The organism is Coprobacillus sp. (assembly GCF_984815275.1).
Map to the genome: position 1 here is coordinate 1 of NZ_CFJNYH010000028.1, position 46,424 is coordinate 46,424.

35 protein-coding genes and 1 other annotated feature are annotated in these 46,424 nt (G+C 30.4%); of the genes, 29 read left to right on the forward strand and 6 right to left on the reverse strand.

The window, feature by feature from the left end; all coding sequences use genetic code 11:
• Positions 1-61 precede the first annotated feature (61 nt).
• Together AC5M21_RS10730 and AC5M21_RS10735 are read left to right on the forward strand one after the other, a co-directional pair.
• On the forward strand, positions 62-1,507 hold the full coding sequence (locus AC5M21_RS10730; protein WP_008789278.1) for a sulfatase: 1,446 nt from the start codon (positions 62-64) through the stop codon (positions 1,505-1,507).
• Positions 1,508-1,549: 42 nt separating this feature from the next.
• Positions 1,550-2,626: a radical SAM/SPASM domain-containing protein gene (locus AC5M21_RS10735; RefSeq protein WP_237713659.1), complete on the forward strand. Its 1,077-nt coding sequence runs from the start codon at positions 1,550-1,552 to the stop codon at positions 2,624-2,626.
• 28 nt (positions 2,627-2,654) lie between these two features.
• Here the strand turns inward: AC5M21_RS10735 and AC5M21_RS10740 are convergent, their stop codons facing one another.
• On the reverse strand, positions 2,655-3,812 hold the full coding sequence (locus AC5M21_RS10740; RefSeq protein ID WP_017144056.1) for a CapA family protein: 1,158 nt from the start codon (positions 3,810-3,812) through the stop codon (positions 2,655-2,657).
• Positions 3,813-3,957: 145 nt separating this feature from the next.
• Between AC5M21_RS10740 and AC5M21_RS10745 the strand changes: the two genes are divergently transcribed.
• Positions 3,958-5,400, forward strand: a complete 1,443-nt coding sequence (locus tag AC5M21_RS10745; RefSeq protein WP_008789281.1) for a glycoside hydrolase family 1 protein — start codon at positions 3,958-3,960, stop codon at positions 5,398-5,400.
• Positions 5,401-5,481: 81 nt separating this feature from the next.
• Positions 5,482-5,904, forward strand: coding sequence for a GNAT family N-acetyltransferase (locus AC5M21_RS10750; protein WP_008789282.1), 423 nt, complete (start codon positions 5,482-5,484; stop codon positions 5,902-5,904).
• Here AC5M21_RS10750 and AC5M21_RS10755 read toward each other — a convergent pair.
• Complete coding sequence (locus tag AC5M21_RS10755; protein ID WP_008789283.1) at positions 5,901-6,560, reverse strand: SanA/YdcF family protein; 660 nt, start codon at positions 6,558-6,560, stop codon at positions 5,901-5,903. The genes AC5M21_RS10750 and AC5M21_RS10755 overlap by 4 nt on opposite strands.
• 46 nt (positions 6,561-6,606) lie before the next feature.
• Positions 6,607-7,257 carry an HAD family hydrolase gene (locus tag AC5M21_RS10760; protein ID WP_008789284.1) on the reverse strand — a complete coding sequence of 217 codons (651 nt, stop codon included), beginning with the start codon at positions 7,255-7,257 and terminating at the stop codon, positions 6,607-6,609.
• 139 nt (positions 7,258-7,396) lie between these two features.
• On the opposite strand from AC5M21_RS10760, the gene prfA reads away from it, so the two are divergent.
• The 7 genes from prfA to AC5M21_RS10795 all read left to right on the forward strand — a co-directional run bounded on the left by prfA (position 7,397) and on the right by AC5M21_RS10795 (position 17,122).
• Complete coding sequence (gene prfA, locus AC5M21_RS10765) at positions 7,397-8,473, forward strand: peptide chain release factor 1 (protein ID WP_054689511.1); 1,077 nt, start codon at positions 7,397-7,399, stop codon at positions 8,471-8,473.
• Positions 8,473-9,327: a peptide chain release factor N(5)-glutamine methyltransferase gene (gene prmC / locus AC5M21_RS10770; protein WP_008789286.1), complete on the forward strand. Its 855-nt coding sequence runs from the start codon at positions 8,473-8,475 to the stop codon at positions 9,325-9,327. The genes prfA and prmC overlap by 1 nt, the downstream gene beginning before the upstream one ends.
• Before the next feature lie 10 nt (positions 9,328-9,337).
• Positions 9,338-9,832, forward strand: a complete 495-nt coding sequence (locus AC5M21_RS10775; protein WP_008789287.1) for a GNAT family N-acetyltransferase — start codon at positions 9,338-9,340, stop codon at positions 9,830-9,832.
• Between the two features lie 736 nt (positions 9,833-10,568).
• Positions 10,569-12,674, forward strand: coding sequence for an ATP-binding cassette domain-containing protein (locus tag AC5M21_RS10780; RefSeq protein ID WP_008789288.1), 2,106 nt, complete (start codon positions 10,569-10,571; stop codon positions 12,672-12,674).
• The gene (locus AC5M21_RS10785; RefSeq protein ID WP_008789289.1) at positions 12,646-14,394 is read left to right on the forward strand and encodes an ATP-binding cassette domain-containing protein; all 1,749 of its coding nucleotides are present in this window, start codon (positions 12,646-12,648) and stop codon (positions 14,392-14,394) included. Before AC5M21_RS10780 ends, AC5M21_RS10785 begins: the two co-directional genes overlap by 29 nt.
• 103 nt (positions 14,395-14,497) lie before the next feature.
• The gene (locus tag AC5M21_RS10790) at positions 14,498-15,157 is read left to right on the forward strand and encodes a response regulator transcription factor (protein ID WP_008789290.1); all 660 of its coding nucleotides are present in this window, start codon (positions 14,498-14,500) and stop codon (positions 15,155-15,157) included.
• Positions 15,158-15,163: 6 nt separating this feature from the next.
• Complete coding sequence (locus tag AC5M21_RS10795; RefSeq protein WP_008789291.1) at positions 15,164-17,122, forward strand: sensor histidine kinase; 1,959 nt, start codon at positions 15,164-15,166, stop codon at positions 17,120-17,122.
• A 46-nt stretch (positions 17,123-17,168) separates the two neighbouring features.
• On the opposite strand, the gene AC5M21_RS10800 is transcribed toward AC5M21_RS10795, so the two are convergent.
• A complete protein-coding gene (locus tag AC5M21_RS10800; RefSeq protein ID WP_017144057.1) occupies positions 17,169-18,605 on the reverse strand; it encodes a GntR family transcriptional regulator in 1,437 nt (478 codons plus the stop codon).
• Between the two features lie 200 nt (positions 18,606-18,805).
• On the opposite strand from AC5M21_RS10800, the gene AC5M21_RS10805 reads away from it, so the two are divergent.
• The 9 genes from AC5M21_RS10805 to hslO all read left to right on the forward strand — a co-directional run bounded on the left by AC5M21_RS10805 (position 18,806) and on the right by hslO (position 31,859).
• Positions 18,806-21,532 (forward strand): response regulator, encoded by a 2,727-nt coding sequence (locus AC5M21_RS10805; RefSeq protein ID WP_117769007.1) that lies wholly within the window; start codon positions 18,806-18,808, stop codon positions 21,530-21,532.
• 40 nt (positions 21,533-21,572) lie between these two features.
• Positions 21,573-21,926 (forward strand): Hpt domain-containing protein, encoded by a 354-nt coding sequence (locus tag AC5M21_RS10810; RefSeq protein WP_008789294.1) that lies wholly within the window; start codon positions 21,573-21,575, stop codon positions 21,924-21,926.
• Positions 21,927-21,945: 19 nt separating this feature from the next.
• A complete protein-coding gene (locus AC5M21_RS10815) occupies positions 21,946-23,955 on the forward strand; it encodes a diguanylate cyclase domain-containing protein (protein WP_493531491.1) in 2,010 nt (669 codons plus the stop codon).
• Between the two features lie 198 nt (positions 23,956-24,153).
• Entirely contained in the window at positions 24,154-24,750 is a 597-nt protein-coding gene (locus AC5M21_RS10820) for a recombinase family protein (RefSeq protein ID WP_008789296.1), read from the forward strand.
• Between the two features lie 74 nt (positions 24,751-24,824).
• Positions 24,825-27,011 carry a PP2C family protein-serine/threonine phosphatase gene (locus AC5M21_RS10825; protein WP_008789297.1) on the forward strand — a complete coding sequence of 729 codons (2,187 nt, stop codon included), beginning with the start codon at positions 24,825-24,827 and terminating at the stop codon, positions 27,009-27,011.
• Positions 27,012-27,082: 71 nt separating this feature from the next.
• Entirely contained in the window at positions 27,083-28,318 is a 1,236-nt protein-coding gene (tilS, locus tag AC5M21_RS10830) for a tRNA lysidine(34) synthetase TilS (RefSeq protein WP_008789298.1), read from the forward strand.
• Positions 28,319-28,344: 26 nt separating this feature from the next.
• Complete coding sequence (gene hpt, locus AC5M21_RS10835; protein ID WP_008789299.1) at positions 28,345-28,875, forward strand: hypoxanthine phosphoribosyltransferase; 531 nt, start codon at positions 28,345-28,347, stop codon at positions 28,873-28,875.
• Between the two features lie 12 nt (positions 28,876-28,887).
• Positions 28,888-30,855: an ATP-dependent zinc metalloprotease FtsH gene (gene ftsH / locus AC5M21_RS10840; protein WP_008789300.1), complete on the forward strand. Its 1,968-nt coding sequence runs from the start codon at positions 28,888-28,890 to the stop codon at positions 30,853-30,855.
• Between the two features lie 131 nt (positions 30,856-30,986).
• Complete coding sequence (hslO, locus tag AC5M21_RS10845) at positions 30,987-31,859, forward strand: Hsp33 family molecular chaperone HslO (protein WP_008789301.1); 873 nt, start codon at positions 30,987-30,989, stop codon at positions 31,857-31,859.
• Between the two features lie 66 nt (positions 31,860-31,925).
• Here hslO and AC5M21_RS10850 read toward each other — a convergent pair whose 3' ends face one another.
• Entirely contained in the window at positions 31,926-34,724 is a 2,799-nt protein-coding gene (locus AC5M21_RS10850) for an ABC transporter ATP-binding protein/permease (RefSeq protein WP_008789302.1), read from the reverse strand.
• Positions 34,725-34,895: 171 nt separating this feature from the next.
• On the opposite strand from AC5M21_RS10850, the gene AC5M21_RS10855 reads away from it, so the two are divergent.
• Entirely contained in the window at positions 34,896-36,218 is a 1,323-nt protein-coding gene (locus tag AC5M21_RS10855) for a PTS sugar transporter subunit IIC (RefSeq protein WP_008789303.1), read from the forward strand.
• A 37-nt stretch (positions 36,219-36,255) separates the two neighbouring features.
• Positions 36,256-37,053: a Nif3-like dinuclear metal center hexameric protein gene (locus AC5M21_RS10860; RefSeq protein ID WP_008789304.1), complete on the forward strand. Its 798-nt coding sequence runs from the start codon at positions 36,256-36,258 to the stop codon at positions 37,051-37,053.
• Between the two features lie 12 nt (positions 37,054-37,065).
• Here the strand turns inward: AC5M21_RS10860 and AC5M21_RS10865 are convergent, their stop codons facing one another.
• Positions 37,066-37,854 carry a MurR/RpiR family transcriptional regulator gene (locus AC5M21_RS10865; RefSeq protein ID WP_008789305.1) on the reverse strand — a complete coding sequence of 263 codons (789 nt, stop codon included), beginning with the start codon at positions 37,852-37,854 and terminating at the stop codon, positions 37,066-37,068.
• A 466-nt stretch (positions 37,855-38,320) separates the two neighbouring features.
• On the opposite strand from AC5M21_RS10865, the gene dusB reads away from it, so the two are divergent.
• The 7 genes from dusB to lysS form a co-directional block, all read left to right on the forward strand.
• Positions 38,321-39,328, forward strand: coding sequence for a tRNA dihydrouridine synthase DusB (gene dusB / locus AC5M21_RS10870; protein ID WP_008789306.1), 1,008 nt, complete (start codon positions 38,321-38,323; stop codon positions 39,326-39,328).
• A gap of 158 nt (positions 39,329-39,486) precedes the next feature.
• Entirely contained in the window at positions 39,487-40,329 is an 843-nt protein-coding gene (licT, locus tag AC5M21_RS10875; RefSeq protein ID WP_008789307.1) for a BglG family transcription antiterminator LicT, read from the forward strand.
• A gap of 105 nt (positions 40,330-40,434) precedes the next feature.
• Positions 40,435-42,285: a beta-glucoside-specific PTS transporter subunit IIABC gene (locus tag AC5M21_RS10880; protein WP_008789308.1), complete on the forward strand. Its 1,851-nt coding sequence runs from the start codon at positions 40,435-40,437 to the stop codon at positions 42,283-42,285.
• Positions 42,286-42,296: 11 nt separating this feature from the next.
• The gene (locus tag AC5M21_RS10885; protein WP_008789309.1) at positions 42,297-43,133 is read left to right on the forward strand and encodes a PHP domain-containing protein; all 837 of its coding nucleotides are present in this window, start codon (positions 42,297-42,299) and stop codon (positions 43,131-43,133) included.
• A complete protein-coding gene (locus AC5M21_RS10890) occupies positions 43,130-43,888 on the forward strand; it encodes a tyrosine-protein phosphatase (RefSeq protein WP_008789310.1) in 759 nt (252 codons plus the stop codon). Before AC5M21_RS10885 ends, AC5M21_RS10890 begins: the two co-directional genes overlap by 4 nt.
• Positions 43,889-43,891: 3 nt before the next feature.
• On the forward strand, positions 43,892-44,560 hold the full coding sequence (locus AC5M21_RS10895) for an MgtC/SapB family protein (protein WP_008789311.1): 669 nt from the start codon (positions 43,892-43,894) through the stop codon (positions 44,558-44,560).
• Positions 44,561-44,640: 80 nt separating this feature from the next.
• Positions 44,641-44,872 (forward strand) — a binding site (T-box leader).
• A 36-nt stretch (positions 44,873-44,908) separates the two neighbouring features.
• On the forward strand, positions 44,909-46,424 hold a 1,516-nt coding region (gene lysS, locus AC5M21_RS10900), incomplete at its 3' end, for a lysine--tRNA ligase (protein ID WP_302378595.1).

Here is a 46,424-nt window from a genome sequence, read left to right on the forward strand (position 1 = left end):
AAATAAACTTGTAAAGATGACTAGTCATCTTTACAAAATATATTATACGAGGAGAATAAGTATGAAAGCAATTATGGTTATGTTTGATACATTAACGAGAAACTATCTTTCAACTTATGGAAATGATTGGTGCCATACACCAAATTTTAAAAGACTGGAAGAAAAATGTTGTGTCATGGATCGATTCTATGGAGGAAGTATGCCATGTATGCCAGCAAGACGAGAAATTCACACTGGAAAATATAATTTTTTACATAGAAGTTGGGGGCCATTAGAGCCGTTTGATTTTTCAGTGATTGAAGCATTAGGGAAGGCTGGAATTTATACACATCTTTGTACAGATCATTCACATTATTTTGAGGATGGAGGTTGTACTTATCATAATAGATATGCTTCTTGGGAAGGATTTAGAGGACAGGAAGGAGATCGCTGGAAACCACGTCTCAATGTTCCAGATATAGAAACATCAAAATATGGTAAAAAAGGAATATCATTGACTCAACATATAGCAAATAAATCTGCTCAGCAAAAAGAACAAGATATGTCATCAGTCAAAACATTTATAGCTGGATTAGAGTTTATTGAAGAACATAGACAAAATGATAATTGGTTTTTAACAATTGAATCATTTGATCCACATGAGCCTTTTTATGTTCCTGACAAATATCGTAAAATGTATGACCTTCCTCAAGAAATCAATTTAAATTGGCCTGCCTATATGCCAGTTGATGATGATTTGGATATCGTTGCATTAAGAAAGGAGTATGCCTCTTTAATGACAATGTGTGATGTTTATCTTGGAAAAGTTCTGGATATGATGGATAAGTACAATATGTGGGATGATACAATGCTGATTGTGAACACGGATCATGGATTCTTACTAGGAGAACATAATTACTTAGGAAAGAATTTCTGGCCAATGCATCAAGAAGTTATTCATACACCTTTTTATATACATGTTCCTCATCAATCTGTTGGGAGAAGACAAGCTCTGTGTCAAACTATTGATATTGCTCCAACATTACTTGATTATTTTGAGATCGACATACCAGAAAATATGGAGGGAAAATCTTTATTGCCAGTTGTTACAGATGATAAATGTATTCATGACTATGCCTTATTTGGTATTCATGGTGGCCATGTCAATATTACTGATGGTGAATATGTATTCATGAAAGCCAGTTGTAATGAAGCGAATCAACCATATGTAGAATGTACATTAATGCCAACTCAGATGCGTGGCTTTTTCCAAAATGAAGTTTTACAAACAATGAAATTAGAAAAAGGTAACAAAATGAGTCAAGGAGTTCCTTATTTGAAAATGAAAGGAAAGACTTATTTAAAATCAGATTTATTTGGTGATCTTTTGTTTGATGTAAGAGATACTGAAGTTCAAATTGAGGATAAGAAAATTCGAAATAGGTTACAGAATGCCATGATTCATATGATGAAATCTATTGATGCACCAGATGAGGAATATGAACGCCTAGGATTAGAGAAAAACTAATATATCAATATTTATGAGATTGGAGGAAGTGTCTTGAAATCTGTGAATCTATTAATTAAACCAGCTTCATCTTTATGTCAAATGGATTGTAGGTATTGTTTTTATAAAGATGTTGCCAATCATAGAAAAGAATATGAAGTTAAAATGATGCAAAGAGAGACTGTTGATGTATTGATAGAAAAAGCCTGCTCATTTGCTGGTGAAAATGGATTCATTACTTTTGGATTTCAAGGAGGAGAACCAACTTTAGCAGGAATTGAATTCTTTGAATATTTTTGTCAGAAAGTGATAAATACGAAATTATCATCACAAAAAATACAATATCTTATACAAACAAATGCTTTAAAGCTTCATCAGCAATGGTGTGATTTATTTATTAGATATAAATTCTTAGTTGGTGTATCGTTAGATGGCTATAAAGAAAATCATGATTCTTTAAGAACAATAGATAATCATGCCTCTTTTTCTCTTGTTATGAAATCAATTAATTTATTAAAAAAGAATAAAATTGATTTTAATATATTAACAGTTCTTACCAATCAGCTTGCTAAACACCCACAGAAATTATATCATTTATATAAAAAACAAAATTTTGAATATGTTCAATTTATACCTTGTCTCAATGATTTGAATTATTTAAATCAATATGCATTAGATAGTCATTTGTTTTCAAATTTTTATAAAAAGCTCTTTAAATTGTGGATGAAAGATTATTACTCTCATAAATATATTCATATCACACTATTTGAAGATATATTGGCATTACTACAAAAACAACCACCAATGACATGTGGATTTATAGGTCAATGTCAACCTAACTTTATTATTGAAGCCAATGGTTCAGTCTATCCATGTGACTTTTATGCATTAGATGAATATCAATTAGGAAATATAAAGGAATTAGATTTTAAAGAAATGTCAAAAAATAAACTCTTTTCAGATTTTTCTAGAATAGAGAATTCAATTCCTTCATTATGTGAAAAGTGTAAATTTTCTCAAATTTGTCATGGTGGATGTAAAAGAATGAGAAGTGTTTATATACAAGAAAACTATTGTGGATATCAAGACTTACTTGAAGATTTACTTCCTGAATTTTATAAATTATTATATAATCACTAACAATAGAAACCCCAGTAAACTAGGGTTTCTATTTATTTAATTCATGATTTTCAAGTGAATTAGGGATAAGTTTTTGATATGTTTTTTGAATCCACTTCTTTGTGAATCCATTTTTATAGTGATAGTGTGATTTTTCAAGTTCTTCTGAATATTGGTCATAAGGTATAAGTTTAAAGTTTTTTAGCTGTCTATCATAGTAGTTAATGATAGGTATGTAGTCAATATTTCGAATAGATATTTGATTATTCTGTTCTACTACATCAAGTGTTACCATCATTGAGACATTATAAGCATTCTTAAATTCTTGATGAGTACGATCAACAATATGATCAGCTGATACAAAATTTCCCAATGAATACATACAGAGTGTTCGATTGTTATTAATCCATTCCATTGTTTGTGAGCAATGTGGATGATTTCCAATAATAATATCTACACCCAAATCACTTAAATACTTAGAAAGTTCTTTTTGTTGATTATTTATATCATATGTAAATTCTGTTCCCCAATGCATCATTGCAATAAGGACATCACAATTTTTACGTGTTTCTTCTACTTCTTTTTTGAGAATTGTTTTATATTCAGATGTGAATTTTCTATCGCTTGGTCGATTGAATAATCCAACTTTTGAACGATTCTTATCTTGTACAATCTGATTTGTTGCATATGTATAAGAAACATAACCAAAACGAATGCCATTAATCGTTTGATAACGTCCCTTATTACGATCATCTTGGTTTTCATAAGTTCCTACAGATATAATATCTTTTTCTTTGAGAAACTTTAATGTATTATCAATTCCTTTGTTACCACGATCATTTGCATGATTATTCGCAGTAGAGACGACTTCTAAGCCTAGAGACGCAACTTGCTCACCGATTTCACGAGATGCATTAAACGAATAACCAACACCAGATATTTTTAATTCAGTTCCACCAATAGGAGTTTCTAAGTTAGCAATTGATAAATCATCTTTTTGAAAAAATGGTTTTACAAGATCGTAATAACCCTTATCCTGTGAATCTTTCTCAATCCAATCATAATATGGTTGTTCATATAATAAATCACCTACAAAAGTACAATGTACTGTTTGTGTTTGTGGTGTAATATCTTGTTGTGGAGCTTCTGCTGTTTGACATCCTGTTAGAAACATAACTGCAACTATGTAAATAATTCTCTTTCTCATTTTTATCACCATATTTATTGTAGAATAAAGTCGAAGAGAAAACAACATTTTTAAAATATGAAAATTGATTTCATCTTCTGAAAATTGTTATGAAAAAATGAATTCTTTCATTATAATGAAATAGAAATAAAAGGAGGAATGAAATATGAGTTTTCCAAAAGGATTTTATTGGGGTGGAGCAACAGCTGCGAACCAATTAGAAGGTGGTTGGCAAGAAGGTGGTAAAGGTATCTCTTGTCCTGATATTTGTACAGGTGGTACTGCCACAACAAGCAAAAGAATTACGCCAGTTTTAGAAGAAGGAACATTTTATCCATCACATGATGCAATTGATCATTATCATAGATTTAAAGAAGATATTGCATTGTTTGCAGAAATGGGCTTTAAGATGTATCGTTTTTCTATTGCTTGGACAAGAATATTCCCAAATGGAGATGAATCTGAACCTAATGAAGCAGGATTAAAGTTCTATGAGGATTTAATAGATGAATGTTTAAAATATAATATTGAACCATTAGTGACAATTTCTCACTATGAAGTGCCTTTTCATTTAACAAAGAAATGGAATTCATGGACTGATCGCAGAATGATTGATTGTTATTTGAATTTCTGTAAAGCAATCTTTACAAGATACAAGGGGAAAGTGAAATATTGGTTAACTTTTAATGAAATCAATTCAGCGACAACTGCTATGGGAGCATTTTTAGGACAAGGAATTCTCAATGAAATTAAACCAATGGATTTTATGGATCAAATAGATGTTCCTAACAATCGTTTCCAAGGTTTACATCATCAGTTTTTAGCAAGTGCTTTGGCTGTGAAAATGGCTCATGAGATTGATCCAAATTATCAAGTTGGATGTATGCAAATTATGGCAACAAGTTATGGGTTAACATGTCAGCCATCAGATCAAATTGAAAATCAGCAAAAGAATCATATTATGAACTGGTTCTGTAGTGATGTTCAATGTCGTGGAAAATATCCAAACTATATGAATAGATATTTTAAAGAAAATAATATTACAATACATATGGAGCCAGGGGATGATGAAATCTTAGCAGCTGGGCCAGTTGATTTCTATACATGTTCTTACTATATGTCAAATTGTCAAACTGCTGATCCAGAAAAACAAAAGGCAGGAAAAGGAAATATTTTAGGTGGAGTTCCAAATCCATATTTAAAAGCAAGTGATTGGGGTTGGCAAATTGATCCAGAAGGTTTACGTTATTCATTAAATGAAATTTGGGATCGCTATGAATTACCAATCTTTGTTGTAGAAAATGGTTTAGGTGCTTATGATAAGATTGAAGAAGACGGCCAAGTCAAAGATGATTATCGTATTGATTATTTGAGAAGTCATATTGAACAAATGCATGAAGCTGTATTAGATGGTGTTGATTTAAGAGGATATACACCTTGGGGATGTATTGACTTAGTATCAGCTTCTACTGGTGAGATGGCAAAAAGATATGGATTTATCTTCGTAGAAAGATATGATGATGGAACTGGAGATTTTTCTAGAAGAAGAAAAGAGTCATTCTATTGGTATCAAAAAGTTATTCAAACAAATGGTGAAGATTTAGGATAGATATTTCTATCCTTTTTTCAATTTTTGCTGAATATCTGTCTGTTTTGAACAAAGTTAGTATAATAAAGATGAGGTGAGAGTATGGTTCAAGAAGCAAAGGAAGAAGATTTAAAAGATATTTATTCATTAATATGTGAGTTAGAACAAGAACAAATCAATCAAGAACATTTTAGAGATGTCTATAATCAGGGCTTAAAAAGTCCACATGTTAAGTTTTATGTTTATTTTTATGAAAAAAAGATTATTGGATTTATAAGTTTATATATTCATCAATATTTACACCATCATGGTGCTACAGGTGAGATTGTAGAATTGGTGGTTATGCCAGAATATCGAGGTCTACGTGTTGGAGATCGTTTGCTTAGACATGTTGAAAAAATTGCCAAAGAAAAAGGTTTGGTTGAGTTAGAAATTTCAACATCAACATATAGAAAAAAAGCCCATCACTTCTATGAAGCACATGGGTATTTAAAAAATCATTATAATTTTACGAAAGAACTTTAAAATGCTACATCATTGGTGTCATCACCATTTCCACTGACAGGAAATGCATCACCAAGATATGTTGGTTCTGGTTTATAGATGCATGCGACAACATCTTTAACGCGAGCTGCCACTTCTCTTAAATCACGCATTGTTTGACCAGAATATGAACGAGGATTAGCAGGAACACCAACAGCCTCAATCCCTAATTGATTACCTATGTATAAAGCACGATAAAGGTGGTAGTCCTGAGTGACAATAATCACCTTTTTAGCTTTGAAAATTTCTTTGGCACGGTATAGGCTTTCATATGTTGAAAAACCAGCATGATCCATAAAAATAGCGGAAGAAGGAACACCATTTTCAATCGCAAATGTTTTCATAATACCAACTTCATTATAATCTTCTTGACCATGATCACCAGACATAATGATTTTTGAGGCTTTTCCATCTTTATATAATTGAATAGCTACTTCAAGTCTATCATTAAGCATAGGTGTGGGTTTATTGTTTCTCACTCCTGCACCTAGGACCAATATACAATCGGCATCTTCCAATGATGCATTGACTTGTTTTTTAGTTGTTGCATATACATAAACATTACTACCAGCAATCAAAACAACAGCCACCACAATAACGACACCTATCATCATAAATCCTTTTTTTATCACATTCATAAGATCACCTCATACATCATTATATTACATGATTGATGTGAACATCTTAAGAACATGTTAAGAAATCTATCACTTGATCTAAAGAATCGAGAATCTTTGTTGTCATTTTCTCAAATTCTTGTTCAGGGTATTTCATATCTGGTATACAAATGACATCAATATTTCCACTATATGCTGCTTGAATTCCTGCTTCACTATCTTCTAAAACAATAGCATCACTAGGATTCACTCCTAATTTCTCACAAGCACGCAAAAATACCTCAGGATGAGGTTTTCCATGAGTCACCTCATCACCACAGATAGAATCATCAAAATACTTGATGATATCTGCCAAGCCTAAAATATGATCAACTCTTTTACGAGTACTCGATGTTGCCACTATAGTCTTATAGTTATTTTCTTTCAAATATATCAAAAGTTCTAATAATCCTTTTTTTAATGGGACACCTTCCTGATCAAACAAGTCAGCCATATATTGATGAACGTCATTTAAGACTTGCTCCATGGGAAAGTCATCCCCATATTCATTATAAAAAATTTGATATGCCGTTGGAAGCGTCTTTCCTAATAACTGTTTATAAAAGTCTTCACTTATTGATAAACCTAATTTCCTCATCACCAATTGATAACCTTCAAAAGTGACTCTCTCACTATTTATCATTAAACCATCCATATCAAATATTACTGCTTTTTTCATTGTCTATCCTCCAATTCCTTTAAATGTAGTATAAAAAAACAATCATTTTCTGTCAATCAAAAAAACAAAGAATATACCAATATTATTTTGCTTATTTTATAAGTTTATATTATAATGGAAAGGGTTTGGAGGTTAGAGTATGAATAATATGATAGAAAGATTGGAAACAATCGCAAGAAGATATGAAGAATTAAATGAAATCTTAATGGATCCAAGCATTGCTAGTGATATTCATAAGATGACAGAAGCTTCAAAAGAACAAGCATCACTTGAAACTGCATATCAATTGTATCAAGAATATAAGAAAGTTTTAAGTGGTATTGAAGAAGCAAAAGAATTAATGAAAGAAAATGATCCTGAAATTAAAGAAATGGCAGAATTAGAATTAAGTGAATTGGAAGAAAAGAAACCTCATTTAGAAGAAAAGCTTCACTTAGAATTAATTCCTAAGGATCCAAATGATAATAAGAATGTTATTGTGGAAGTGCGTGGTGCTGCTGGTGGAGATGAAGGAAATATATTTGCTGGTGATTTATATAGAATGTATGTCAAGTATGCAGAATCACAAGGATGGAAGGTTGAAGTCATGGAGACACAAGAATCTGAAGCAGGAGGGTTTTCTTTAGTTTCATTCATGGTGAAAGGTGAAGGTGTTTATTCTAAACTAAAGTTTGAATCTGGTTCACATCGTGTTCAACGTGTTCCCAAGACAGAAACACAGGGACGAGTTCATACATCTACTGCGACAGTCCTTGTTATGCCTGAAGCAGAAGAGGTTGATGTAGAGATTAATCCAGGTGATCTCAGAATTGATACATATCGAGCATCTGGAGCTGGAGGACAACATATTAATAAAACGGATTCAGCAGTCCGTATTACCCATTTACCAACTGGAATTGTTGCATCAAGTCAGGATGGTCGTAGTCAACATGACAATAAAGATAAAGCAATGCGTGCTCTTCGTGCAAGAGTTTATGAAATGGTTCAACGTGAACAGGAAGAAGCATTAGGAAGTGAGCGTCGTAGTAAAATCGGTAGTGGAGATAGAAGTGAGAAAATTAGAACTTATAATTATCCACAAAATCGTGTGACTGATCATCGTATTGGTTTAACAATTCAACAATTAGACCGTATTATGGAAGGTAAGTTAGATGATGTGATCGATGCATTAATTAATGAGGATCAACGATTGAAATTACTTGGAGAAGAAGAGTAATGACGATAAGAGAATTGCTTCGAGAAAGTGAAACTATGCTGGATGATACAAATAAAGATTGTAATGTTGCTAAGGTATTATTTTATCATTTGGCAAATAAAGAACCCCATCAATTGTACCTAATGATGGATGAAGAAGTTGAAGATGAATTATATCAAGCTTTTCAGGCTGGTATAAAGAGATATATGGATGGAGAACCTATTCAATATATTAAAGGAAAAGAAACATTTTTTTCAAGAGATTTTATTGTCAATGAAGATGTCTTAATTCCACGTTATGAAACTGAAGAATTGGTAGAGAATATTCTTTATAAGATAGATGATTATTTTGAAGATTATGAATCTATTGATTTATGTGATGTTGGAACCGGTTCGGGTGCTATTGCGATTTCTTTAGCGTTGGAAGAAAGTAAACTCAATGTCGTTGCAACTGATATTAGTAAAGAAGCTTTAGAGGTTGCCCGTTTGAATGCACAGGAATTAGGGGCAAATATTGAATTTTATCAAGGAGATATGTTAGAACCATTGATAGATAGAGAAATGAAAGTGGACATATTTGTATCTAATCCACCATATATTCCAGTAGAGCAAGATATTGAGAGTGTTGTGAAAGATAATGAACCACATGTTGCCTTATTTGGAGGTAATGATGGTTTATACTTCTATAGAAAAATCTTCTCAAAAGTTCAAAGTGTTATCAAGGATCGTGCTCTATTAGCATTTGAGATGGGCTTTGATCAACGAGAATTAATGTGTCAAGCTGTTGAGCATTATTTTCCAAATATTCCCTATGAGATTATTAAAGATATCAATGGAAAAGATCGCATGTTATTTATATACTATCACTTAAATTAAAGGACAACATATGATACTAGAAACAGAAAGATTATATTTAAGATATTTAGAAGAAGCAGATGCATTGCGTATGAGTGAATATCGAAGTAAGCCTGAAGTGGCACAATATCAATCCTGGACTAGTTATTCACAAGATGATGCCAAACGTCGTATTCAACAATGTCAGTTAATAAAAACTATGAATCAACCAAAAACAGATTATCATTTATCATTTGTATTGAAAGAAGAAAATAAAATGATAGGTGATTTATTTGTAGAAGTTGTGAATAGAAAAATTTTTGTATTGGGATATACACTTGATAGTGCTTATTGGTCACAAGGATATGCAACAGAAATTGTCACAGCATTTTGTGATTATATGAAAAATGAACAGAAATTTAAAAAAGTACTTTGTTATGTTTATAATGATAATGTTCGTTCAAAAAAATTATTACGCAGACTTCATTTTGTTAAATTTGATGAATCATATTATTATGATGATGAAGGTTATATGAAGAAATTATGAGAGTCATTTCAATAGAAGTGGCTTTTTTTATTTATTACTAATTTTGAAACAACATTGGAATCTTTTATTTTTAGTTACAGATTTTTGAGTAATAACCTTAATAGAAGTGATTGTTTTTAATTATTTATAGTAAGATAAATAAATTTAATGTTTATTTAATTTAAAATTAATTTTTCTCAAAGATTTTAGAGATGATGATAAATATTTATTCAATTTAAAATATTTAAACATTTGATTAAATAAAATTTATATAAATAATCTAAATTTATTAGTCAAAATATTATACTTATAAATAAGTAATATTTATAATTTAACGGTTAGGGGAAAATCATTGCAAAAATAATGAAATGTATTTATTATAATAATATAAGGTAATACTCATTGTGAATGTTCAATATTTTGATGAAGTTTTGTATAAAATTAATCATTAATTAGTTATGATATGACTTAGTGATGTTGAAAATATTATAATTAAATTATTCAAATGCATAGAAATATAATCCACGATTATTGTTAACAAAAATAGAACGTAAATAATCTTTGAGGAAGTTATTCTCAATAAGGCTAAATATTATTGACAGAGAAAGATTATTAAAAAATGGTATAATATGTTTGATTATTTTAGTTCATATATGGATATGAATTAATCAATATATTCAAACTAAATATATGGTTTTTATTGTTAAGTTTGAGTATAGAGCATAGTCTGATAAAAATAAAAGGTGGGTGAAATATAATGTTACTAGAATCAATTAATAAAACTTATCATAATCACAACGAGGATATTCAAGCTCTAAATAATATCAATTTATATATTCAAGAAAAAGGTATGATATTCATTGTTGGACAAAGTGGATGTGGAAAAACATCGTTACTTCATATTATATCTGGTAAAGATAATGACTTTACAGGTCATATTGAAAGAGATGGTAAAATTGAAGTTGTTGAACAAGATATTCTTTTAATGGAATCAATGAAAGTTATAGACAATTTATTGATTGTTAATAATAATCGTCAACTTATTGATGAGTGGTTAGAAAAATTTCATATGAAAGAGTTTGTTCATCAAAAGGTTAAGAAGTTATCCGTTGGGCAAAAGAAGCGTATACAAATTATACGATCATTACTAGTAGAAAGTGATTATTTAATTTGTGATGAACCAACTGCTTCATTAGATTATGAAAATGCTGAGATAATTATGGAGATTTTACAAACTATATCTCAAGACAAAAGTGTTATTATAGTTACACATGAGGTGGCGTTAATAGAAAAATATGCTGACCGTATTATTACTATGAAAAAAGGAAAGGTTGTCAATGATAAGGTTGTTAATGAAAAAGAACAATTGATAATTAATAAAATATCAGATATTAGTAAAAGTAATAATCAAAGGTTAAGATTCTTAATAAAAAGTTTAAAATGTCATCCAGTTGAACTTATATCAAAATTCTGTTTGATTTTTCTAATTTTAATAATAGCATTTGTTTGTACTTCACTGTTTTCATCGACGAGAGAAGCAGTCATTGAAAAAAATAAATGGCGTAATTCAGAAAATCTTATTATTACTCAACCTCATGAAGATAATAATAAGTATAGAGGTGTTGATGATAGAGTAGAAGAAGATGGTAGTTATCTCTATTATGATATTTATGATAAAAAGACGCTTCAATTGGTTAAAGATAATATTAGTCAGGTTATTGGTTACCGTTATGGCTGGACTCCTCAAAACTATTCATTATCAAATGGTTCTTTTACACCTGAGATGACAATTGATGATATTAAAGAAGCTGTTATAGAAGGTGATAGAATTTATCAAGAAACTGGTGAAGTTCCTTTTGCTGATTATGATGATTTTTGTAGAATTCTTGATCAAGCTAATTCTTCTCATCCTAATGGGGATTTTCCAAAAGATTTTGTTCTGACATTTGATTTTAGAAATTATGAAGGTTTTAAAGATAATAGTTTTTCGAATGCCCCTGCATTTGATATTTTTAAAATAGGCAATAAAAAAAATACTGAGGTTGTTCCATATCAACTCTATGATCGATATGAAATATCACTACAATATGGGTATAAGCCTGTTCATAATAATGAGATTATTGTTTCTTTAGAAGTGGCCGCAGCATTGACTAAAGAATATCAATTAGATAGTTATAAACAATTAATAGGAAAGGAAATGCCTTTTTCTTATTTTGGTGGCGAAGAAACAAAAGTACAAATAAGTGGAATCAGTTATACAGAAAATAAGAATGAAAATCAGATTTACTTTAAAGAAGGAGCTTTAGATGAGTGGATTGAGGAAGCCTATCAAATGATCCCAGATAAGTTAAAATACATTTATGTTTATTTTTTAATTGACCCACAATATAATGCAGAAAAAGTGGCTAATGATATAAACAAAACAATTGTTGGAAGAGAAAGTTCCTTTATTCCTTATAATAACTCTTTTTTAACAGAGTCTCAAGAGTATCAGAATCCTGCTTATTTCTATCTCTTTAGTAGTTTGGTATGTATAGGATTACTTATAATTGAAGTGGGAATGATATTGGCTTGTCGTAAACGTTATATAAAAGAAGAAAAAGTGATGAGGAGTTATGGGTATTCTCCAATATTTTATATTTTTGGGTATCTAATTTTATTATTTGTAACAGTTATTGGATTGCAAATGTTAATGCTACCATATTTATGCCAAATATTTAATCAATTCGTAAATACACTTGGTTTTGCTTCTTTCGTTGAATATAACATATTTAATTATCTTTTATCTACCAGTGTAGCGCTAATTTTTATAGTAATTATTGAAGGGGGATTATATGCATTTAGAACTCAAAAACATTCATAAAACATTTGATAAGCATGTCCTTTTTCAAAATCTTAATTTTAATTTTTCATACTGTGGTTTCTATTTTATATCTGGGAGTAGTGGAAGTGGGAAATCTACACTTTTAAATATATTAGCCGGATATGAAGATGTTGATAATGGAGAGAGATGTATAGATTCAGATGTATCTATAGCATGTATTTTTCAAAACTATGAACTTATAGATGAATTGACAGTTCAAGAAAATATCATAATGATACATGATGAAAATGAGTATTGCACAGATATTTTACAGCAACTGAATATTACAGACTTATTAAGCAGGTATCCTAAAGAATTATCACAAGGGCAAAGGCAAAGAGTTGGAATAGCAAGAGCGTTATTTTGTCAGCCACAGATTATTATTTGTGATGAACCAACTGAATCATTAGATATAGATAATAAAGAACGAGTTTTGAATCTTTTAAAAAAGCTTTCTCATGATCATGTTGTTATTGTTGCATCTCATGAAACTTTATTATTAAAAAATTATTATGATTATCATTATGAACTCAAAGATTATCAACTTTATCTTAAAGATCAACATCATCAAATGAAGACAATGAGAATAATAAAAAATAATTCTAATGTTAATTCCCATAAAACAAGACAGATTATACATAAGATTATACATAAAAGAACCATGTTGCAAACAATCTTTATGAGTCTTTTAATTTTAATGCAACTGACTATTAACCAAATAGGAACAAATCTCTTTGTTGAAAACAAAGATGGTATAGCGGTTAATAAGAATAGTATTTATGTAAAAACTTATGGTCATAATTCGGATATTTTGAATAGATATAGTCAGGCGAAAAGGCCTATTCTCGAATTTAGTTCTGTTCCCATAAAGAATAAACTTGTTAAAATAAATATTTATCCTCAAAGTGTAGATGATAGTGTTTCCCATATTCACCTAAAACAAAATGAAATTCTTATTAATCAAAATGTAGCAGATATTCTCAAAAATCAATTTCAACTAACTGACCAAGAACTTATCAATTATAAATTAGATTTAAACTATCAATTAGGACAAAGTCAATATACAATTCAGTTTCAAATTATTAATATTGTTCAGGAAGATGTTAATGATTTAAAGCAAATCTATTACTCTTATAATGGAGTCAATAGTTATCTAAAAGAAAAGAAGTTTACAGTTGAATTTCCTACACAATATGATTATTTAATGCAAAATAGTGATTTTTATGAACTTCAGTGTGGAACAGATGTAGAACATTATTTTCAATCATTAATAAAAAATAATGATTTTTCAATTCAACATTCTATTTTCTCAGAGCAACAAGATAATCTCGGTCAAAAGAGCTTGTATCAATTCATGTTTATGATAATTCAAATTATCTTAGGAATTGTGACCATTATCTATATTATTTATATAACATGGAAAGATGTAACAAAAAATTTAACAAGTTTGTCAATTCTTCATGCAGTAGGAGTTCCAATGTCTGAGATTAAAAAAAATTATTTTACAGAAAAATTAAAATATTTAGTTATTATCATTCCATTTCTTATGTGTATATGGATAATCTTGTTTGTTTTTCTTCATCAAGATATAAATTATTTAAGAATATTAGGATATATTATAGTTTGTTATAGTTTATATATTATTGTCTTATTTATAAAAATGAAGAATCTTCGTCAAAAAAATATTTCTATTATTTTAAAAGAAGGAGTAGATTCCTAGGGGTGAAAAGATGATTTCTTTAAAGGAAATCATCTTTTCTTTGTTATTTACATAATTTTTTCACAAATTTATATTATAATGAAAAGGGAATGAGGTGTCATAGATGAAGGTATTGTTAGTAGAAGATGAAAAATTAATTCGTTTATTTATTGTAGAGTATTTTAGTAAACAAGGTGCTGCCGTAGTAGAGGCAAGTGATGGATATGAGGCTTTATCATTGTTGGATGAAACATATGATATTGTATTGTTAGATATTATGATGCCTGGAATTGATGGATATGAAGTTTGTAAATTAATTAGACAAAAGAGTGATATACCTATTTTGTTTATTAGTGCATTAAGTGAAGATGAGAATAAATTAAAAGGATATGAATTGGGTGCTGATGATTTTATATCTAAACCATTTACTCCTTCATTGTTGTATGCGAAATGCAATGCTCTTTTGAAAAGATTGAATAAAGGAAATGAATCATTAGATGTAGGTATGATTCATATTGATGAAGATACTCATGAAGTCTTTGTTAATGACGTTGAGATTCAATTATCACATAAAGAATATTTGATTTTGATTTATTTTATAGAGAATAAGAGAAAAATTTTATCTAGAGATCAATTGTTAGATCATGTTTGGGGTTATGATTACTATGGGGACCAGAGAATTGTTGATACATATGTCAAAAAACTAAGAAAGAAATTATTAGAAGCATCATCATATATTCAAACCGTTGTGAAGATAGGATATATGTTTGATCCAAAGGAGTAGAAGCTAATGAAAAAAATAAGTTTTAGCTTAATTCTTAAGATTTCTGGTATTGTTTTTTTAGCTTTTGCAGTGGTTTTAGGAAATGAAATTCGATTAGGAATTGATCGATATATAAAGAATACTTTAGAAACCGATGCTGAAGTCACTGTGAGAAATTTAGATAAGTTTGCTAAATCCTATATTGAAACAGTAGCTGTGAATAAAGTTGATATTACATCAGATGCATTTCAATCAATATATAGCAGTGCATTATCTGGTGATAATACGAAAATCAAATGTTTAGTTGATAGTCAGGGGAAAATTGTTTCGACATCAAGGGAAGGTGTCTCAAGTCCTACGTTGTGTATTTTCGCTGATGAATATTATGGTTCCCAATCATGGCCTCTTTATTTTAATCTGACATCATTGCCAAAAAAAGATCTCAATTCTATTGAAAATTTTTTAATTGAACATCAAAAGGAAGTGGGGAATATTTCAATAGAGGTGAAACTTGATCATCAGCCAGAAGAGGGAGAAGCGAGTTTTAATGATATCCAAGTTAAAAACCTTGTCTATAATGATGAAATTATTTATACAGGAGATGTCAAAGGAAAAACCCAAACCTTTCAAGGAACAGTAAGTGCTTATACAAGTTATAATAAAGAAATTGTCTTCTTTTCATCAGCATCTGGAACAATGAAGATACAAAAACAGACTGAAAAACAAGATAGTTCAAAAGAATTTGAAGAAAAGCAGTCTGCTTTGGTAGTAGACTATCAAAATGCTATGAACGGGTTACAATATCAAATTCAAAGAAATTTTAAAAAATTTAAAAGTTCTGGAAAAGAGTTTCATTCTGCAGGTAATGATTATTCTAATTACTATCTTTTATCACCATATGAATACAATGGCAAATATTATTCTACAGTCATGATGCGATTAGAAGACTGGTCGTTACTCGTAGATGCAAATCAAAGTTTAGACTATACAACAGAAGAATCGTTAGATTTACTTTCAGCAGGATATATCTTTGTCACACAAGAATATACTGATTTAACCATGAAATCTTTACAACAATTTATGGTTGATAATTCGTCAACATATTTTCTAGCATTTATATTAATTATTTTAATTTGTTTATCTATAGCCTATATGATTGTACGTCCAATTCGTCGTATTGAAACAACTGCAAAACATATTGCTCGTAAGGAGTTTGATTATCCTATTGATATGACAAGGCATGATGAATTAGGTGATCTGGCACGTAGCATAGATATAATGAGTAAAGAACTGGAAAAGACTATTAGTAATTTACATCAGGAAATTGAACGTGTTACTCAATTAGAAGGTGTAAGAAAAGATTTTGTATCTAATTTTACACATGAAATTAAGACACCATTAGGAATTATTAATGGTTTTAGTGAACTTGTAGAACTTGAACAAGATGAAAAGAAACGAAATGAATATATTGATATCATTCAAAATGAAGCTAAACGTATTAATGAACTTGTTTTAGCAATGCTGGATTTATCAAAGTTAGAATCTCAAAATATATCATTAACAATGGAAGATGTTGATTTACTTGATATTGTGGATGAAAGTTTAGATTCAATGGCCTATTTATTAGAGAAGAAAAACATACATTTGAATGCCGAATTAGATTCAGCAACAATACATGCTGATCACTTTAAGATTGAAATGGTCATTAATAACTTTATTAGTAATGCGCTTAGATATACAGAAGATGGCAAGAGTGTATATGTACATTTGGATGAACATTGTTTTGAGGTTGAAAATGAAGGAGCACAGATTCCAAATGATGAAGTTGAAAAAATCTGGTTAACTTTCCATAAAGTCGATAAAGCGAGAAATGAAGAGGGAACGGGTTTAGGATTAGCAATATGTAAAGCAATATTAGATTTACATCACTTTGAATATGGTGTTAAGAATACTGATAAAGGAGTTTTGTTCTACTTTAAATTTTAAAAATCAAAAAAGCTGGATTTTAATAATCTAGCTTTTCATTTGGATTTTAAATTTGTAGTGTTTGTATATCAATATGTGTAGTCAAGCCTATCTTCTCTAAATATTGAGAAGCCGAAATGAGGTCATTTATCATAAGGCGTTCTACTATATGTGAACAATGATTAAAATCCTTTATATGTAAACATTCAATAAGAGTATCTATATGAATTGTGATATTATGAAGAACTTTCATTATACTCCGTAAAGGATATCCCCAAAGTAATTGTTCAAATAATTGTGAATAAATTATACTAATAGCATTATAGGGGGCGTATTTCACAACATAATGCAAAACAGAATATGCAGCTAATTCACAGCGATGAATGTTTCGTAGTTTTTCAAGTAATATTATGAGTTGATTAATTTCACTTTCATCCATATGTACTAAAGTTAATTGAACAATTTCTTGACAGGAGTTTGTAAGAATATAAAGGCTTTGAACAAAATCACTTAGTCTCTTTTTGGTAGAGTTTTGAGAAAAGTCACAGTTTTCAGCAATTTTATTTATAGGTAGAATTTGAGTGCCAACACCATTGATTGATTTTACAGCACCAATTTGCCTAAGTAAAGTCAATGTTCTTCGAACAGTACTCACTGATACATTTTTTTGAATTGCTAATGAGTCTAAAGATGGTAAGAAACTACCTTCTCGATAGTTACCACGACTCAAATCCTGAATGATTTCAGTTCCTAAAGAATACTGTTTTTGTTCATTTCGCTTATATACATCCCAAGAAAATGCAATTTTTTCATGACTAGAAGCATAGTGAATATGACTTTTATAGAATTGCATAAGATTAGTATGAATCTGTTCGTGAGATTTATCTATAGCTATTTTTAATTTGTCCCAGTCTTGCTGGCGACATAGTCTGACTATTTCTAGAAGTAAATATCCATTTTTTTCTAGTATAGAGATTTCTTTATAAACACTAAAGAAAGGAATTTGATAGAATATATAAATCCACCAGATTAATCTTATTAATATATCATTTTTTAAAAAACTAAATAATTTTAGGAAAATATGAATAGCTCTATAAGAGACAAAGATTTCTCTCTTTGTAATCAATTGCTCTAATTCATTTAACGATTCTTCAGAAGCATTTTTTAAACTGAGCCATTGAATATGACTAAAAAGTGGTTGCATTGATTGACTTAAATCGATTAATGCATCTTTTCTTGTTATAAAGAACTCTTGTATATGATTTTGAATCTCATCCTGACTATATTCGATAATGATTTTCGCACCTGTATTTTTTGATAACGAGATATAATGATTGTCTTTTAATTTATTATATGCATATCGAATGGTTTCTGGTGCGACTTGGAGATATAGACTCATTTCTTTTATGTAGGGAAGATGATCATTGAAATGATAGACACCTAGTTTTATTTGAGTCACTAGCATATGATAGATAACATTTTGTAAATCATGATTACTTTTCAAAATGGTTGCCCCCTTCTACATATGATAAGTGTTTAGATATTCTTATTCTAACACCTTTTTGATGTGATTTCATACACTTATTCATTCTTTTTCTACAAAAATCAAAACTTATTCTTTTTCCAAATCGTATATGATATAATAAACATATATATGAACAAGGGGTTATTTGGATTTGATATATACAAATGGAGGCAAAGGAAATGAGAGAAGGTATACAGGGAAGTTCTTTTGAACTTAATCATATTTGTATCGCGATGAGTAAGAATTTGTTAGATGAGAGTTTAAGTATAATCTGGGCTAATGATTACTTTTATCAGTTATTAGGCTTGAAGCGAGAAGAAAAGTATAATCTTAAAGATTTATATGATCATTTAGAAGATTATGAAAAGATGAAAGCAAGTCTTATGGATGCTGTAAAGAACAATAAGCAAATGTTAGAATATGATACATGTTTGTCTATAAATAATGGTCAGTCTATATGGATGCGTATGACAGTAACAATCATAAAAACTCAAGAGAAAGTTGAAATATCTATTGTTTATACACAGATTGATGATATTATGCATGAAAAAGAGACTTTGTATCAGCTTAAAGAAGAGAGAAAGCGTAATTTTGAGTGGTTAATGTCTGAATATGAAGGAAATGTTTATTTGAGTGATATGGATACTTATGAATTGTTGTATCTTAATAAAACAGCTTATGAAACTTTGAAAGCTACAAAAGAACAAGTGATTGGAAGGAAATGTTATGAAGTCATTCAGGGAAGGACATCACCTTGTCCTTTTTGTACAAATCATATTTTAAAAGAAGATGAATCATATAATTGGGAATTTTATAATCCGACGCTTGAACGTACTTTTATGATTAAAAATCGTCAAATCAATTGGGAAGGACATAGAACAAGAATAGAATTATCTCACGATATGTACAGTGCAGAATATAAATTATCTAAGAAAGATCAAGAACGAGAAGCCATTTTAAAATCAATACCAGGTGGGTTGGCAAGGTTAGATACACGAGATTTTAGTACTATATTATGGTATAATGAAAAATTTTTAGAGTTAATTGGTTATACTGCAGAACAATTTGAAAATGAACTTCAGTCACAATGTCGATATATACAAGAAGATGATTTAAAACGAGCTTTAGTGATTGCTCAGACCCTTACAAAAACAGGGGATAATGCAGTTTTTGAAGTGAAAATGAATAGACGTGATGGAGAAGAACGTATTTTAACAGTTACACTTTGTTATTTAAGTGTAGAAGATAGTTGGGATGGAATTCCATCATATTATAGTGTAGGACTTGATGTGACTGAAGCAAGGCGAGAGGAAGAAAGACAACGTCAAGCATTAGAAGATGCCTACCAAATTGCGAAAATTGCAAATTCTGCAAAAACTGATTTCTTGTCTTCAATGTCACATGATATTAGAACACCAATGAATGCCATTGTAGGAATGGCATCAATTGCACAGGCTCATATAAATTTTCCAGAAAAAGTCTCTGATTGTCTTCATAAAATTAAAATTTCTAGTCGTCATTTATTGAGTTTAATAAATGAGGTCTTAGATATGTCTAAGATTGAGAGTGGAAAAATTGATTTAATGCTTGAAGATGTAAATTTACCAGAATTAATTGATGATGTTTCAGATATGTGTAGAGCGCTTATTGATGAAAAACAACAAGATTTTAGTATAGTCATTGGTAGAATTAAACATGAAAAAGTGGTTGCTGATGGAGATCGGTTAAAACAAATATTTATGAATCTTATTTCTAATGCTGTTAAATATACACCACGAGGTGGTCAGATCTCTTTAGTTATTAATGAATTGGACTCATTGATTTTAGATAAAGGTAGATTTGAATTTAAGTTTTATGATAATGGCATCGGTATGTCTGAAGACTTTTTACCACATATTTTTGAACCGTTTAGTCGTGCTGAAGATACACGTATTAATAAAATTCAGGGAACAGGACTAGGAATGGCCATTACTGAAAATATTGTGAATATGATGAATGGAACTATTGAGGTCGAAAGTCAATTGGGGAAAGGGACAATCTTTACAGTTTCCATCCCCCTTCAATTACAATTAGAAGAAGAGGAAAATGAAGAGAAATTAGTGGGACAATCAGTTTTGGTTGTTGATGATGATCAAATTGTGTGTGAAAGTGCTGTTATGCTTATTAATGAACTGGGGATGCGGGGAGAATGGGTGTTATCTGGAATGGAAGCACTAGAAAGAGTTACTCATGCTCACAATATAGACAAAGGATATTTTGCTGTTATTATTGATTGGAAAATGCCAGATATGGATGGTTTGGAAACAGTCAAAGCAATTCGTGAAAAAATGGATGAAAACGTGCCTATTATAATTGTTTCAGCATATGATTTGTCTGATATAGAAGAAGAGTTTACACGTGCTGGAGCAGATGCCTTTATTACAAAACCATTATTTAAGTCAAAAATACTTCATGTTTTAAGTTTATTTTGTACGAATGAAATATTGAATTCCAAAGAGGATATATTAAGAGAACATTATTCAGATATATGTGGGAGTCGTATTCTATTAGTCGAAGATAATGAACTGAATCGTGAAATTGCAGAGGAATTATTATCAATGAAAGGTGTCTTAGTTGAAAGTGCAGCGAATGGCGAAGAAGCTTTAAAAATGTATAATACTTCACCTGAATATTATTATACAGCTATTCTTATGGATATTCAGATGCCAGTTATGAATGGTTATGAGGCAACAAAGCATATTCGACAATTGAAGCGAGAAGATGTAAAATCAATACCTATTATAGCTTTAACAGCTAATGTTTTCTTTGATGATATTATACAAGCACAACGTGCAGGAATGAATGACCATATTGCAAAACCAATCGATATTGATAATTTAACAAGTATTTTAGAAAAATATATATGATAACAAAATAAATTCATAAAGAAGCAAAGGGGAAAAATATATGATGAATGTAAAAGAATGTTATGAGATGTTTGGGGGGAATTATGAGGAAATCATGCGATTACTCATGACAGAGGCAAGAGTTATTAAATATCTCTTAAAATTTAGAAAAGATACTTGTATGCAAGAATTAACAAAAGCATTGAAAGAAGAAAGGTATGAGGATGCTTTCCGTTATGCACATACGTTAAAGGGTGTGAGTACTAATCTTATGATGGAAAGGTTAGTTGTTTCAAGTTGTGAATTAACTGAAGCATTGCGTCACAATGAGACAGATGTTGAAGACCTCTATAACAATGTTAAAGAAGATTATGATTTAATTATAGAGGCTATACGTTGTCTTGAAGAAGAATAAAGAGAAAGAAGAATATAATATGGGAAGTAAAAATAAAATACTTATTGTTGATGATTCACCTATAAATCGCTCTTTATTGATTGATATTCTATCTCCAGAATATGATATTGTAGAAGTAGAAAATGGATTAGAGGCTATTGGGTATATAGAAAAAAATCTTGAGAGTATCTCACTTGTTTTGTTAGATATAGTAATGCCAGTAATGAATGGTTTTGAAGTTTTAATGTTAATGAATAAGAATAACTGGATTCAATATTTACCAGTCATAACAATAACTTCTGATACGGCCTCTCAATCTATTGATAAAGCATATGATTTAGGTGTTTGTGATTATATCAATAGGCCATTTGATGATTTAATTGTTCAAAAAAGAGTTCAAAATACAATCTTACTCAATGCTAAACATAAACAACTAGAAAATATGATTACAGAACAAATACTTGAAAAAGAGAAGAATAATCTTTTAATGATTGAAATTTTGAGTCATATTGTAGAGTTTCGTAATGGTGAAAGTGGTATGCATGTTTTACGTATTCGTATTATTACTGAATTTTTGATGCGTTCACTTTCTCAAAGGTCAGAAAATTATCATTTTTCTGATAGTTATATAGCCGAAGTCATGAATGCATCTTCATTACATGATATTGGTAAAACTATGATTTCTGATACTTTGCTAAATAAAACTGGAAAATTAACTGAACAAGAATTTGAAATTATGAAGCGACATACTCTTTTTGGAGCTCAGATTTTAAAAGATATCCCATATTTTAAACAAGAAAGTTTAATTCAAACAGCACATGATATTTGTCGCTGGCACCATGAACGCTACGATGGATGCGGTTATCCAGATCATTTAACTGGTGAACAAATACCTATTAGTGCACAGATTGTTGCATTAGCGGATGTCTACGATGCCTTAACAAGCAAAAGAGCATATAAGCCACCCTATTCACATGACAAAGCAGTTGAAATGATCATGGCAGGACAGTGTGGTGCATTTCATCCAGAGTTATTAGATTGTCTTTTTCATGGGAGTCAACAATTAAATGAAAGATTAACAATATATGAAACAGAAGATTCTCTTTTAAATTTAGAATCTCAAAGTATGAATGAACATATATTTAAAAAAACTAGCGTCTCTAACAGAACATTTGCACTTTTAGAGCAGGAAAGAACTAAATATAAATTTTTTGCATCCATGTCTGGTGAAATACAATTTGAATTTAATATAAAATCTAATATTTTAACAGTATCAGAATGGGGAGCTCATCATTTAAATATGCCAGAGATTATTATTGCCCCAATAGAGAATCAGACAATGTTGGAGATTATTTCATTAGATTCCTTAAATGAATTTCAAAATAAAGTTAAATCTGTTTCTATAGATCATCCAATTGTAGAAATCATTACACAAATAAAAGTAAAAGAAGATTGGCGCTGGTTTAAAATACTTGCAAGACCTTTATGGGTTGAAAATGATATTCCTGAAATAACTGATGTTATTGGTAAATGTGTTGATATTCATGATGAATATACCAAGATGAATAAATTAAAAAGAATTGCTGCACAAGATTCTTTAACCAAATTATCTAACCATAAGACGGCTCGTCAACAAATTGAAATGATTATGTCTAAACATCCTTATGAACATTATGCTATGATTCTGATAGATTTAGACTATTTTAAAAATGCTAATGATTTCTTTGGTCACATGTTCGGTGATGAAGTATTGAGATATTTTTCAAAGAAACTTTTAGACTGTATAGGAAAAAAAAGTATTATTTCACGAGTGGGTGGAGATGAATTTATGGTCTTCATTAAATATGAGGGTGATGTAGAAAAAAGGGTAAGAGAAATCCATGATTGTGTATCTTGTCGTTATAAAGAATATCCAATCTCATTAAGCATGGGAATTGCTTTATATCCAGAGAATGGTGATGATTATGAAGACATTTATAAGCATGCGGATCAAGCTTTATATAGTGCAAAAAAATCTGGTAGAAAACAATACTCTTTCTATCAGGAATAATTTAATTATGAAAGAGAATAGGAATTTTCTTTTGGGAGGTTTCTATTTTTTTATGAAGCATAGACAAAAAAAGCATAGTTTTAATCAAATTTAACTGAAAAATATTATCTTTTTAGCGATAATGTCATATTTCCAATTATTACCAGTAGAACTTTTATGAAAAGTTTGAGAAAATGAAAGTTTGAAAGGAGGTAAATAATGGGAAAAGTATATGGATATGTGAGAGTCTCTAGTAAAGACCAAAATGTTGCTAGACAATTAGCTGCTTTAGAGAAGTTTCATTTGGAAAGAAAATCGATATTTATTGATAAGATGTCAGGTAAAGATTTTAACCGGCCAAGTTATATGAGAATGATCAGAAGGTTAAGAGAAGGTGATTTGATTATTATTAAATCTATTGATCGATTGGGTAGAAATTATGATGAAATTATTGAACAGTGGAGACTTATAACAAAAGATAAGAAAGCTGATATAAGAGTTTTAGATATGCCTTTATTAGATACAACATTATCTAAAGACATTTTAGGAACTTTTATTGCTGATTTGGTTTTGCAGGTTTTAAGTTTTTGTGCCCATGAGGAACGTACAAATATTAAACAAAGACAAAGAGAAGGAATTGAGGCTGCAAAAAAGAGGGGAGTTATTTTTGGAAGACGCCCATTATCTTTGCCAGATGATTTCCAATATGTTGTTGATGCCTTTAATAAAAAAGAACTCAGTGAAAGAGAAGCGATTACACACTTACATATTAGTCGCACAAGTTTTTATAAATACAAGAAAGAATATCGTGAATGATATTCTTTTTTTGCCTTCTTAAAGTGACAAATAATTTAAAGAAGAGAGACTATAATGGCATGTGAGGTGAAAATATGGAACTGATTATCAATCCGAGTCGTACTAAAAAAATAAAAATTCAATTTGTCTTTTACATAACGCTTATTTCTTTTTTGGTTTCATTAGTCAACATTGATCATACATCATTGTTGTTTGTGTTACCTTTATTTTATCTATGCTTTATGTGTGGATATCAAGCGTTATTAAGTTATCTTGTAGGGATATCTGCTGGTGTATTGTTATTGCATGTCCCCTATGAGATCCTTGTTATTAGTCTTTTTTCATTTATACTCTTAGAATTTTGTTTGATTTTCCAATCAATGAAATCAAGATATGTTCCTTATCTGTTAACATTGATTGCAGGCGTTTATTATGCATATATTCAAATTGATCTTCTTTCAACACTTTTATTAACAGTTCTTACATATTTCAATACAATTATCTTTGCATATTTGGCACCATTATTTATTCACGGGGAATCTGAATTATTAACACATGAGCGTGTAAAATCTTTAGCTGTTGTGATCTTGATTTGTATGATGAGTTTATTGCCTTATTCACAAATTGTCACTATGATTATTATTCGTGTATTTATTTTGGTAATGGTTTATCATGAATGCTTAGATGATTTATTGCCAGGACTGTTTTATGCATCAATGTTGATGTTATTGATGGATTTGGGATATAAAGATGATATACTTGCCTTTTTAATTCCATTGTTTTTCTTTTACATGGTAAAATGTCAAACTAAGCTTACTATTGTAAGTATGTATTTTGTAGCCCATTTAATTCTGCCTTTCTTTTTAGAATTCTCTTATATGTATCATGGAATTATTATTAGTTTAAGTGGTCTTATATTCCTCATTTTACCAATGTTTAAGAATAAGCCGATTTTATCTTCTTCCTATCAGGAAGTAACAATGAAACAACAGTTATCTAAGCAGGTAGATTCATTTTGCAGGCTGTTTGAACAGATGACTTCATTATTCAATGAAACACCTTCTCATAATCATTCTTTAGAATATATTGGATATGTTTATGAAGATATGTGTCAAAACTGTTCGAGTCAAGAAACCTGTTTTAATAAGAAATATGGACCAAATCGTTTGGTTAAATTAATGAATAAAGGTTTAAAAGAAACATATAGTGAAGATGATGAAGAATTTATCTTTAATTATTGTTTAAAACCAGAGCAATACTTAGATATAGTTCATTCTTATCATAAAGATTACCATAAAATCTATCGAGTTCAACAAGAATATCAAACTATGAAAAGAGATCTTTATCATCAATTTTCATTGCTAAACGATGTTTTTAATCAATTTTCAACCCAATTAAAGATTGGTAATATTGAAGAAAGTCATATTTATGAGCATATGAGTGGATATCATTTCCAAATAGCTCATTTGAAAAAATGTTATGAATCACAATCTGTTTATTACATAGAAATTGGTTTATATGAAGTGACAAGAGAAGAAATTGAAAATGAATTTGTACCTATTTTGGAAACATATTTAAATGAGACATTGGATATAGAAGTATTAAAAACACCAATGCATCAATTGGGCTATACATATCTTGTTTTAAAGCATTGTACGCGTTATTATGTTCAATATGGGATTTCTCAGAGTTCTAAAGATCCAGTGGCTTGTGGAGATAGTTATGCATTGTTTTCAATGAATGAAAATCAATATTTTGCATTAAGTGATGGTATGGGACAGGGTCAAAAGGCAAGTGATGATTCTTCTTTAACATTGGATATTATGAAACAGCTGATTATTAATGGGATTTCATTAAAGGATGCAGTACAGTCTGTAAATGCTTTGTTGAAGATTAAAAATCGAAATGATATGTTTACAACATTAGATTTGATTCAAGTCAATTTGGTATTAGGAAAAGCAGTATTGGTTAAATATGGTGCATGTCCAACATACATTTTAAGAGATAATGAATTGATAGAATTGAAATCACAATCATTACCAATGGGAATTGTTTCTCCATTAGAAACTTCTACTGACAAATATCAGTTATTAGAAAACGATATTATTTTTATGGTCTCAGATGGTTTCACAAGTCAGTTTGGTGATTTTATAGAAAACAATAAATATCTTATAGATGAAGATCATCCAAAAGAAATAGCACATTTATTAACAAATCTAGCAAGTGATGAAGAGAAAAATGATGATATGACACTGATTGTTTTAAAACTTTGTAAGCAATAATCCCAAAATATTGGGATTTTTGTTTTTGAATTCACATTTCTTTGTTATAATAGGCTAGTGGAGTGATCGATGTGAATGAAAAACTATTAAATAAAACTTCATATTATGTCATTGGTGTTTCTGGTGGCTGTGATTCTATGTACTTATTGGATACTTTAAGAAAAAAGGGATATCACTTACTTGTTGCGCATGTGAATTATAATTATCGTCATGATAGTTATATTGATTATGAACTGGTTTGTGATTATTGTGCAACTCATGGTTTGCCTTTTTACTATAAGCAGTTTCATGAAGCTGATTATCATGATGGAAACTTTCAAGATCAGGCACGTACATTGAGATATCGTTTTTATAAAGAAATATATAAACTTTATAAATGTGATGGATTAATTCTCGGACATCATCTTGATGATCATTTAGAAACTGTATATATGCAATTAGAACGCCATAATACAGTCCATTATCTTGGAATTAAGGAAGAAAGTTATGTCCAGGATATGCGCGTGATTAGGCCTCTTATGAGGAGTTATAAAGATGAAATATTACAAGTCTGTCATGAGCAGCATATTGAGTATCATGATGATTATACAAACTTTGAAATTGATTTTGAACGTGATAGAATTAGAAATACAATCTTAAAACATTATACCAAAACGCAAAAAGAAAATCTGTTTAAAAAAGCTCAGGAACATAATCAAAGAATCAAAGAATTAGAGTTTAAAGTTAACCCTTATTACCAACAATATAAAGCAGATGGACAAATTTACTATTACTATATTCCATCTGACTTAAGAAAACTATTCTTATATTTAATTTTGAAAGATGTCATGCACCCCCAATTAATTTCTCATTCATTAATTGATGAAATTGAACATCAGATTAATAGTGTTAAACCAAATATTCAAATGAACTTACCAGTTAATTATCTGTTCATAAAAGAATACGATAATGTTTATATCATCGATAAAGAAAAAACCAAGGGCTATTACTATGAATTTAAGGAATATATTCCTTTTGGTTGTGAACACTTTCATTTATTGGAAAATGGACACATTAATGAAGGTGTATATTTAAGCCCAAATGATTATCCTATTACAATAAGGACAATGCAAGATGGCGATAGTATTATGACTTCTTCAGGAACAAAGAAGCTTTCTCGCTTATTTATTAATGCAAAAATACCTGCATTAAAGAGAAAAACATGGCCAGTTGTGTTAAATAAGGATAAAACTATTATTCTAGTCCCACATATTGCAAAAAACATTGATTATTTGACTACAAAACCTAATGTATTTGTGATAAAATAGGATAACCGTAATAAGGAGTGGAAAATATGCATAAAGATGTAAAGGAAATTTTATATACCCAAGATGAAATTTCTCAGAAATGTAAAGAATTAGGAAAGTTAATTATGAATGACTATCATGATAAGAATTTGGTCTTAGTAGGTTTGCTGAAAGGTTCTGTTCCTTTCTTGGCAGAGCTTTCTAAGTATGTAAATCTTGATGTCACTTTTGATTATATGGATGTGAGCAGTTATGAAGGTACTGAATCTCGTACAATCACTATCAAGAAAGATCTTGATCAGGATGTCAAAGGTAAAGATATTTTATTGGTTGAAGATATTTTAGATACTGGAAAAACTTTGTCAACAGTGAAAGCAATGTTAGAAGAACGTGGAGCAGCAACTGTTGAAATTGTAACAATGCTTGATAAAAAAGAAGGAAGAACTTTCCCGATAGAAGCTAAATATGTTGGTTTTGAAATTCCAAATGCATTTGTTATTGGATTTGGGTTAGATTTTGATGAAAAATATAGAAACTTACCATATGTTGGTATTCTTAAAGAAGAATGTTATCAATAAAAAGGAGATCGTATGAATAACAAAAATAAGAGTTTATTTAAAGCGATAATGCCTTGGTTAGTTGTCATTATCTTATTGAGTTCACTTGTGCCATTGTTAAACACAGGAAAGTCAAGTGCAGTCAATTACAATGAGTTTGTTTCCATTTTAGACAAACAAAAAGTTACTGAAATGACAGTTATGCCAGGTATTTACGTGACAAGTGTAGAAGGAAAGTACACAAAAAATGAAAAAGGAAAAGATGTCACTTATGCATTTAAGACAAATGTTCCGCAAACTGATGAAGAATTAAATTCATTGATGCAGTTATTAGAAGATAAAGGCATTAAGGTTAGTGTTCTAGATGCTAAAAGTGAAAATATGTTAATGGATACCATTTTAGGATTGCTTCCTTATGTTTTATTAATTGGTGTCATGATATTTGTAATGAGAAGTATTGGTGGTGGCGGTGGAGCCAATGCCAAAGCTTTCGATTTTGGAAACTCACGTGCGAAGTTAGAAAAAGACAGCAATACAAAATTTGCTGACGTTGCTGGTGCTGATGAAGAAAAAGAAGAATTAACTGAATTGGTTGATTTCTTAAAGAATCCTAAGAAGTTTGTAAGTATGGGGGCTAAAATTCCAAGAGGTGTTTTATTGGTAGGGCCACCAGGTACAGGGAAAACTTTACTTGCGAGAGCAGTTGCTGGTGAAGCCAACGTTCCATTCTATTCAATTTCAGGTTCTGAATTCGTAGAAATGTTTGTTGGTGTAGGTGCTGGACGTGTTCGTGATATGTTTAAAAAAGCCAAACAAAATGCTCCATGTATCATTTTTATTGATGAAATTGATGCAGTTGGTAGACAAAGAGGAACTGGTGTTGGTGGTGGACATGATGAACGTGAACAAACTTTAAATCAGTTATTAGTAGAAATGGATGGATTTAGTGGTAATGAGGGTATTATTATTTTAGCTGCGACAAACCGTGCTGATGTTTTAGATCCTGCATTACTTCGTCCAGGACGTTTTGATAGACAAATTCAGGTTGCTAATCCTGATAAGAGAGCAAGAGCAGAAATCTTAAGAGTTCATGCGAGAAACAAGAAGTTTGCACCAGATGTGAATTTTGATAATGTTGCTCAGCGTACTCCGGGATTCTCTGGTGCTGAATTAGCAAATGTGTTAAATGAAGCTGCTTTATTAGCAGTAAGACAAGGTCATCAATTAATTACTTTAGATGATGTTGATGAAGCGATTGATCGTGTTATTGGTGGACCTGCGAAAAAATCTCGTAAGTATACTGAACATGAAAGAAAAATTGTTGCTTATCATGAAGCTGGACATGCGATTATCGGTTTGACTTTAGAACATGCCAATAAGGTTCAGAAGGTAACTATCATTCCAAGAGGGAATGCTGGTGGATATAACTTGATGACACCTAAAGAGGAAACATATTTACAGACTAAATCTCAGTTAATGGCTAGTATCACTGGCTATATGGGTGGACGTGTGGCTGAAGAAGTCTTCTTTGGTGATGTCACTTCAGGTGCTCATAATGATATTGAACAGGCAACAAGAATTGCAAGATTAATGGTTACAGAATTAGGTATGTCTGATTTAGGTCCAATTAAATATGCATCTGGACAAAATGCGGTATTCTTAGGGAGAGATTACTCTTCACAGGATAACTCACATTCAGGACAAATTGCATTTGAAATTGATCAGCAAGTACGCAAGATTATTGATGGGTGTTATGCTGAATGTAAGGAGATTATTGAAGCTCAAAAGGATAAATTAGTGACAATTGCCAATGCTTTATTAGAACATGAAACTTTAAATAATGAACAAATTGAATCATTATACAATACAGGTGTTATGTTAGAAATGCATGATGGTAAAGTAGATGATACTCAAGATCATCAAGATATCACATTCCCTGATGCGCCTAAGACTCCTGATCCAGTAGACTTAGATGATGATTTATTAGATGAAATGAAATAAGCGCTTAGCGCTTATTTTTTCAAAGGAGAATGAAAATGAAAAGAAGTACAATGAGCAAAATATTAGTATTTATTTTAGTGTTATGTATGATTCTACCATTAATAAGCTATTTTGCTTTTGGAGGCTAGAACATGAAAGATTATTTAGTAAGAGGAATTGTTGAATCAAAGAATTGCCGTGTCTTTGCATGTCAGACAACAAATCTTTTAGAAGAAGCAAGAGCAAAACATGGATTATGGCCAACGGCCTCTGCAGCATTAGGGCGTGTTATGTCTGCGACTCTTATGATGGGTGCTATGAATAAAAATAATGAAAAAATGACTATTACAATTAATGGTGGAGGTCCAATTGGAACAATCTTAGCAACGACACATAGTGATGGGAAAATTAAAGCCTTTGTAGCAAATCCTGAAGTTCATTATACATATAATGATACAGGTAAATTAGCCGTTGGTGTTGCAGTAGGGAAAGAGGGTTCATTACAAGTTATTAAAGATATGGGATTAAAAGAACCCTTTGTTGGAACTGTTCCGTTACAGAGTGGTGAAATCGGAGATGATTTTTCATATTATTTTATGGCTTCTGAACAGATACCTTCAGTTGTTTCTGTTGGTGTTCTAGTGAATGATACTAATGAGATATTATCAAGTGGTGGTTTTATTATTCAATTGTTACCTAATGCAACAGATGAAGATATTCAATTTATTGAAGAAAGAATGAAAGATTTCCCACCTGTTTCTGCTTTAATCCATGAAGGAAAAACACCAGAGGACATCTTAAAAGTTATTTTTGAAGATGTAGAAATCTTAGCAACCCAAGATTTATTCTTTGAATGTGATTGTTCAAAAGATAAAATGGCAACAGCTTTAATGACAGTTGGTAAAGATGAAATACAAGCAATGATAGATGAAGATCATGGTTGTGAAATGAAATGTCAATTCTGTAATGAGAAATATCAATTTAATGAAGATGATTTGAATGAAATTCTTAAAGAAATAGATTAGTTTTAATAGACTAATCTTTTTTTAATGAAAAAGAGCCAATTATGAATAATTGACCCTCCATTTATATTACTTTCTATCTTTAATTGCATCAATTGGCTTTTTCTTAGATATCTTATAAACTGGAATAGCTGATGCTATACAAGCAACCGCAATAGAAATCATAAGAAGTAATACAATTTGTAACAATCCAAAATTAAGAATTGTCACAAGCACCCCAAATTCATTTCTAATATATTGATTGATTAAAGTGACTCCAGCAAAACATGCAATAACTGAGAGTATCCAGTTAATAACTGCAATCATCAAACTTTCATTTAAGAATATTTTAAGAACATCTATACCACGTGCTCCCACTGCCCTTAAAATACCTATTTCACGTTTTTTATTAGCAATACTTGTGGCAATGAAATTACAGAACATGATGGAAGCAAAGACCGCAAAGCCAATTCCTATATAAAAGAATACATTTTCTAAAGTAGATATAACTGAATTGACAGAAGATAACATAGGCATGACCTGATTATTAAGAACATAACTTGATTGATCTATGTTATCATTATATGTGTATGAAATGATATCTTTTAACATCTCATCATCAACCATAGGAGCAATAAGGCATTCAGAGTAACCATCAGTTTTAAGATTGTATTTTTGGATGAGAGTATCTTTTAAAACAAAACTGTGACTTTCTTCATGAGACAAATCAATATAGACACCTGCAATTTTATCAATGATATTTTCTAAGTATGTGTCAGAAGAGATAGATAATTTGATTTTAGAATTAACAATCTGAGACTCATATTTTTTTACTGCCTCTTTAATGATACGCATCATTTCTTTTTCATTTGAAGAATTAGTTATATTTTGATTCACATAATCTTGAATTGTTGTATTACCAAAACGTATATTCTTAATCGTTTGATAATTGACATAGAAACTACCACCATTATTAAAATCTATAAGTTGATCTTTATTGATGTCATCATATCGATAGAAAGATTCAGGATTGTAGTAATTATCTTCATAATTAATATCCATATATCTTCCATTTGTTTGCGTTACATAAACATTGTAATTATCAATAGCATCCTGTAAACGAGAATCGCTTACATAGCCTAAGCAATGATAACTGTTATATAATAAAGTTTGTAGTTCAGTAGATAAATAGTATTGAGAGAAATTCTGCTCCTTATCTTCCTTAAGGCTTTCATATCTAGATAAATCAATATGTGTATCTAAAATACCAGAGATTCTAAAATTAATCTCTTTATCATTTACAGTTAATTTTAATATTCTTCCTATCAAATCTTCTGATGATTGAATATTATTATGATTTGTATTTCCTTTTGCATCAGTTATTTGATATCCCAATTGTTTAAAAGTATTTGCTAGAAATTCAGTTATAACAATTTCAGTATCATTTTGTGGTAGACGGCCTTTGAAAGTAAATTGATTGGCCTTAATCATTTCATTATCAATTTGTGCTAATGCAGAGAATGAAGTTTGATAAAACATTTGTTCATTATTTCCAGATAACTTAGCTATTTTCTCAATATGTTGTGTAACATCTAAACTTGTTGAAACATTACTAGAAAATGTATTTGTAAAATGAAGCGTTGGATATTTCTTTTGAAGATTTTGATAATCTTCTTTCTTAAGTTTTGTAGGTGCCTCATAAGTGTAATTTTCAGTACCCATTTTTTCTGTTTTTCCAATTGAAATATAATTAACTTGGCTATCCTTCATGGAGTGAAATGTTGTTGTCTCTTTGTTGTATTGAGAAAGCGTATTCGTAAATCCAAAGAGAGTAAAAGAAGATACAGATAGCATTATCGTTATAAATAATCGAAATGGTTTTAATTTCAGATTAGATAATGCTATCTTCATAGAACTTTTAAAAGGTAGTTTTGATTTGATAAAGGATATCGTTTTGGATGCATAATCTTTCATATTGAGATGTTTTTTAGAAGTTTTATGAAAAACTTCTAAATTTCCACTATCATCAATATGGTTAGTTTTCTTAATCTCTTTGTTTGTATTTTGATTAAATGATATAACAGTTTCACCATCATGTGTCTTTAATCTATTGACAATTTCCTGAATATCTTCATCTGTCAATTGTTTCGAGTTCTCTATATTTATGAATTCATCTTCTAAAATAGAAATACCATTATTGATTTTTTTTGGAGCAATACTTTCCTTACTTGTATCACTAATGATTTTTCCATCTGCTAATTCAATAATACGATCAGCATAATATTTAGCAAATTCTTTATCATGTGAAACAATTAAAACGAGTTTGTTTTTAGATAGTTTTTTAAGGGTATCAAAGACCTGTTTTCCTGTATGACTATCAAGTGCACCAGTTGGTTCATCAGCCATAATAATTTCAGGATTCTTAATCAATGCTCTGGCAATTGCGACTCTTTGCAATTGACCACCTGATAACTCATTAGGTTTACGATCTTCAAGTCCTTGCAAATCAACTTCTTCAAGAATGCTTTGGATAACAGTTTGTTCAACTTTCTTACCCTGAAGCTGTAAAGCCAGTTCAATGTTTTCTTTCACAGTAAAGTTATCCATAACATTGTACTCTTGAAAAATAAATCCTATGAAAGTATTTCTATAAGAATCAAAGTCACTCTGTTTAAAATTCTGACTCGATTTCCCACAAATAATAATTTCACCTTCATTAAATTGATCTAACCCTCCTAAAACATTTAAAAGAGTAGACTTTCCACTTCCACTTTTACCTAAAATAAAAACCATACCTTTGTCTTGAATTTCAAGATTTATATCGTTAAGAGCATGGACTTCAACATTTTTAGATTTATATATCTTAGATAAATGCTTAATTTGTAACATTATTATCACCTCTACTCCATTATAGCAAATGGATAAGTAAAAAATAGTAAGAAAATCTTAAGAATTTATAAATATCTATAAGAATATTCCCGATATCAATATATCATATTGACACTTTTTCTCAGAGAGGGTATAATACTTGTGTAAACACTTACAGAGGGGAGAAAAAATATGGATAAATTAAAAGTGTTTTTCGACAAGTTTCAAAATGTTATGGAAGAGAAAGTTGTTCCAGTTGCAACGAGGATTGCATCTCAAAAGCATTTATCTGCTTTGAGGGATGGATTGACTATTCTTATTCCGTTTACAGTCATTGGTGGGATATCATTAATGATTGCAAATCCACCTGTGGATTTAGAGGTGATGAAACCAACAAACTTCTTTTTTCAGTTTATGATTATGTGGAAGAATTGGGCTACTGATTGGGCAACGTTATTAACGATTCCATTTCATCTAACTATTGGAATTATTTCGGTATATGTTGTTTTAGGTATTTCGTATCGTTTTTCTAAATATTATAAAATGGAAGCTTTACCTAACAGTTTAACAGCATTATTTGTATTTCTATGTGTTGCAGGAGTCCCACAAAGTATCAATGAGGGTTCGTTTATAGATGTGAGTGGTTTAGGAGCTTCTTCAATGTTTGCAGCAATTATTATTGCTTTATTGGTTATTGAAATCAATCATTGGATGATTATAAAAAACTTAAAAATTTCAATGCCTAAAGGTGTACCACCAATGGTTGCTGGACCATTTGAAGTATTATTGCCACTTGTTGTAAATACAATTTTATTTATTGTTTTAGATCAAGTTATTTTCATGATAACAGGAAGTGGCTTAACAAATCTCGTATTCACTATATTTTCACCATTAATATCTGCAACGGCTTCATTACCATCAATGTTATTTATTGTTGTATTAACAGTTGTCTTCTGGTTCTTTGGAATTCATGGGGACAATATGGTGAGTGCCATTACAACACCTATTTTTACAGGTAATTTGGTTGCTAATCTTGATGCATATAATGCAGGAAAAGATATTCCAAATATCATAGCAGGAAACTTTACATTTATATTTGGACTTGCAATTGTCTATTTAGCCATTTTATTTAATATGAATTTTATATGCAAGAATAAAAGATTGCGTTCTTTAGGTAAATTAGCGATTCCATCTTCTTTGTTTAATATTAATGAACCATTGGTATTTGGGGTGCCAACAGTTCTCAATATTTTAACATTTATACCAAGTGTTATATGTATCATAATCAATGTTGCAATAGCATATGGGGCAACATCAGTAGGCTTTATGAATAGAACATGTATGAGTGTACCATGGACATTACCAGCACCACTTTATGCATTTTTATCAACCTTAGATTGGCGTGCTATTGTTGTATGGATAGGATTATTTATCATAAATGTTATTATCTTTATACCATTTATGAAGAGTTATGATAAACAAATGGATATTGAGGAACAAAGTTCAATGGAATAGGTGAATAGCTATTCTTTCAGTGGTAAGGAGAAGAGAAATGAAAATAGCTGAGATAATAAGTTGTCTAGATAAGCAGGGAGAGTGGGTAAATAGATCACTTACTCGAGATAGATTACTGATAGGTGATGATGAACAAGAAGTTAATCAAGTTATTGTATGTTGGGTTGCAACATTTGATATTATAGAAAAGGCAATAAATGCAAAATGTCATTTTATCATTACACATGAAAATCCATTTTATTTAGAATCAACGTTATTACCAACAAATGTGAGAATTGCCCAGCACGAAAAAAAAGCATTATTAGAAAAAAATAATATCGCAGTGTATCGCTGTCATGATTTATGGGATCTTTATCCAGAATATGGTGTCCGAGATCAATGGGCACAATTATTAAAACTGAATTTTGAAGAAGCAGTGCAAGACAGTTTTATTCGTATAGCAACTGATGTCAATATGAGTACTTTACAATTAGCGAAACACATTACAGAGTGTATAGAACCATATTTCCAATATGGCATTCAAATCATTGGAAGTCAAACGAAAAACATTAAGCGTTTGGGGATAGGAACTGGAGCATGTACAAATATATTTGAAATGTGTCAAAAACAAGTTGATGCTTGCTTGGTTAGTGATGATGGAATTGATAATTGGGGAGCAGTTCAATGGGCTGTTGATCATCATATTCCGCTTTTAGTTGTTAATCATATGACAAGTGAAGCAGCAGGGATGAGAGGGTTAAAAGAGTATTTAAATCATCAAATAACAGGAGTAGAGTTTATTTATGAACCAAATACTTATGGAATTTATAATATAGGAAAAGACACTTCATTTTAGTGAGGTGTCTTTTCATTTATGTTCTAGATAGATTCCATAGTAATATGAAATAATTTCTGAGAAGAAATAGAGAGTTGTTCTATTGTCTAATTGATTAAGAACTATTTTATTTTGAAGATTAGAGATACTTGAAGGTAAAATAAATTGAATATCAGCATAATGATTTATAGGTGAATCGTTATTCATTGAGATTATAACAATTTTTGAACCAGCATTCTTAGCAGCTTTTAATAACTTTGAAAAAGTATTGGATGATCCTGTAACAGAAAATATAATTAAGAGATAATCTTGAGTTAAGCAATTCGATAAATAATCAAATTGAACATCATCAACAACTGCATCAAAAAACTTGTTGTGAGAATAGAGAGAATATACTAATTGATTAGCACAAAATGCTGAATTTCCAATTCCTATAGCCTTTACATATGTATAACTATCAATAAGAGAGGCTAATTCTTTTAATTTATCTTCATAATCTAAAAGTCCTAGAGCCTCAATGGTTTGTGCATAAGATGTAGAAATTTGCTGAAGAACAGTTTCTTGATTGTTCGGAATAGGTTGGTCATTATGCGTCTTATTATAGTATTCTTCTACAGCATATTTAAATTCACTATACCCACGATATTCAAGTTTCTTGGCAAATCTTAATATAGCAGATTTGGATGTATGACATAAAACCCCTGCTTCAACAATGGAATTTTTTATAATGATTTGTGGATTATCAAATATCATTGTACAAATTCTTTTTTCAGTAGGTGTTAATGAGGTATAATGAATTGATATCTTTTCTTTAAAGTTCATAAAAACCCTCCTCGTATATAGTTTTATTATACAATAAAAAAAACAATTTGATAATAAGAAAAAATAAGCACGAGGGGCGTGCTTATTTTCTTCTTGGGTTTACCAATATTAGGAATATAACTAATCGATAACTTACATCTATTTTAATGGGGAGGAAAAATAGAGGGGAAAGTGCAAGTTATCTATATATAGATTTACCACTTTTTTAAATTATATACATAAAAAATAAATAAAAATGAAAACTCACGGGAATAAGTTTTCATTTTCGTATTATATAATTCGATAATATAAAGACTTTTAGGGAGAGGGAGGGAGACTTCATATCATCTATGTTATCATGAGAAAAGAATATATTACTTTCTTATATAAATTTTTGTATTTGTATCGCCTCCTATGTATATAATATATCATTCATTTGTCTTTGTTTTATAAAAGAATTATGTTATATTGTGTTATGGTGAATAAAATGAAAATAGGAAATATAGATATAGAAAATAGAATAGTTATGGCTCCAATGGCAGGGATTACAAATGTTGCATTTCGTAAAATTATTAAGGAGTTTGGTGCTGGATTAGTTGTCAGTGAAATGGTGAGTGATAAAGCATTATGTTATGGAAATCAAAAAACAATTGAAATGTTAAAGGTTGATGAAAATGAACATCCGATGAGTATTCAAGTCTTTGGTGGAGATGTTGAATCAATGGTCACTGCAGCCAAGTTTGTTGATGAGAATTCTAATTGTGATATCATTGATATCAATATGGGATGCCCAGTGAATAAAGTGCTCAAGGCACATGCAGGAAGTTATCTTTTGCAATTTCCTGATCTGGTTTATGATATTGTCAAAAGTGTTGTTGAGGCAGTCAGTAAACCAGTCACAGTGAAAATAAGAATAGGGTATGATTTTGATTCGATTAACTGTGTTGAGATTGCGCAACTTATTGAGCGTGCTGGAGCAAGTGCCATTGCAGTTCATGGAAGAACACGTTCACAAATGTATGAGGGGCATGCTGATTGGAGCTGGATTAAAAAGGTCAAAGAGGCAGTTTCCATTCCAGTTATTGGTAATGGAGATGTTAAAACTGCCAAAGATGCCAAAAGAATGTTAGAAGAAACTGGCTGTGATGCTGTTATGGTAGGGCGTGCAGCACTTGGAAATCCTTGGGTGATTAAGCAAATGGTTGAATATGTTGAACATGATATTTTATTAGGTGATCCAACTGCTGATGAAAGAATAGATCAATGTTTAAAACATGCACAAAGACTTATTCCAGTTGAGGGTGAAAAAAACGCAATTCGGCAAATGAGAGGACATGCACCTTGGTATATTAAGGGCTTAAAATCAGCGAGTGTTATTAAGAATTATTTATCTAAAGTGGATACATACCAACAGATGCAAGAAATTTTAGAAGCTTATCGTCATTATCTCAATACTGGTGATAAATCAGTATTTAATTATTTTACAGAAAATTAACGTTTTCATGTCTGTGAAAGCGTTGACACAAAAAAAGAGAAGTGCTATGATAATTATGTAATATATGGATTGTTAGAGCACAAATTGAGGCTACACAAAACCTGTTTACAGATGTTTTTAATCTGCGAACAGGTTTTTTCTATGAGGGAGGGATAAACATGATTATTAAAAAGATTCTTAATAACAATGTTGTTGTGACAACAAATGATAATAAAGAGGAAATTATTGTTATGGGAAAAGGTTTGGCTTATGGTAAGAAAACAGGTGATGTTATCGATACTGGAAAGATTAATAAAACATTTGAAATGAGTTTGAAACCAAGTCAAAGAAAAATGATAAACATGTTAAAAGACATTCCTATTGAATATATGGAAATATCAGATCAAGTGATTCAAAAAGCGAAAAGAGAATTAAATAATGATATAGATGATTCTTTATATATTAGTTTAACTGACCATATTCATACAAGTATTGAAAGGTATCGTGAAGGAATTCTTTTGAAAAATCAACTTTTATTAGAAATTAAACATTTTTATAAGAAAGAATTTGAATTAGGATTATGGACTTTATCTCTGATTGAAGAAAAATATAATATTCAGATGGATGATAATGAAGCTGGTTTTATAGCATTACATATTGTAAGTAGTGAAGTTGGAAAGAATATTAGTGATGTTTATGAAATAACAGGGTTTATTCAAGGTATTTTAGAATTGGTAAAGAATTATTTTGGGAGAGATTTTAATGAAGATTCTTTATCTTATTATCGTTTTGTCACACATTTGAAGTTTTTTGGATTGCGTGTTTTTAATCAGGCAAAGCATATCCAAGATGATTCTTTAAATAATGATCTCTTAGAAATTATGAAAGAAAAATATGTACAACCTTATTTATGTGCATTAGAAATCAAATCTTTGATTGAAAGAAAATATGATTACTGTTTAGAGGATGAAGAGGTTTTGTTTTTAACAATACATGTTGCTAAAATCGTTTCTAATAAGTGAGGTGAAATAATAAAGAAATGGTTTGCATATATACAGTTGGATGGTGACATTAAGTTGGCCAAACCTTCATGAATTGAAGTTTTCAAGAAAATGGAGGATAAGAAAATGAAATATGAAAAACTTTCAAAAGAAATTATTGAAGCTGTTGGAGGAAAAGATAATATTATTTCTTTACAGCATTGTATGACACGTTTAAGATTCACATTAAAGGATGAATCGCAAGCTGATGATGAAAAGATTAAAGGGATTGATGGGGTATTATCATTGATTAAAAAAGGTGGTCAATATCAAATTATTATTGGTACACATGTACATGATGTTTATTTAGATGTTTGTAAAATTGCAGATATTTCAGATGAACAAGAAATCAAAGAAAAACCTAAAAAGAAGAATATTTTTAATTCTATGTTCTCAGCAATCATTGGTGCTATTGGACCAATAATTCCAATACTTGTAGGAACTGGACTTGGAAAGTGTATCTTATTATTTATTTCAACAATGGGATGGGCAAGTGCTGAAACATCAATGACTTTCTATGTTTTTAGTTTTGTCTTTGATGCAGGATTTACATTCTTGCCAGTATTTGTTGCTGTTGCTGCTGCTAAACATTTTAAATGTAATATGTTTATGGCGGCATTGTTGGGTTGCGCATTGGTACATCCAAACTGGAATGCCATTGTTTCGTCTACTGATCCAAAATTCATTGGACAAATGTTTGGTGTGTTACCACTTTATGGTATGCCATATACATCTTCACTTATCCCAGCATTATTAATGGTTTGGGTTATGAGTAAAGTTGAATTCACATTAAATAGATATTTACCAGAACTCTTAAAAGGAATGTTAACACCTTTATTAACGCTCCTTATTATGACACCATTAACATTTGTTGTCTTAGCACCAGCAATGGGAATTATCTCGATTTATTTAGGTGATGCATTATTGTGGGTTTATAATACATTTGGAATGTTTGCAATAGCAATTATGTGTATTGTTTATCCATGGATGGTAGCAACTGGAATGCATGCGACATTAGCAATCGCTGGTATTCAAATTTTATCACAGTCTGGGTATGACCCATTCTCTAGAACGTTAACATTAACTGCTAATATGGCTCAAGGTGCAGCAGCTTTTGCGTGTGCTATTAAAACAAAAAACAAAGAATTTAGGAATACATGTGTGTCTGCTGGTTTTACAGCATTCTTTGCTGGAATTACTGAACCATGTATCTATGGTGTTTCATTGAGATTAAAAACACCTATGTATGCAGTTATGATAGGAAGTTGTTTGGGCGGTTTATATGCAGGCTTTACAGCTTTAAAAGCATTTGCTTTTATGACACCAAGCGTTATTAACTTCCCTATGTGGATGGGTGGTAATGGAAATGCGAACTTAATAAATGCTATTATTACAATGATTATTTCTGCTGTTGGTACATTTGTAGCAATGCTTGTTATTGGCTTTGAAGATCCTATTGATGAAACAAAACCAAAAGTGAACAATACAATTAATACTGTACAAAGTCCAGTTGAAGGTCATGTTATTGATTTAAATGATGTAAATGATGAAATGTTTTCTGGTGAAGTCTTAGGCAAAGGAATTGCTGTTATACCGCAAGATGGTAAAATATATGCTCCTGCTGATGGGGTGATTTCTGCAACTTTTGAAACAAAACATGCGATTGGGTTAACAACTGATAAGGGTGTTGAGATTTTAATACATATTGGGATTGATACTGTGAAATTGGATGGTAGGCCATTTGTTCAATATGTGACAAAAGGTCAAACTGTTAAACAGGGAGATTTGTTATTGGAAGTAGATTTAACTCAGATTAAAGAAGCAGGATTAGATGCAACAACTATGGTTGTTGTGACAAACTCAAGCAATTATTTAGAGATTATTCCAACACAACAAAAAAATGTTACAAAAAAAGATAGTCTTTTAACGATTATCTAGGAGGTCAATCAATGGTATATGCTGATTTACATGTTCACACAAATCATAGTGATGGGACAAAAGAAATACGTGATGTTTTGATGATGGCTAAAGAAAAAGGAATACAAAGAATTGCAATTACTGATCATGATACAATTGATCATTTAGATGAAGTGAAACGTCTTGGAGAGGAATTAGGCATTCGAACTATTCGGGGTGTAGAAATGAGCTGTTATGATGAGGATGTTGCAAAAAAGATTCATATTATAGGTTTATGGTTGAATGAAAAGGCTCCTCATGTAGAGGCACTCTGTCAAAAAACATTAGCATGTAGAGATGCATATCATCATAAACTGATTGAAAATCTTTCTCAAAAGGGCTATCATATCACTTATGAAGATGCTAAAAAATATTCCCCTTATAACATTGTTTTTAAAATTCATATCTTTTTAGCATTGATGGAAAAATATCCAGAAGAAATGACACCAGAAAAATATCGTGGACTCTTTGCATCAAAAACATCAAAAGAAACTGATTTACAAATGGGTTATATAGATATACAAAAAGGTATAGAAGCTATTCAAAAAGATGGTGGAATTGCCATAATTGCTCATCCATGTGAATATAATAATTATGATGAAATTGAAAAATATGTTGGATATGGATTACAAGGTATAGAAATCTCTCATCCTAGTATGAAAGATGAAGATTATCCTTTAACACAAAAGTATGCAAAAAAGTTTAACTTATTTAAAAGTGGGGGAAGTGATTTCCATGATTCTCGTTTAACACAAATGGGTGATTATGGACTCAATAAACAACAGTTTGAAGAATTAGTGAACCATATGAGAAAGGTAAAAGGATTATGAGGGAATTGAAAATTAGAAATTTTAGAGATGTCAGTGGATATCAAAATCAAGATGGACAAGTCATGAAAAAGAATAAAATTTTTAGAGGTGCTTCATTAGATCAAATCACATTTGATGATGCTTTATACATGGAAAAAGAACTAGGAATTCATTACATTTTAGACTATAGAGATGAAAAAGAATCTTTGATGAGCCAGGATATTGTTTTTCCAAATGCTATTTATGAGCGTATTGCAGCCTTACAAGTGAAGGAAGCAACAGATGAAGGTTTTGATTTTGGTTCTATGTTACAAGGTGAAATGACTTTAGAAAAACTAAAATTTCTATTGAGTTATGTAAGTGAGGGTTATAAGACTATGGCTTTTGATAATCCAGCTTATCATAAACTTTTTGAGTTGTTACTACGAAATGATGGGCATGTTTATTTTCATTGTACAGCTGGAAAAGATCGTACAGGTGTGAGTGCATTTTTAATTATGATGGCTTTAGGTATGAGTGAAGAAGACGGAATTCAAGAATATTTATTATCTAATGAATATTTGAAGGTCTTTAATGAAGCCTTCTGTGATGAATTACAAATACCAGCAGATATGAGAAAATATTGTGAACCATTGTTATATGTTCAAAAAGAGAATATAATGTATACAATCAATTCTATTAAAGAAAGATATTCAGACTATAATGTATTCTTGGAAAAAGAATATGGTATTGATGAAGAAAAGAGGAAATTGCTAAGAAAAATATATTGTGAATAGGAGATGTTAATATTGCCATCTATAGTGATTCATTGGGAATGGTTTTTAAGAATACTCATAGCAGGAATGTGTGGTGCATTTATTGGTTATGAGAGAAGAAATAGGAATAAAGAAGCAGGAATTAGAACACATTCTATTATTGCTTTAGGAGCTGCATTAATTATGATTGTTTCTAAATATGGCTTTCCAGATGTGAATGAATACGATGCTGCACGTATGGCTGCTCAAATTGTCAGTGGTGTTGGTTTTTTGGGAGCTGGTGTTATATTTGTAAGACATGGAACTGTATCAGGATTAACAAGGGCAGCTGGTATGTGGGCAACCGCTGGGGCTGGTTCTTGTATTGGAGCAGGACTATATGATGTTGGGATTATGGCAACATTATGCGTAGCTGGATTACAGTTTATATTCCATAAAGGTATATTTCGTAAATTTACCAATCAAGGTCAAATTATACAAATACAGGTGACCCAAGATTCTTCTGCTCTCGCTGATATTCAACATACCTTAAAAAAACATGGCGTTGCGATTCAGTCAATGAAGGTTGAAGTCATGGATAGAGATACATTATTTATTGAAGTTGATGGTGTCACACCACAATCATTTAGCCGTGAGGAATTGTTAGAAGAAATGATGGATAAAAAATATATGAAAATGTTTAGTTACGCATAAAAAATAGTGATAAATACTTGGAAAACCAAGTTCTTTGCTTGACAAGGACTTGGTTTATTTATATAATACAAAGTGTATAGAAAAAGGCTATGAATAGAGAAGTAATTGTTAAAATGTATGAATAGAGAGTCCTGCTGGTGGAAATGGATGATAACAAAAACAATGAATAAAGACTAGGAGCCGTATTTTGGATCAAAAGTGATAAAATAACGTGTGCCGCGTTACAGGCTAGACTCTGATAGGAGTTGAAAAGGTTGTTATAGTGATATAATGACGAATTAGGGTGGTAACACGATGACTCTCGTCCCTTATGGATGGGAGTTTTTTTATTTGGAAAAGGAGAAGACAATGGAAGAAAGACAGTTTAGTGAACAAGAGTTAGTCAGAAGAGAAAAGTTAGATTTTTTAAGAGAAAGAGGAATTGATCCTTTTGGACAAAGATTCGATGTTACACATTTTTCAAAACAGATTAAAGAGGAATTTGCTGGTAAAACACATGAAGAATTAGAAGAAATGGCAGTCCCTGTTAAAATTGCAGGAAGAATTATGACAAAACGTCGTAAAGGAAAAGTCTGCTTTATGCATATTCAAGATAGAGATGGACAAATTCAAATTTATGTCAGAAAAGATGTTATTGGTGAAGATGAATATGAAGTTTTAATTAAGAGTGATATTGGTGATATTGTTGGTATAGAGGGAACTGTATTTGTAACAAACACTGGTGAATTATCAGTCAAAGTAGCAAAGTTTATTCATTTAACAAAAGCATTACGTCCTTTACCTGAGAAATATCATGGTTTAAGTGATGTTGAAGAAAGATATAGAAGAAGATATGTAGATTTAATTATGAATGAGGAATCAAGAAAGATTGCTTTTGCAAGACCTAAGATTATTCGATCAATTCAAAATTTCTTAGATAGTCAAGGTTATGTTGAAGTGGAAACTCCAGTCTTGAATCCTATTTTAGGAGGAGCGGCTGCAAGACCATTTACTACTCATCATAATGCTTTAGATATGAATTTCTATTTAAGAATTGCAACTGAATTATCATTAAAAAGATTAATTGTTGGTGGAATGGATGCTGTTTATGAAATTGGACGTTTATTTAGAAATGAAGGAATGGATAGAACTCATAATCCTGAATTTACAACAATTGAAGTGTATAAAGCATTCAGTGATTTAGAAGGAATGATGGATTTAACTGAAGGTATTATTTCTAATGCTGCAATGAGTGTTTGTGGTACATATGATTTAGAGTATAAAGGAAACAAGATTTCTTTAGCACCTGGATTTAAACGTATTTCTATGACAGATGCTATTAAGGAACAAACTGGCATTGACTTTGCGAGTGATATGACTTTTGAAGAAGCAAAAGCTTTAGCTGAAGAAAGACATATTGAAGTTGAAAATCATTTTGGTTATGGTCATATTATTAATGCTTTCTTTGAGGAATATGTAGAAGAGACAATTGTTGAACCTACTTTTGTGTATGGTCATCCAATTGAAATTTCTCCACTTGCTAAGAAGAATTTAGAAGATCCACGTTTTACACAACGTTTTGAATTATTCATTTGTGGAAATGAATATGCAAATGCATTTACAGAATTAAATGATCCTATTGATCAATATGAAAGATTCTCTAATCAGTTAAAAGAAAAAGAATTAGGTAATGATGAAGCCAATGAAATGGATTTAGATTATGTAGAGGCTTTAGAGTATGGACTACCTCCAACAGGTGGTATGGGAATGGGAATTGATCGACTTGTTATGCTGTTAACTGGACAAGAGTCAATTCGTGAAGTAATCTTATTCCCGACAATGAAGTCCTTAGATGGTGTAAATAAGAAAAATGATGTAAATAATA

Coding starts and splice junctions, on each gene's coding strand:
- AC5M21_RS10895 (WP_008789311.1), top strand. CDS start 43,892: ATGTTAATATTGCCATCTATAGTGATTCATTGGGAATGGTTTTTAAGA.
- AC5M21_RS10775 (WP_008789287.1), top strand. CDS start 9,338: ATGATACTAGAAACAGAAAGATTATATTTAAGATATTTAGAAGAAGCA.
- hslO (WP_008789301.1), top strand. CDS start 30,987: ATGAAAGATTATTTAGTAAGAGGAATTGTTGAATCAAAGAATTGCCGT.
- AC5M21_RS10855 (WP_008789303.1), top strand. CDS start 34,896: ATGGATAAATTAAAAGTGTTTTTCGACAAGTTTCAAAATGTTATGGAA.
- AC5M21_RS10810 (WP_008789294.1), top strand. CDS start 21,573: ATGATGAATGTAAAAGAATGTTATGAGATGTTTGGGGGGAATTATGAG.
- AC5M21_RS10850 (WP_008789302.1), bottom strand. CDS start 34,724: ATGTTACAAATTAAGCATTTATCTAAGATATATAAATCTAAAAATGTT.
- AC5M21_RS10790 (WP_008789290.1), top strand. CDS start 14,498: ATGAAGGTATTGTTAGTAGAAGATGAAAAATTAATTCGTTTATTTATT.
- dusB (WP_008789306.1), top strand. CDS start 38,321: ATGAAAATAGGAAATATAGATATAGAAAATAGAATAGTTATGGCTCCA.
- AC5M21_RS10805 (WP_117769007.1), top strand. CDS start 18,806: ATGAGAGAAGGTATACAGGGAAGTTCTTTTGAACTTAATCATATTTGT.
- AC5M21_RS10865 (WP_008789305.1), bottom strand. CDS start 37,854: ATGAACTTTAAAGAAAAGATATCAATTCATTATACCTCATTAACACCT.
- AC5M21_RS10740 (WP_017144056.1), bottom strand. CDS start 3,812: ATGAGAAAGAGAATTATTTACATAGTTGCAGTTATGTTTCTAACAGGA.
- AC5M21_RS10785 (WP_008789289.1), top strand. CDS start 12,646: ATGCATTTAGAACTCAAAAACATTCATAAAACATTTGATAAGCATGTC.
- AC5M21_RS10780 (WP_008789288.1), top strand. CDS start 10,569: ATGTTACTAGAATCAATTAATAAAACTTATCATAATCACAACGAGGAT.
- AC5M21_RS10860 (WP_008789304.1), top strand. CDS start 36,256: ATGAAAATAGCTGAGATAATAAGTTGTCTAGATAAGCAGGGAGAGTGG.
- ftsH (WP_008789300.1), top strand. CDS start 28,888: ATGAATAACAAAAATAAGAGTTTATTTAAAGCGATAATGCCTTGGTTA.
- AC5M21_RS10890 (WP_008789310.1), top strand. CDS start 43,130: ATGAGGGAATTGAAAATTAGAAATTTTAGAGATGTCAGTGGATATCAA.
- prfA (WP_054689511.1), top strand. CDS start 7,397: ATGAATAATATGATAGAAAGATTGGAAACAATCGCAAGAAGATATGAA.
- AC5M21_RS10815 (WP_493531491.1), top strand. CDS start 21,946: ATGGGAAGTAAAAATAAAATACTTATTGTTGATGATTCACCTATAAAT.
- AC5M21_RS10825 (WP_008789297.1), top strand. CDS start 24,825: ATGGAACTGATTATCAATCCGAGTCGTACTAAAAAAATAAAAATTCAA.
- AC5M21_RS10880 (WP_008789308.1), top strand. CDS start 40,435: ATGAAATATGAAAAACTTTCAAAAGAAATTATTGAAGCTGTTGGAGGA.
- AC5M21_RS10755 (WP_008789283.1), bottom strand. CDS start 6,560: ATGAATGTGATAAAAAAAGGATTTATGATGATAGGTGTCGTTATTGTG.
- AC5M21_RS10760 (WP_008789284.1), bottom strand. CDS start 7,257: ATGAAAAAAGCAGTAATATTTGATATGGATGGTTTAATGATAAATAGT.
- AC5M21_RS10795 (WP_008789291.1), top strand. CDS start 15,164: ATGAAAAAAATAAGTTTTAGCTTAATTCTTAAGATTTCTGGTATTGTT.
- AC5M21_RS10750 (WP_008789282.1), top strand. CDS start 5,482: ATGGTTCAAGAAGCAAAGGAAGAAGATTTAAAAGATATTTATTCATTA.
- hpt (WP_008789299.1), top strand. CDS start 28,345: ATGCATAAAGATGTAAAGGAAATTTTATATACCCAAGATGAAATTTCT.
- AC5M21_RS10885 (WP_008789309.1), top strand. CDS start 42,297: ATGGTATATGCTGATTTACATGTTCACACAAATCATAGTGATGGGACA.
- AC5M21_RS10730 (WP_008789278.1), top strand. CDS start 62: ATGAAAGCAATTATGGTTATGTTTGATACATTAACGAGAAACTATCTT.
- licT (WP_008789307.1), top strand. CDS start 39,487: ATGATTATTAAAAAGATTCTTAATAACAATGTTGTTGTGACAACAAAT.
- AC5M21_RS10820 (WP_008789296.1), top strand. CDS start 24,154: ATGGGAAAAGTATATGGATATGTGAGAGTCTCTAGTAAAGACCAAAAT.
- prmC (WP_008789286.1), top strand. CDS start 8,473: ATGACGATAAGAGAATTGCTTCGAGAAAGTGAAACTATGCTGGATGAT.
- AC5M21_RS10745 (WP_008789281.1), top strand. CDS start 3,958: ATGAGTTTTCCAAAAGGATTTTATTGGGGTGGAGCAACAGCTGCGAAC.